58 protein-coding genes (1 of these 58 only partly in view) are annotated in these 55,293 nt (G+C 73.0%); 38 read left to right on the top strand and 20 right to left on the bottom strand.

The window, feature by feature from the left end:
* Positions 1 to 119 precede the first annotated feature (119 nt).
* Positions 120 to 1,478, top strand: a complete 1,359-nt coding sequence (locus ACWDN5_RS16750) for a DUF2252 domain-containing protein (protein ID WP_449676940.1) — start codon at positions 120 to 122, stop codon at positions 1,476 to 1,478.
* Here ACWDN5_RS16750 and ACWDN5_RS16755 read toward each other — a convergent pair.
* Positions 1,472 to 1,885 carry a hypothetical protein gene (locus ACWDN5_RS16755; RefSeq protein WP_449676941.1) on the bottom strand — a complete coding sequence of 138 codons (414 nt, stop codon included), beginning with the start codon at positions 1,883 to 1,885 and terminating at the stop codon, positions 1,472 to 1,474. The two genes, ACWDN5_RS16750 and ACWDN5_RS16755, sit on opposite strands and share 7 nt — an antisense overlap.
* A 13-nt stretch (positions 1,886 to 1,898) precedes the next feature.
* Complete coding sequence (locus ACWDN5_RS16760; protein ID WP_449676942.1) at positions 1,899 to 2,777, bottom strand: FAD-dependent oxidoreductase; 879 nt, start codon at positions 2,775 to 2,777, stop codon at positions 1,899 to 1,901.
* 62 nt (positions 2,778 to 2,839) lie between these two features.
* Between ACWDN5_RS16760 and ACWDN5_RS16765 the strand changes: the two genes are divergently transcribed.
* A complete protein-coding gene (locus tag ACWDN5_RS16765) occupies positions 2,840 to 3,397 on the top strand; it encodes a phosphatase PAP2 family protein (RefSeq protein ID WP_449676943.1) in 558 nt (185 codons plus the stop codon).
* Here ACWDN5_RS16765 and zapE read toward each other — a convergent pair.
* On the bottom strand, positions 3,351 to 4,379 hold the full coding sequence (gene zapE, locus ACWDN5_RS16770) for a cell division protein ZapE (RefSeq protein ID WP_310974950.1): 1,029 nt from the start codon (positions 4,377 to 4,379) through the stop codon (positions 3,351 to 3,353). The two genes, ACWDN5_RS16765 and zapE, sit on opposite strands and share 47 nt — an antisense overlap.
* A gap of 89 nt (positions 4,380 to 4,468) precedes the next feature.
* Here zapE and ACWDN5_RS16775 point away from each other — a divergent pair, with 89 nt between their 5' ends.
* The 11 genes from ACWDN5_RS16775 to ACWDN5_RS16825 all read left to right on the top strand — a co-directional run bounded on the left by ACWDN5_RS16775 (position 4,469) and on the right by ACWDN5_RS16825 (position 11,529).
* Positions 4,469 to 5,209, top strand: a complete 741-nt coding sequence (locus ACWDN5_RS16775) for a pyrimidine reductase family protein (protein WP_449676944.1) — start codon at positions 4,469 to 4,471, stop codon at positions 5,207 to 5,209.
* Complete coding sequence (locus ACWDN5_RS16780) at positions 5,206 to 5,760, top strand: RNA polymerase sigma factor (protein ID WP_310974948.1); 555 nt, start codon at positions 5,206 to 5,208, stop codon at positions 5,758 to 5,760. The genes ACWDN5_RS16775 and ACWDN5_RS16780 overlap by 4 nt, the downstream gene beginning before the upstream one ends.
* On the top strand, positions 5,760 to 6,173 hold the full coding sequence (locus ACWDN5_RS16785; RefSeq protein WP_310974947.1) for an Asp23/Gls24 family envelope stress response protein: 414 nt from the start codon (positions 5,760 to 5,762) through the stop codon (positions 6,171 to 6,173). The genes ACWDN5_RS16780 and ACWDN5_RS16785 overlap by 1 nt, the downstream gene beginning before the upstream one ends.
* A gap of 113 nt (positions 6,174 to 6,286) precedes the next feature.
* Entirely contained in the window at positions 6,287 to 6,724 is a 438-nt protein-coding gene (locus ACWDN5_RS16790; RefSeq protein WP_310974946.1) for an Asp23/Gls24 family envelope stress response protein, read from the top strand.
* The gene (locus ACWDN5_RS16795) at positions 6,721 to 6,984 is read left to right on the top strand and encodes a hypothetical protein (RefSeq protein ID WP_449676945.1); all 264 of its coding nucleotides are present in this window, start codon (positions 6,721 to 6,723) and stop codon (positions 6,982 to 6,984) included. The genes ACWDN5_RS16790 and ACWDN5_RS16795 overlap by 4 nt, the downstream gene beginning before the upstream one ends.
* A 26-nt stretch (positions 6,985 to 7,010) precedes the next feature.
* Positions 7,011 to 7,187, top strand: coding sequence for a hypothetical protein (locus ACWDN5_RS16800; protein WP_013224542.1), 177 nt, complete (start codon positions 7,011 to 7,013; stop codon positions 7,185 to 7,187).
* A complete protein-coding gene (locus ACWDN5_RS16805) occupies positions 7,184 to 7,534 on the top strand; it encodes an Asp23/Gls24 family envelope stress response protein (RefSeq protein WP_310974944.1) in 351 nt (116 codons plus the stop codon). Before ACWDN5_RS16800 ends, ACWDN5_RS16805 begins: the two co-directional genes overlap by 4 nt.
* A 2-nt stretch (positions 7,535 to 7,536) precedes the next feature.
* A complete protein-coding gene (locus ACWDN5_RS16810; RefSeq protein WP_310974943.1) occupies positions 7,537 to 8,073 on the top strand; it encodes a DUF6286 domain-containing protein in 537 nt (178 codons plus the stop codon).
* The gene (locus ACWDN5_RS16815; protein WP_310974942.1) at positions 8,070 to 8,669 is read left to right on the top strand and encodes an Asp23/Gls24 family envelope stress response protein; all 600 of its coding nucleotides are present in this window, start codon (positions 8,070 to 8,072) and stop codon (positions 8,667 to 8,669) included. Before ACWDN5_RS16810 ends, ACWDN5_RS16815 begins: the two co-directional genes overlap by 4 nt.
* A gap of 161 nt (positions 8,670 to 8,830) precedes the next feature.
* Positions 8,831 to 9,910: an ATP-dependent DNA ligase gene (locus ACWDN5_RS16820; protein ID WP_310974941.1), complete on the top strand. Its 1,080-nt coding sequence runs from the start codon at positions 8,831 to 8,833 to the stop codon at positions 9,908 to 9,910.
* 71 nt (positions 9,911 to 9,981) lie between these two features.
* Positions 9,982 to 11,529, top strand: a complete 1,548-nt coding sequence (locus tag ACWDN5_RS16825) for an alpha/beta hydrolase (RefSeq protein ID WP_449676946.1) — start codon at positions 9,982 to 9,984, stop codon at positions 11,527 to 11,529.
* Between the two features lie 168 nt (positions 11,530 to 11,697).
* Here the strand turns inward: ACWDN5_RS16825 and ACWDN5_RS16830 are convergent, their stop codons facing one another.
* The 4 genes from ACWDN5_RS16830 to ACWDN5_RS16845 all read right to left on the bottom strand — a co-directional run bounded on the left by ACWDN5_RS16830 (position 11,698) and on the right by ACWDN5_RS16845 (position 14,077).
* Positions 11,698 to 12,837, bottom strand: a complete 1,140-nt coding sequence (locus tag ACWDN5_RS16830) for an RNA polymerase sigma factor (protein WP_449676947.1) — start codon at positions 12,835 to 12,837, stop codon at positions 11,698 to 11,700.
* A gap of 4 nt (positions 12,838 to 12,841) precedes the next feature.
* On the bottom strand, positions 12,842 to 13,279 hold the full coding sequence (locus ACWDN5_RS16835; protein WP_449676948.1) for a VOC family protein: 438 nt from the start codon (positions 13,277 to 13,279) through the stop codon (positions 12,842 to 12,844).
* Positions 13,280 to 13,290: 11 nt separating this feature from the next.
* Complete coding sequence (locus tag ACWDN5_RS16840) at positions 13,291 to 13,701, bottom strand: YciI family protein (protein ID WP_310974938.1); 411 nt, start codon at positions 13,699 to 13,701, stop codon at positions 13,291 to 13,293.
* A gap of 133 nt (positions 13,702 to 13,834) precedes the next feature.
* Positions 13,835 to 14,077: a DUF2630 family protein gene (locus ACWDN5_RS16845; RefSeq protein ID WP_310974937.1), complete on the bottom strand. Its 243-nt coding sequence runs from the start codon at positions 14,075 to 14,077 to the stop codon at positions 13,835 to 13,837.
* Positions 14,078 to 14,162: 85 nt separating this feature from the next.
* Here ACWDN5_RS16845 and trxA point away from each other — a divergent pair, with 85 nt between their 5' ends.
* Positions 14,163 to 14,534 carry a thioredoxin gene (trxA, locus tag ACWDN5_RS16850; protein ID WP_072480358.1) on the top strand — a complete coding sequence of 124 codons (372 nt, stop codon included), beginning with the start codon at positions 14,163 to 14,165 and terminating at the stop codon, positions 14,532 to 14,534.
* Positions 14,535 to 14,584: 50 nt separating this feature from the next.
* Here trxA and ACWDN5_RS16855 read toward each other — a convergent pair whose 3' ends face one another.
* Positions 14,585 to 15,514 carry a proline dehydrogenase family protein gene (locus ACWDN5_RS16855; RefSeq protein WP_310974936.1) on the bottom strand — a complete coding sequence of 310 codons (930 nt, stop codon included), beginning with the start codon at positions 15,512 to 15,514 and terminating at the stop codon, positions 14,585 to 14,587.
* A gap of 13 nt (positions 15,515 to 15,527) precedes the next feature.
* On the bottom strand, positions 15,528 to 17,156 hold the full coding sequence (pruA, locus tag ACWDN5_RS16860; protein ID WP_449676949.1) for an L-glutamate gamma-semialdehyde dehydrogenase: 1,629 nt from the start codon (positions 17,154 to 17,156) through the stop codon (positions 15,528 to 15,530).
* 118 nt (positions 17,157 to 17,274) lie between these two features.
* Between pruA and ACWDN5_RS16865 the strand changes: the two genes are divergently transcribed.
* Both ACWDN5_RS16865 and ACWDN5_RS16870 read left to right on the top strand, forming a co-directional pair.
* Positions 17,275 to 18,828: a PucR family transcriptional regulator gene (locus tag ACWDN5_RS16865; protein WP_449676950.1), complete on the top strand. Its 1,554-nt coding sequence runs from the start codon at positions 17,275 to 17,277 to the stop codon at positions 18,826 to 18,828.
* Positions 18,829 to 18,847: 19 nt separating this feature from the next.
* On the top strand, positions 18,848 to 19,504 hold the full coding sequence (locus ACWDN5_RS16870) for a maleylpyruvate isomerase N-terminal domain-containing protein (protein ID WP_449676951.1): 657 nt from the start codon (positions 18,848 to 18,850) through the stop codon (positions 19,502 to 19,504).
* Positions 19,505 to 19,534: 30 nt separating this feature from the next.
* On the opposite strand, the gene ACWDN5_RS16875 is transcribed toward ACWDN5_RS16870, so the two are convergent.
* The 4 genes from ACWDN5_RS16875 to ACWDN5_RS16890 all read right to left on the bottom strand — a co-directional run bounded on the left by ACWDN5_RS16875 (position 19,535) and on the right by ACWDN5_RS16890 (position 22,700).
* Positions 19,535 to 19,753, bottom strand: coding sequence for a S1 RNA-binding domain-containing protein (locus ACWDN5_RS16875; RefSeq protein WP_310974932.1), 219 nt, complete (start codon positions 19,751 to 19,753; stop codon positions 19,535 to 19,537).
* 192 nt (positions 19,754 to 19,945) lie between these two features.
* Complete coding sequence (locus ACWDN5_RS16880; protein ID WP_449676952.1) at positions 19,946 to 20,923, bottom strand: LLM class flavin-dependent oxidoreductase; 978 nt, start codon at positions 20,921 to 20,923, stop codon at positions 19,946 to 19,948.
* A gap of 48 nt (positions 20,924 to 20,971) precedes the next feature.
* Complete coding sequence (locus tag ACWDN5_RS16885; protein ID WP_003068867.1) at positions 20,972 to 21,364, bottom strand: DUF6221 family protein; 393 nt, start codon at positions 21,362 to 21,364, stop codon at positions 20,972 to 20,974.
* A gap of 319 nt (positions 21,365 to 21,683) precedes the next feature.
* Positions 21,684 to 22,700, bottom strand: coding sequence for a DNA polymerase domain-containing protein (locus tag ACWDN5_RS16890; protein WP_449676953.1), 1,017 nt, complete (start codon positions 22,698 to 22,700; stop codon positions 21,684 to 21,686).
* A 44-nt stretch (positions 22,701 to 22,744) separates the two neighbouring features.
* Here ACWDN5_RS16890 and ACWDN5_RS16895 point away from each other — a divergent pair, with 44 nt between their 5' ends.
* The 8 genes from ACWDN5_RS16895 to ACWDN5_RS16930 all read left to right on the top strand — a co-directional run bounded on the left by ACWDN5_RS16895 (position 22,745) and on the right by ACWDN5_RS16930 (position 29,080).
* Positions 22,745 to 23,407 carry a TVP38/TMEM64 family protein gene (locus tag ACWDN5_RS16895; protein WP_449676954.1) on the top strand — a complete coding sequence of 221 codons (663 nt, stop codon included), beginning with the start codon at positions 22,745 to 22,747 and terminating at the stop codon, positions 23,405 to 23,407.
* A 118-nt stretch (positions 23,408 to 23,525) separates the two neighbouring features.
* Entirely contained in the window at positions 23,526 to 25,193 is a 1,668-nt protein-coding gene (locus ACWDN5_RS16900; RefSeq protein ID WP_449676982.1) for a protein kinase domain-containing protein, read from the top strand.
* A 53-nt stretch (positions 25,194 to 25,246) separates the two neighbouring features.
* Positions 25,247 to 25,552: a hypothetical protein gene (locus ACWDN5_RS16905; RefSeq protein ID WP_205661049.1), complete on the top strand. Its 306-nt coding sequence runs from the start codon at positions 25,247 to 25,249 to the stop codon at positions 25,550 to 25,552.
* A gap of 19 nt (positions 25,553 to 25,571) precedes the next feature.
* Complete coding sequence (gene msrB / locus ACWDN5_RS16910; RefSeq protein WP_191317304.1) at positions 25,572 to 25,994, top strand: peptide-methionine (R)-S-oxide reductase MsrB; 423 nt, start codon at positions 25,572 to 25,574, stop codon at positions 25,992 to 25,994.
* Between the two features lie 74 nt (positions 25,995 to 26,068).
* Positions 26,069 to 26,971: a TIGR04222 domain-containing membrane protein gene (locus ACWDN5_RS16915; RefSeq protein ID WP_449676955.1), complete on the top strand. Its 903-nt coding sequence runs from the start codon at positions 26,069 to 26,071 to the stop codon at positions 26,969 to 26,971.
* A 66-nt stretch (positions 26,972 to 27,037) separates the two neighbouring features.
* Positions 27,038 to 27,952, top strand: coding sequence for a TIGR04222 domain-containing membrane protein (locus tag ACWDN5_RS16920; RefSeq protein WP_449676956.1), 915 nt, complete (start codon positions 27,038 to 27,040; stop codon positions 27,950 to 27,952).
* Positions 27,945 to 28,745, top strand: coding sequence for a DUF692 domain-containing protein (locus ACWDN5_RS16925; RefSeq protein WP_310974925.1), 801 nt, complete (start codon positions 27,945 to 27,947; stop codon positions 28,743 to 28,745). Before ACWDN5_RS16920 ends, ACWDN5_RS16925 begins: the two co-directional genes overlap by 8 nt.
* Positions 28,742 to 29,080 (top strand): hypothetical protein, encoded by a 339-nt coding sequence (locus ACWDN5_RS16930; RefSeq protein ID WP_310974924.1) that lies wholly within the window; start codon positions 28,742 to 28,744, stop codon positions 29,078 to 29,080. Before ACWDN5_RS16925 ends, ACWDN5_RS16930 begins: the two co-directional genes overlap by 4 nt.
* A 218-nt stretch (positions 29,081 to 29,298) precedes the next feature.
* Here ACWDN5_RS16930 and ACWDN5_RS16935 read toward each other — a convergent pair whose 3' ends face one another.
* From ACWDN5_RS16935 to hemE, 4 genes are read right to left on the bottom strand one after another with little or no spacing between them, the layout of a single operon-like run.
* Positions 29,299 to 30,642: a CoA transferase gene (locus ACWDN5_RS16935; RefSeq protein WP_449676957.1), complete on the bottom strand. Its 1,344-nt coding sequence runs from the start codon at positions 30,640 to 30,642 to the stop codon at positions 29,299 to 29,301.
* Positions 30,642 to 31,334 (bottom strand): hydrogen peroxide-dependent heme synthase, encoded by a 693-nt coding sequence (gene hemQ, locus ACWDN5_RS16940; protein ID WP_191315743.1) that lies wholly within the window; start codon positions 31,332 to 31,334, stop codon positions 30,642 to 30,644. The genes ACWDN5_RS16935 and hemQ overlap by 1 nt, the downstream gene beginning before the upstream one ends.
* A gap of 56 nt (positions 31,335 to 31,390) precedes the next feature.
* Complete coding sequence (hemG, locus tag ACWDN5_RS16945) at positions 31,391 to 32,791, bottom strand: protoporphyrinogen oxidase (RefSeq protein ID WP_449676958.1); 1,401 nt, start codon at positions 32,789 to 32,791, stop codon at positions 31,391 to 31,393.
* On the bottom strand, positions 32,788 to 33,858 hold the full coding sequence (gene hemE, locus ACWDN5_RS16950; protein ID WP_310974921.1) for a uroporphyrinogen decarboxylase: 1,071 nt from the start codon (positions 33,856 to 33,858) through the stop codon (positions 32,788 to 32,790). Before hemE ends, hemG begins: the two co-directional genes overlap by 4 nt.
* An 88-nt stretch (positions 33,859 to 33,946) precedes the next feature.
* Between hemE and ACWDN5_RS16955 the strand changes: the two genes are divergently transcribed.
* The 3 genes from ACWDN5_RS16955 (at position 33,947) to ACWDN5_RS16965 (ending at position 37,292) form a co-directional block, all read left to right on the top strand.
* Positions 33,947 to 34,510 (top strand): DUF3000 domain-containing protein, encoded by a 564-nt coding sequence (locus tag ACWDN5_RS16955; RefSeq protein ID WP_310974920.1) that lies wholly within the window; start codon positions 33,947 to 33,949, stop codon positions 34,508 to 34,510.
* A 743-nt stretch (positions 34,511 to 35,253) separates the two neighbouring features.
* Positions 35,254 to 35,970 carry a response regulator gene (locus ACWDN5_RS16960; RefSeq protein ID WP_033261886.1) on the top strand — a complete coding sequence of 239 codons (717 nt, stop codon included), beginning with the start codon at positions 35,254 to 35,256 and terminating at the stop codon, positions 35,968 to 35,970.
* 98 nt (positions 35,971 to 36,068) lie between these two features.
* Positions 36,069 to 37,292, top strand: coding sequence for an HRDC domain-containing protein (locus ACWDN5_RS16965; protein ID WP_449676983.1), 1,224 nt, complete (start codon positions 36,069 to 36,071; stop codon positions 37,290 to 37,292).
* 386 nt (positions 37,293 to 37,678) lie between these two features.
* Here ACWDN5_RS16965 and ACWDN5_RS16970 read toward each other — a convergent pair whose 3' ends face one another.
* Entirely contained in the window at positions 37,679 to 38,719 is a 1,041-nt protein-coding gene (locus ACWDN5_RS16970; protein WP_449676959.1) for a tetratricopeptide repeat protein, read from the bottom strand.
* Entirely contained in the window at positions 38,716 to 39,381 is a 666-nt protein-coding gene (locus ACWDN5_RS16975; protein WP_310974918.1) for a TetR/AcrR family transcriptional regulator, read from the bottom strand. The genes ACWDN5_RS16970 and ACWDN5_RS16975 overlap by 4 nt, the downstream gene beginning before the upstream one ends.
* Positions 39,382 to 39,556: 175 nt before the next feature.
* On the opposite strand from ACWDN5_RS16975, the gene ACWDN5_RS16980 reads away from it, so the two are divergent.
* The 9 genes from ACWDN5_RS16980 (at position 39,557) to ACWDN5_RS17020 (ending at position 52,569) form a co-directional block, all read left to right on the top strand.
* Positions 39,557 to 41,026, top strand: coding sequence for an amino acid permease (locus ACWDN5_RS16980; RefSeq protein ID WP_449676960.1), 1,470 nt, complete (start codon positions 39,557 to 39,559; stop codon positions 41,024 to 41,026).
* A 12-nt stretch (positions 41,027 to 41,038) separates the two neighbouring features.
* The gene (locus ACWDN5_RS16985; RefSeq protein WP_449676961.1) at positions 41,039 to 41,872 is read left to right on the top strand and encodes an urea amidolyase associated protein UAAP1; all 834 of its coding nucleotides are present in this window, start codon (positions 41,039 to 41,041) and stop codon (positions 41,870 to 41,872) included.
* Complete coding sequence (locus tag ACWDN5_RS16990; RefSeq protein ID WP_449676962.1) at positions 41,869 to 42,504, top strand: urea amidolyase associated protein UAAP2; 636 nt, start codon at positions 41,869 to 41,871, stop codon at positions 42,502 to 42,504. Before ACWDN5_RS16985 ends, ACWDN5_RS16990 begins: the two co-directional genes overlap by 4 nt.
* Positions 42,501 to 46,034 (top strand): urea carboxylase, encoded by a 3,534-nt coding sequence (gene uca / locus ACWDN5_RS16995; protein ID WP_449676963.1) that lies wholly within the window; start codon positions 42,501 to 42,503, stop codon positions 46,032 to 46,034. The genes ACWDN5_RS16990 and uca overlap by 4 nt, the downstream gene beginning before the upstream one ends.
* A complete protein-coding gene (locus tag ACWDN5_RS17000) occupies positions 46,031 to 47,635 on the top strand; it encodes an allophanate hydrolase (protein WP_449676964.1) in 1,605 nt (534 codons plus the stop codon). The genes uca and ACWDN5_RS17000 overlap by 4 nt, the downstream gene beginning before the upstream one ends.
* Positions 47,636 to 47,910: 275 nt before the next feature.
* Positions 47,911 to 48,426 carry a hypothetical protein gene (locus tag ACWDN5_RS17005; RefSeq protein ID WP_449676965.1) on the top strand — a complete coding sequence of 172 codons (516 nt, stop codon included), beginning with the start codon at positions 47,911 to 47,913 and terminating at the stop codon, positions 48,424 to 48,426.
* 83 nt (positions 48,427 to 48,509) lie between these two features.
* Complete coding sequence (locus tag ACWDN5_RS17010) at positions 48,510 to 49,139, top strand: DUF998 domain-containing protein (protein WP_449676966.1); 630 nt, start codon at positions 48,510 to 48,512, stop codon at positions 49,137 to 49,139.
* A 128-nt stretch (positions 49,140 to 49,267) separates the two neighbouring features.
* Entirely contained in the window at positions 49,268 to 50,458 is a 1,191-nt protein-coding gene (locus ACWDN5_RS17015) for a thiolase family protein (protein WP_449676984.1), read from the top strand.
* A complete protein-coding gene (locus tag ACWDN5_RS17020) occupies positions 50,458 to 52,569 on the top strand; it encodes a 3-hydroxyacyl-CoA dehydrogenase NAD-binding domain-containing protein (protein ID WP_449676967.1) in 2,112 nt (703 codons plus the stop codon). The genes ACWDN5_RS17015 and ACWDN5_RS17020 overlap by 1 nt, the downstream gene beginning before the upstream one ends.
* On the opposite strand, the gene ACWDN5_RS17025 is transcribed toward ACWDN5_RS17020, so the two are convergent.
* Positions 52,566 to 52,994, bottom strand: coding sequence for a hypothetical protein (locus ACWDN5_RS17025; RefSeq protein ID WP_449676968.1), 429 nt, complete (start codon positions 52,992 to 52,994; stop codon positions 52,566 to 52,568). The two genes, ACWDN5_RS17020 and ACWDN5_RS17025, sit on opposite strands and share 4 nt — an antisense overlap.
* Positions 52,995 to 53,063: 69 nt before the next feature.
* Between ACWDN5_RS17025 and ACWDN5_RS17030 the strand changes: the two genes are divergently transcribed.
* A complete protein-coding gene (locus ACWDN5_RS17030) occupies positions 53,064 to 54,617 on the top strand; it encodes a PHP domain-containing protein (protein ID WP_449676969.1) in 1,554 nt (517 codons plus the stop codon).
* Positions 54,611 to 55,293, top strand: partial view of an alpha/beta hydrolase gene (locus ACWDN5_RS17035; protein ID WP_449676970.1) — the 5' portion only. 418 nt of this gene lie beyond the right edge of the window; the window shows 683 of its 1,101 coding nt (coding positions 1-683); its start codon is at positions 54,611 to 54,613; the stop codon falls past the right edge of the window. The genes ACWDN5_RS17030 and ACWDN5_RS17035 overlap by 7 nt, the downstream gene beginning before the upstream one ends.

Consider the following 55,293-nt stretch of genomic DNA (forward strand, 5'->3'; position numbering starts at 1 on the left):
GTCGCGAATGACTCATTCGGGACCTCGGACGTCCCCAATGAGTCATTCGCGACACCGCGATCACCGCCCCACCGCGTGCGTCCGGGAGCACAACGTCCCCTTCGGACGTTGTGCCCGGTATGGGATCAGGGGAATGGGCAGAACGGCCACTGGTCGGCACCGGCAGCGTCACGCCGGCCGAGCTGTTCGAACAGGGGAAGCGGCTCCGCGAGAAGACGCCGGCCGCACTGCACGACCACGCGGCCGCGGCGAAGAACCGGCCGACACCACGCGAGTACTTCGACGCCACCAACGCCGGGCGGCTCCCCGAGCTGACCGAGCTTCGTCGAGAACGCATGCGTGCCTCGCCGTTCACGTTCTTCCGCGGCGCCGCCGGCCTGATGGGAGCCGACCTCGCCGGGACGCCGTCGTCCGGCGTCACCGCTCAGCTCTGCGGTGACGCGCACGCCGCCAACTTCGGGCTCTACGGCACCCCCGAAGGCAAGATCGTCATGGACATCAACGACTTCGACGAGACCGTCCCCGGCCCGTGGGAATGGGACCTCAAGCGGCTCGCGGCCAGCCTCGTGCTCGCCGGCCGTGAAGGCGGCATCCGCGAATCGGGGTGCCGCGAGGCCGCCGAAGACGCTGTGAAGTCCTACCGCCGGACCATCCGCGCGCTCGCCGAGCTGCCGTTCCTCCGGAGCTGGAACGCTCTCCCGGATTCCTCGGTGCTTTCGAAAGCGCGGGCCGACGAGCTGATCGACGACTTCGCCGACGCGGCGGAGAAGGCGCGCAAGAACGACAGCGCGAAGGTCGCCGCGAAGTGGACCGAGCGCGTCGACGACCACGAGACCGGCCTGGCCCGCCACCGGTTCGTCGCGGACCCGCCGGTGCTGACCCACGTCGACGCCGGGACCGCCGAAGCCGTCGCCGCCGGCCTGGTGTCCTATGTGGATACACTGCGGGAGTCGCGGCGCACGCTGATCGCGCGGTACCGGCTCGCCGACGTCGCCTTCCGGGTCGTCGGCACCGGCAGCGTCGGCCTCCGCAGCTACGTCGCCCTGCTGCACGGCAACGACGACGAAGACCTGGTGCTGCAGGTGAAACAGGCCCAGCGCCCGGCCCTCGCGCCGTACCTCGACCTGCCCCCGGCCGCGCACGAGGGACAGCGCATCGTCGACGGCGCCCGGCTGGTGCAGGCGGAGACCGACATCCTGCTGGGCTGGACCACGATCGACGGCGTCCCGTTCATCGTCCGCCAGTTCCGGAACCTCAAGGGCGACATCGACCCGTCGGAACTCGAGAAGGACCACCTCGACGACTACGGCAGGCTGGCCGGCGCCCTGTTGGCCCGCGCCCACACGCGGTCGCTGCACCCGAAACTGCTCGCGGGGTACTTCGCCGACGAGTCGGAACTGGACGAGGCGATGGGCGCATACGCCGTGCGGTATGCCGACCAGACGGAGGCCGACCACGCCGCCTTCTCGCGCTACTGACGGACAGGGTGCCGGTCAACGCTGGAGATCCACTTCACCGCCGTGTTGCGGGCCCTCGCCGAGCGGATCGGTCGGCACCCGCGCTTCCTCGGCTGCGACCCGGCGCCGTGGGACAACGGCACCCACTTCACCCGCCCCGGCCTCGCCGACACCGGCAACGTGGTGGCGATCCACCCGTGGACGTCGTTCTCCGGCACGCTCGCGGCCGACCCGCTCGGCGCGGTCGCGACGCACAACGCGGAACGGCTGATCCAGGTGGCCCAGGCGTACGCGACGGACCCGGCCCGCCGCGTCTGTATCCAAAAGGACGGCGCCGCGCCGTCGATCCACTTCAGCGACGCGGCCCGCCCCCGGTACGGCGAGTGGCTGTCCCGGTCGATCCGCAACGCGGCCGCCAGTGCCCACACATCACCGAACTCCTCAGCCTGTGACCAGCGCGGCGACGTCCGCCGCACACCCCCAGGCCAAGGTGATGCCCGCTCCCCCGTGCCCGTAGCAGTGCACCACGTCGCCGGCCCGCTCCAGCCGCACCTCGGGCCGGAACGGGCGCAGCCCCACCCGCGACCGCAGCACGGCGGCGTCCGCCAGGCGCGGCTCCAGTTCCCGGCAGCGGCGCAGGATGTCCGCCGTCACGGCGGGGTTCGGGTCGGTGTCCGCGCGGCCCGGCTCCTCCGTTCCGCCGCACACGACGTGGGTGCCGTGCGGGATCACGTACGTCACGCCCGGGCCGGTCTCGTCGACCACGAACTCCGGCAGGCCCGGGTCGGTCACGTGCACGACCTGGCCGCCGACCGGGACCATCGTGCGGTCGCCCGCCAACGCGCCCGCGCCGAGGCCCGCCGCGTTCACCACGACGTCCGCGCCCAGGCCCGCCAACGACGTCAGGGGCCGGTACTCGACCCGGACGCCCAGCGCACCCAGCCGGGCGAGCAGCCACTCGAGGTACACCGGCGTATCGACCACCGCCGTCGTGAACGACACGTCGTCGCCGTCGCGGACGCCGCCCACCGCGGGGAGCCACTGCGGGTCCGGCCGGCCCGCCGCCAGCAGGACCCGGCCGCGGCGGAGGCGCACGCCCGGCGCGTCCTCGCCGCGGAACACCGCGAGGCTCGCCTCGGTCCACCGCACGATCCGATCGTCCAGGCGATGACCCGGCGGGTACACCACCCCGCCGGCGACCGCGGACGTCGACTCCTCCGGCGGAGCCGCCGCCACGACCGTCACGTCGTGGCCGGCTTCCGCCAGCCGGTGTGCGCTGCTCAGGCCGATGATCCCGGCCCCGGCGACTGTCACTCGCATCCCCGCATCGTGACGCACCTGCGGCCTCGGCGTCGCCCGGGGGCCCGGCTACCCTCGCCCGGGTGAGGACGACCGCCGCCGTCTGCGGCCTGCTCGCGCTGCTGCTGGGCCTGCCGTTCGCCGGCGGCACCACGCCCGGCGCGGTCGACGACGCCGCCGCCGCGGCCGTCGGGCACCTGAGCCCCGGCGTGCTGCGCGCGCTCGTCTTGCCGACCGAGCCGTACGTGGTGCTCGCGCTCGGCCTGCTCGCGGTCTTCCTGTGCCTGCGCGCCGGACGGCGCCTGGAGGCCGGGCTCGCCCTGGCCGTGCCGGTGCTGGCCATCCTGCTGACCAGCTGGCTGCTCAAACCGCTCTACGACCGGTGGAAGAACGACACCCTGGTCTACCCGAGCGGCCACACGGTGAGCCTGGTGGCGGTGCTGACGGTGCTCGTCCTGGTGACGCGCCGGGTCGTCGTGGCCGTGCTGTCCGCGGTGGCGCTGCTCGCCGCGGCGGCCGGGCTGGTCGGCATGGGGTACCACTACCTGACCGACGTCGTCGGCGGGACGCTCTTCGCCGTGGCGGTCGTGCTGGTCAGCTGGCCGGCACGGCGTCACGAGCCAGCGCCGTCAACCGGCTGACCGCGCGCAGGTACTTCTTGCGGTAGCCGCCGTCGACCATCTCCTCGGTGAACAGCGACGGCAGCGGCTCGCCCGACACCACCAGCGGGATGGCCCGGTCGTACAGCCGGTCGGCGAAGGCGACCAGGCGCAGCGCCACGTTCTGGTCCGGCGCCGGGTGGATGCCGCGCAGGTGCACGCGGGTGACGTCGTCGAGCAGCCGCCCGTAGCGCGACGGGTGCAGCTCCGCGAGGTGGGTGCACAACGCGTCGAAGTCGTCCACAGTGGACCCTTCGTGCGCCGCGGCCGACGCCTCCAGCTCCTCCGGCGAGACCGGCGGCGGCGCGTCCGGCAGGCCGCGGTGGCGGTAGTCCGGGCCGTCGACGCGGACCACGCCGAAGCGCGCCGACAGCGTCTGGATCTCGCGCAGGAAGTCTTCGGCGGCGAACCGGCCCTCGCCCAGCTTCTCCGGCAGGGTGTTCGACGTCGCCGCGATGAACACCCCGGCGTCCATCAGCTCCTGCAGCAGCCGGGTGACCAGGGTGGTGTCGCCCGGGTCGTCCAGCTCGAACTCGTCGATGGCCAGGATCCGGTGCGCCGACAGCCGCCGGACGGCCTCGGGGAAGCCCAGCGCCCCCACCAGGTGGGTCAGCTCGACGAAGGTGCCGTACGCCTTCGGGGACGGCGCCGCGTGCCAGGTCGAGGCGAGCAGGTGGGTCTTGCCGACGCCGAACCCGCCGTCGAGGTAGAGCCCCATCGGCCCGGACGGCTCCGAAGAACCGCGAGCCCCGCCGAACAGCTTGAACCGCTTCTTCTCCTTGCGCGCCCCGACCTTGGCGGCGAACGCCGAGCACGCCTCGACCGCGGCGGCCTGGCTGGGCTCGTCGGGATTCGGGAGGTAGGTGTCGAACCGGACGGCGTCGAAGCGCGGCGGCGGCACCAGCGCGCCGATCAGCTCGTCGGCGGACAGCTCGGGACGGCGGCCGGTCAGGTGCGCGGGCATGGTCGCAGAGCCTATCCGCGCCCGCGGTACCGATCAGCGGGTATATCCCCCGGTAGAGACGTGATTCACGCTCATGCTGGGATGATCGGGTGCAGCGTGTGTGGCCCGATCGGACGGGCGAACTGAGCGGTTCGGACCTCGAACAGGTCTACGGCTACCCCGAGGACCTGGACCGGCCCTGGGTGCAGGTGAACTTCGTCGCGTCCGCCGACGGTGCCGTCGAGATCGACACGACGTCCGCGGGGCTCTCGCACGCCGCCGACCGGAAGGTCTTCCTGCTGGGCCGTGACCTCGCCGACGTCATCCTGGTCGGTGCCGGGACGGCCCGCGCCGAGAACTACCGCGGGGTCGTCGCGGGCCCGAAACGCCTCGAACGCCGGCGCCGGCTCGGGTTCGGAGGAGTGCCGCCGATCGCCGTCGTGACGCGCACGGCGAACCTGGACCCTGCGTCGCGGCTGTTCACCGAAACGGCCGTCCCGCCGATCGTGCTCACGACGGACACCGCCGACACGCGTGCCCTCGAGGCCGCCGGGGCCGAGGTCCTGCGGGCCGGCACCGACGACGTCGACGTGCGCCGCGCTCTCGACCTGCTCGCCGCCCGCGGGTTGCGCCGCGTCGACTGCGAAGGCGGGCCCGGCCTGTTCGCCCGGCTCGTCGCCGCCGACCTCGTCGACCAGCTGTGCCTGACCGTCGCGCCGCTGCTGGTGGCCGGGACCGCGGGCCGGATCGCCGCGGGCGCCGCACCCGCCGTGCCGCGCCGGCTCGCCCTGGCCTCGATCCTCGTCGAGGACGGCTTCACGCTCCTGCGCTACCGCCGGGACGCCGGGTGAGCGACGACGCCGAGCTGCTCGCCCGGGCCGCGGGCGGCGACCACACCGCGTTCGGCGCGCTGGTGCGGGAGCACACGCCCCGGATGTACCGGGTCGCGTTGCGGATCACCGGCAGCGCGGCCGAGGCCGAGGACGTCGTGCAGGAGGCGTGGCTGGCCGCGTGGCGGTCCCTCGCCGGGTTCCGGCGGGAGTCGGCGGTGTCGACGTGGCTCTACCGCGTCGTCACCAACAGCGCGCTCGCCGTCCTGCGCCGCCGCCGTCCGACGGTGTCGCTCGACGACCCGGATCCGCAGTCCACTGTGGACAGCGCGCTGCTCGCCGCCGCGGTGCCCGGCCCCGAGGGCCGGGTCGTGCGGGCCGAAGAGGTCGACGCGGTGCTGCGCGCGGTCGGCCGGCTGGAGGTGTCCCAGCGCGTGCCGCTCGTGCTGCGGGAACTGGAAGGGCTGAGCTACGAAGAGGTCGCCGAAGTGCTCGACGTGAACGTCGGCGCCTTGCGCTCCCGGCTGCACCGGGCCAGGGTGGCGCTGCTCGCCGAGTTGAGGGAGCGGTGATGGCCCAGAGCGAGGACCCCGAGTCCGACCCCCGGTGGGACGCGGTGCGCGCCGCGGCCCGGCGCCGGGTGCCGACCCCGCCGGGCCTGGTCGAACGCGTCCTGCGGGCGGTCGCCCGCGGCCGCCGGACGGCGGTGGAGGTCCCCGGCGGCGCGGGCCGGCTGCGCGTCACCGAAGGCGTCGTCGACCGGCTGGCCCGGACGATCGCCGCGGACCGGGCCCCGTTCGGCGTGCGGATCTCGGCCGTCGCCGTCGAAGAGGACGCCGTGCAGGTGCTGGTGTCGGTGCGGTTCGGCATCATCGCCGACGCGGCCGCCGAAGCGCTCCGGCGGGAGATCACCGCCGAGCTGTCCCGGCAGCTGGGCGTCGCTTCGGTGGTGAACGTGCACGTCATCGACGTCCACCCGGGCTGAGATCAACCCGATCGGGGAACCGACTGACCATTAACCCGATCGGGGGACCTTGCGTGAGGTTTCGCGCCGCCGGGCATCGTATGGGCGAGAACAGCCGAGAGGAGCCCGAACGCATGCACCCGGAACGGACCGAAAGCCCCGGCACGGTGACCCCGCTCAACGAGGAGGGCGCCGCCGGCCGCACCACCATCTCGTCGCTGGTCGTGCAGAAGATCGCCGGCCTGGCCACCCGCGAAGTCGCCGGCGTCCACACGCTCGGCGGCGGCGGGGTGTCCCGCGCGCTCGGCGCGCTGCGCGAGCGGATCCCCGGCTCCGGCACGGTGACGACGACCGGCGTGTCGGTCGAGGTGGGCGAGAAGCAGACCGCGATCGACCTCGACGTCGTGGTGGAGTACGGCGCCCGCATCACCGACGTCGCCCGCGCGGTGCGGCGCAACGTGATCACCGCGGTCGAGCAGATCACCGGCCTCGAGGTGATCGAGGTGAACATCGCCGTCAACGACATCTTCCTGCCGGGCGAGGAAGAACCCGAATCCACCCGCGTGGAATGAGCGACCGCGCGGCGTTCCGGGCGTTCGTCCGGGCGAACCACCCGGACGTGGGTGGCGACCCGCCGGAGTTCGCCGCGGGGCTCGCGCGGTTCCGCCGGCCGGATGCCCGCCACGACGCGCCGGTCACGTTCGTGGCCCACCGCCGCTCGAGCCGCGCCCGCCGGCGCGGTGCGGTGGTTTCCCGGGTGGCGCTCTTCGCCCGCCGTGGGGTGGTGGCCGTCCTGCCCCGCTTCCGCCGCCGCCCCTCGCGCGTGCGGTGACCTTCCGTCCAGTCCAAGGAGGACATGTGAACGCAACGCAGACCGGGCTCCTGGCCGGGCTGATCCTCGGCCTCGCCGCGACCCAGGGGTTCACCGCGTTCCTGGTGACCCTGGCCGTCGGCATCATCGGCCTGGTCGCCGGCCGGGTCCTCGACGGCGAACTCGACCTCGGTGAGCTGTTCGGCAAGGGCCGCGACAAGTGAGCCCCGTCCTGGACGTGCCCCGCGAGCTCGCCGAACCGGCCGAGCGCGGCACCCTCACCATCGGGCACGCGGTGGTCCGCAAGGTCGCCCAGCACGCGGCCGGCCAGGTCCCCGGCACCGCGCGCGACGGCAAGAAGGGCCCGAAGGCCAAGGTCGGCGGCCACGACAACGACGTCGACCTCGCCCTCGACCTGGCCCTGCGCTATCCGGCGGCGGTCCGCGCGGTCGTCGGCGACGTGCGCGCGAAGGTGGCCGAAGAGGTCGAGCTGCTCACCGGCTACCGCGTGCGGAGCCTGGCCGTGACGGTGTCCGCGCTGCTGCCGGACGTCGCGCCGAGGGTGCGGTAGCCGTGCGCCCGTTCGTCCGCATCCTCGCCACCCTGCTGGGCCTGGCCTTCGCCGCGGCCGGCGCGCTGCTGGCCCTGGAGGTCGGCTGGCACTGGTGGCGCCCGGAGCCGGCGCCGCTGCTGGTCCCGTGGCCGCGGTGGCAGGCCGGTCTGGCGTCGCTGGGCTGGGACGCCTACGCGGTGCGCGTCGGCGCCGGGGTGGTCGCCGCCGCCGGCTTGGTGCTCATCGGCTGTGCCCTCGCCGCGGGCAACCGCGCGGTCCGGCTGACCGACCCGGCCGGCGACGTCAGCGTTTCGACGTCCCCGCGGTCGCTGGCCCGGCTGGTCGGGCTGACCGTGCGCGCGCAGGACAACGTCGCGGGCGCGTCGGTCACGGCGAGCGCCCGCCGCGTCCGCGTCCGCGCGAAGAGCACCCTCGAAACGGAAGCCGAGCTGCGGCCGCGCCTGCTGGCCACGGTGTCGGCCCTGCTGGACGAGCTCCCCCTGATGCGGCGGCCGAAGGTGACGGTCGTCGTCGACTCGCCGAAGGACCGCCGATGAGCCGCTCGATCGCCACGAAGGCCCTTTCCCGGTCGTACACCGGCGAACGCACGCTGACGTTCCTCGTCGGACTGCTCGCGTTCCTGGGCGGCGCGCTGGCCCTGGTGGTCGGCTTCGGCGCGCTGGGCGAGTTCCGCGGCCGCCGCCCGCTGCTCGACCCGCTCGCGCTCGAGTGGCTCGGTGCGCACGCGACCCCGGCCCGCATCGCCGCGATCGTGCTCGGCGTGCTGCTGCTGGTGCTCGGGCTCGGCTGGGCCCTGCGCTCGCTGCGCCCGGAACCGCGTCCGGACCTGGACCTCGACCGCACGGAGGGAGCGGAACTGGTGGTCACGGCGGCCGCGATCGCCGGCGCGGTCCAGACGGACGCCGAGCACCTCGACGGCGTCAGCCGCGCCCGGGTCCGCGCGGTCGGCTCGCGGACGGCCCCGGCGTTGCGCATCACGCTGTGGCTGCACGAAGGCACCGATCTCAAAGCGGTCTGGTCGGGCCTGGACACCCGGGTGCTGACCCGGGCCCGCGAATCCCTGGGCCTGGAGTCACTGCCGGCCGCGGTCCGCCTGGAACTCGACACGAGCCCCGCCAAACGCGTGCACTGAGCCACCCCACAGCCGTGTCGACCCTCCAATCACGCGAGTCGACTCCCCAATCACGCGTGTCGACGCTTCCAGCACACGCCCGCGCCGCAACCGCCCCGCCACTCGACACCAACCCCGCCGAACGCGTGCGCTGAGCCGGGGTTTTCCGCAGAATGCGGGGCATGCCCCTACCGCTGCAGCCGCCGCTGAAGCCGATGCTCGCCAAGCCCGCCAAGGCCATCCCGGACTCCGGGGGCCTGCTCTTCGAACCGAAGTGGGACGGCTTCCGCTGCATCGTCTTCCGCGACGGCGACGAACTGTACCTGCAGTCGCGCGCCGAGAAACCGCTCAACCGGTACTTCCCCGAGGCCGTCGCGAAGCTGCTGGACACCCTGCCGCCGCGGGTGGTCCTCGACGGCGAACTCGTCGTCGCGCGGGACGGGCGGCTCAACTTCGATGCGCTCACCGAACGGATCCACCCCGCCGAGAGCCGGATCACGCTGCTGGCCGGCGAGCAGCCCGCCGAGTTCGTCGCCTTCGACGTCCTCGCCCTCGGCGACGAGCTGCTGCTCGACGAACCGACGTCCGTGCGCCGGGAGCGTCTGACCGACCTGGCCGGCGACCGGTTCCCGCTCACCCCGGCCACCACCGACTCCGATACCGCGCGGCACTGGTTCGAGCTGTTCGAAGGCGCCGGCCTCGACGGCGTCATCGGCAAGCCCCTCGACGAGCCGTACACCCCCGGCAAGCGCGTCATGCTCAAGTACAAGCACGTCCGCACCGCCGACTGCGTGCTCGCCGGGCTGCGGTGGCACGTCGACGGCGGCCCCGGCGAACTCGTCGGCTCCTTCCTGCTCGGCCTGCACGACGAGAAGGGCGTGCTGCACCACGTCGGCACCGTCGGGTCGTTCCCCAAGGAGCGCCGCCGCGAGCTCGCCGAAGAGCTCGCGCCGCTGATCACCGACGGCGAGGACCACCCCTGGGGCGGCCGGGCCACCGGCGAGGCCCAGCGCATCCCGGGCGGCGTCACCCGCTGGCGCGCCACCGAGCACGAATGGGTGCCGCTGCGGCCCGAACGGGTCGTCGAGGTCGCCTACGAGAACACCGAGGGCGGGATGCCGTCGCGGTTCCGGCACAACGCGCGGTTCAAGCGCTGGCGGCCCGACCGCGAACCCGCTTCGTGCGATTACAGCCAGCTGGAGGAGCCGGCCCGCTACGACCTCGACGCCGTCTTCCGGGGCCAGGTGGTGCGGACCCGCTAACCCGCGTCCCACACCGGCCGTGCGAAGCTCGGCCTGCCCGCTGATCGACGTCCGACGTGAGGATCCCGCCCGTGCGCCGCCGCCGTACCCGTCTCCTGGCCGCGATGCTCGCCCTGACCGCGGCCGCGGGCTGCGCCGCGGGTCCGTCGGTCCGCCCGGCGCTGGTCGAGAACGACGGGAAGACGACCGGCAGCACCCCCACCCGCACGCCCGGGGTCCCGCTGCCGCCGCTGGGCGAGCCGCAGTCGCCGACGCTGAAGTGGGCCGACTGCGACGACGACACCCGCCAGCGCATCGGCACCCCCGGCGTCCCGGACAGCCTGCACTTCACCTGCGCGCGCGTCACCGCGCCGCTCGACTCCCCCGGCGAGCCGCGGCGGTCGGTGGTGCGGCTGCTGGCACTGAAGGTCGGCAGCGGGCCGGTGCCGCTGGTCGTGGTCAACGACGTCGACGGCGATCCGGGCACCGTGTACGCCGCACGGCTGGCCGCGACGCTGCCGCCCGCGTTCCTGGAGAAGTTCTCGCTGATCGGCCTGGACCGGCGGGGCACCGGGCTCTCCGGCGCGGCGCAGTGCATCCCCGCCGACATCCGGCCCGACCTCATCGCCGTCGACCCGGCGCAGGGCGGCCTGGGCGACGTCCTGGACGCCGCCCGCAAGGCCGGCCAGCAGTGCGCCATCGAGCTGGACGACTCCCAGACCGCGCTGGACAGCTGGCGCGGCGCGGGCGACCTCGACGAGCTGCGCAAGCAGCTGGGCATGGAGCGGCTGAACGCGCTCGGCCACGGCGACGGCTCGAAGGTGCTGGCCCAGTACGCGGTGCGCTTCCCCGGCCAGGTCGGGCGCTTGGTCCTCGACGGCGTGCCGGACCCGGGCGCCGACACGGCCGCGGTCCTCGACGCCGTCGCCGCCGGTGCTCAGTCCACATTGGACGCCTTCGCGGCGGACTGCGCGGCGCGGCACTGCGCCCTCGGCGACCCGAAAGCGGCGCTTTCGGCGGTCACCGACCAGCTGCGGCGCACGCCGGGGTCGACCGGCGAGGGGGTCACGTTCGGCCCGGGCATCGCGCTGTTCGCCGTCTACTCGGGACTGTCGCAGCGGTCGCGGTGGCCGGAGCTGGCCGACGCGATCGCCGCGGCACGCTCGGGCGACGTCGGCCCGCTCTCGGCGTTCGCGGCGCCGGTGTTGCGCGACACGCGCGCCCAGCCGTCCCGGATCGACGCGACGATCGCCACCCGCTGCAACGACAGCCAGACGCGGCTCTCGGCCGACCAGCTCGACCAGGTCGTGGCCGGGATGCGCGGCAAGTACCCGCAGTTCGGCGCGGTCGTCGCCCAGCAGCTGGCCTGGTGCGGGCCGTGGCCGGTGCGCACCGAGCCGCTGCCGGCGCCGGGCGCGCCGGGCGCCCCGCCGATCCTCGTCGCGGCGACGGCGACCGACCCGGTCACGCCCCAGGTCGGCAGCACCCGCGCGGCCGACCAGATGCCGTCCGCGGTGACGATCACCTGGCAGGGCGCGGGCCACGGCGCCCTCGGCGTCTCCCCCTGCGTCACGGACGCGGCCCGCGCGTTCCTCGTCGACGGCAAGATCCCCGCCGACGGCACCCTCTGCCCCGCGTGATCGAAGGGTCAGCACGCGTGATTGAAGGGTCATCTCCCGTGATTGGAGGGTCGACACGGCGCAGACCTCGTGTCGACCCTTCAATCACGCGTGTCGACCCTCCCATCACGCGTGTCGACCCTCCCATCACGCGTGTCGGCTCCGGAATCACGCGTGTCGGCCCTTTCGTCACCGGCGGGTGTTGAGGCGGGCGGCTTGGCGGGTCAGGTGGTCGACTTCGGCGAGGCTGGCCGCCTTGGCCGCGGCCTCGGCGTACAGCTTGGCCGCGGTTTCCAGGTCGCCGTCGCGCTCGTGGAGGTAGGCCGACACCGCGGTGTGGCGCGGGACCGTGGCGTCCACCTCGGCGAGTGCCGCGAGCCCAGCGCGCGGCCCGTCCGCTTCGCCGACGGCGACCGCGCGGTTGAGCCGCACGACCGGGCTGCCGGTGAGGCGCACCAGCTCGTCGTACCACTCGACGATCTGCACCCAGTCCGTCTCCGCCGCGTCCTGCGCGTCGGCGTGCAGGGCCGCGATGGCCGCCTGGGCCTGGAACTCGCCCAGCCGGTCGCGGGACAGCGCCCGCTGCAGGATCGCCACGCCCTCGGCGATCAACGCCGTGTCCCAGCGGGACCGGTCCTGCTCGGCCAGCGGGACCAGGGCGCCGTCGCCGGTCGTGCGGGAGGCCCGCCGGGCGTGGTGCAGCAGCATCAGCGCGAGCAGCCCCGCCACCTCCGGGTGGTCGATCGACGCCGCGAGCTGCCGGGTGAGCCGGATGGCCTCGGCGGCGAGGTCGACGTCCCCGGAGTAGCCCTCGTTGAACACCAGGTACAGAACGCGCAGCACGGTCGCGACGTCGCCGGGCTGGTCGAACCGCACCCCCGACACGGTCCGCTTGGCGCGGCTGATGCGCTGCGCCATGGTCGCCTCGGGCACCAGGTACGCCTGCGCGATCTGCCGCGTGGTCAGCCCGCCGACGGCCCGCAGCGTCAGCGCGACCGCGGACGACGGCGTCAGCGACGGGTGCGCGCACAGGAAGTACAGCTGCAGCGTGTCGTCCACGGCCGCCGCGGGCCCGGGCGCCACCTCGGCGTCGACGACGTCCTCGCGCTTGCGGCGGGCGGCCTCCGCCCTGGTCGCGTCGAGGAACTTCCGCCACGCCACGGTGACCAGCCAGCCCTTGGCGTCCCGGGGCGGGTCGGCCGGCCAGACCCGCAGCGCCTCGACCAGCGCTTCCTGGACGGCGTCCTCGGCCGCCGCGAACTCGGCGCCGCGGCGGACGAGGACGGCCAGAACACTCGGGGTGAGGCTGCGGAGCAGGGCTTCGTCCACGAGCTCAGCCGATCCGCTCGGCCAGCTCGACGATGATCCCCTCGGGCCCGCGGACGTAGCAGAGCTTGAAGCTGTCTTCGTACCGCACCAGCTCGCCGACGAGCTCGGCGCCGTGCGGCTTCAGCCGCGCCAGGACGTCCTCGATGTCCGCCACCTCGAACAGGATGTGCCGCAGGCCGGGCACGTTCGCCGGCGCCTGCGGATCCCCCGCCGCCCCCTCCGGCGTGCGGTACCGGATCAGCTCCAGCTTCCCGTGGCCGTCCGGCGTCCGCAGCATCGCCATGTCCGACCGGACGCCGTCCAGCCCGACGATCCGGTCGACCGCCCGGCCCTCGGTCGTCATCTCCGCCTCCACCTCGAGGCCGAGCTCGGCGAAGAACGCCTTCGCGGCCTCGAGGTCCCCGACGACGATGCCGACGTGCTCCAGCCGTGGCAGAACCATCGTGCTCCCCGTCATTCCGTGATGGTGGGCGGCGCGGTCATGAACGGCCGCAGCTCGAGCCACTCGTGGATCGGCTCCCCGTTCGGGCCGGGCGCGGCCGACAGCTCCGCGGCCAGTTCGAGGGCCCGCTCGTAGCTGTCGACGTCGATCACCGTCCAGCCGGCGATGAGGTCCTTGGTCTCGGGGAACGGGCCGTCGGTGACCGGCGGCTTTCCCTCGCCGTCGTAGCGGACGAACGTCCCCTCCGGGGAGAGGGCCTGGTGCTCGACGAACTCGCCGGTGGCCACCAGCTTGTCCCCGAAGTCCTGCATGTACTTGATGTGCGCGGAAACCTCTTCCGGCGTCCACTGGTCGATCGTCGTGTCGCAGTTGGCCGGGGCCGGCGCGCCGCGGTAGTGCTTCAGCAGCAGGTACTTGGCCATCGTGGTGCTCCCTCGGTGTCGGACGGCCCATTCTGGCCGCTCTCACCCCGGGGACGGAGCCGGTTCCGGGTTCTCGACATCGCCGGCGAGAGAAATTCGCGGCCGCCTCCTGAAGGGGGCGGCCGCGAAAGGATCACTGCCGGTAGGACTCCACCTCGGAGACCGGCCGGGCCGTGGCGTCGTCCGGGTTCTCGTGGAACTCCGTCTTCGCGCGCCGCTGGCGCAGCAGGTCCCAGCACTGGTCGAGCTGCTGCTCGACCGCGGTGAGGCGGTCCTTGTCGCCGCCGCTCAGCCCCACGCCGACCGAGCGCGACCGGAGCTCGTGCTCCTCCGCGATCAGCTCGTCGATCCGGCCCAGGATTTCGCCGTCGGCCATCTGTTCCTCCTCTTCGCGGGTGCGCTCGTGCAGACGCTACCCCGGCCCCGGGAATTCCCGCCGGGTGCGGATCGTTGACCAGGGCATGAGCACCGTTGAGCTGACCGCCGAGAACTTCGACCAGACGGTAACCGACAACGAGTTCGTCCTGATCGACTTCTGGGCGAGCTGGTGCGGGCCGTGCCGCCAGTTCGCGCCGGTCTACGAGAAGGCCTCCGAGAAGCACGACGACATCGTGTTCGCGAGCGTCGACACAGAAGCGCAGCAGCAGCTCGCGGCCGCCTTCGACGTCCGCTCCATCCCGACGCTGGCCATCATCCGGGACAAGACGCTGATCTACGCCCAGCCCGGCGCGCTGCCCGAAGCCGCCCTCGAAGACCTGATCAAGCAGGCCCGCGAGGTCGACATGGACGAGGTCAAGCGCAAGGCCGCCGAAGCCGAGGCCGAACAGGCCTGACCACCACCACACGGCGAAGGCCGCCCCCGCGGGGGCGGCCTTCGCCGTGTTCAGGAACGGGTGGCGAGCCCGCGCAGGAAGAACGCCAGGTTCGCCGGGCGCTCGGCCAGCCGTCGCATGAAGTAGCCGTACCACTCGTCGCCGTAGGGCACGTAGACGCGCATGCGCGCCCCCGAGGCCGCGATCCGCTGCTGCTCCTCCGGCCGGATGCCGTAGAGCATCTGGAACTCGTGGTCGTCGTCCTCGCGGCCGTTCTCCTCGGCCAGCGCGGCGGCGATCTCGATCATCCGCGGGTCGTGCGAGGCCACCATCGGATAGCCCTGGCCGGCCATCAGGACGCGCAGGCAGCGGACGTAGGACTTGTCCACCTCGGACTTCTCCTGGAACGCCACCGACTCCGGCTCGGCGTAGGCGCCCTTGCAGAGCCGCACGCGCGAGCCCGGGCCGGAAAGCTCCCGGCAGTCCTGCTCGGTGCGCCGCAGGTAGGCCTGCAGCACCGCGCCCACCCACGGGTACTCGCCGCGCAGCTCGCGCAGGATGCCGAGCGTCGAGTCCGTGGTGGTGTGGTCCTCCATGTCGAGCGTCACGGTGGCCCCGACCGCCTCGGCCGCCGCGCAGATCTTCCGCGCGTTCTCGAGCGCGACGTCCTCGCCGTTCGACGGCAGGAACTGCCCGACCGCCGACAGCTTCACCGAGACGTCCGCGCCCTCGGCCAGGCCTTCCGCGGCCAGCGCGGTCAGCACCGCCTCGTAGGCGGCCACGGTCGCCGCCGCCTGCGCGGCGTCGGTGGTGTCCTCGCCCAGGTGGTCGAGGGTGATCCGGCGGCCGTCCGCAGCCAGTTCCCTGGCCACGCGGACGGCGTCGGCGGTCTCGGACCCGGCGACGAACCGGCGCACCACGGAGCGCGTGGCGGGCACGGCCTCGACGAGCCGCCGGATGCCCTTCGAGCGGGCGGCGGCGAGCAGCGGGGCACGCAGCATGACGGTCTCCCTCTCAGCCCTGGTGCGGGTAACGCACGCTGGTCGGCGGCACGAACGTCTCCTTGACCGAGCGGGGGCTCGTCCAGCGGAGCAGGTTGAAGATCGAGCCGGCCTTGTCGTTGGTGCCCGAGGCCCGCGCGCCGCCGAACGGCTGCTGGCCGACGACGGCGCCGGTCGGCTTGTCGTTGACGTAGAAGTTGCCCGCGGAGAACTTCAGCGCCTCGGACGCCTTCGCGACGGCGGTGCGGTCGTTGGCGATCACCGCGCCGGTCAGCGCGTACGCGGCGGAGGAGTCGATCAGCTTCAGGACGTCGTCGAAGCCGCCGTCCTCGTAGACGTGCACCGACAGGATCGGGCCGAAGTACTCGGTCGAGAAGATCTCGTGCTTCGGGTTGTCCGAGACGAGGATCGTCGGCTTGACGAAGTAGCCGACGCTGTCGTCGGCCGTGCCGCCGGTGAGGACCTCGACCGAGGGGTCGTTCTTCACGCGGTCGAAGAGGTCGGAGTGCTTGGTGAACGCACGCCGGTCGATGACCGCGCCGCCGAAGTGCGACAGGTCGGTGACGTCGCCGTAGGACAGCGCCTCGGTCTCGGCGACCAGGCCGTCCTTCAGCTCGTTCCAGACGCTGCGCGGGATGTACGCGCGCGAAGCGGCGGAGCACTTCTGGCCCTGGTACTCGAAGGCGCCGCGGACCAGGGCGGTGCGCAGGACGTCGACGTCGGCGGAGGTGTGCGCGAGCACGAAGTCCTTGCCGCCGGTCTCGCCGACCAGCCGCGGGTAGCCGCGGTAGCCCGCGATGTTCGCGCCGACCGTGCCCCACAGGTGCTGGAAGGTCGCGGTCGAGCCGGTGAAGTGGATACCGGCCAGGTCGCGGTGGGTCAGGGCGACCTCGGAGACGGCCTTGCCGTCGCCCGGCAGCAGGTTGATCACGCCCGGCGGCATCCCGGCCTCTTCGAGCAGCCGCATGGTCAGGTGCGCCGCGAACGACTGCGTCGGCGACGGCTTCCACAGCACGGTGTTGCCCATCAGCGCGGGCGCGGTCGGCAGGTTGCCGGCGATCGCGGTGAAGTTGAACGGCGTGATCGCGTAGACGAACCCTTCCAGGGGCCGGTGCTCCATCCGGTTCCACACGCCCGGCGAGCTGATCGGCTGCTCGGCGAGGATGCGGCGGCCGAACTCGACGTTGAAGCGCCAGAAGTCGGCGAGCTCGCAGGCGGAGTCGATCTCGGCCTGGGTCGCGGTCTTGGACTGGCCGAGCATGGTGGCGGCGTTGAGCGTGGCGCGCCACTTGCCGGTGAGCAGGTCGGCGGCGCGCAGCAGGATCGCGGCGCGGTCATCGTAGGACAGCGCGCGCCACTCCGGCGCGGCCTTCGCGGCGGCCGCGATGGCGTCGGTGGCGTCCTGCTGGGTGGCGCTGTGGATGGTGCCGAGGACGTGCTTGTGGTTGTGCGGCTGGACGACGTCGATCTTCTCGCCGCCACCGGGGCGCTGCTCGCCGCCGATGGTGACGGTCAGGTCGACCGGTTCCGCATGGCCCAGCCGCTTGAGCGCACCCTCGAGTTCCGCGCGCTCAGCGCTGCCCGGCGCGTAGGTCAGCACCGGCTCGTTCGTCGGGGCGGGGGTCTGGGTCACGGCGTCCACGGCGGCTCCTCTGCTCTGTAGTCCAGATGCCCCGAACGGTAACTCCGGACACGCTCCGGCGGCTTGTCCGATCGGCTAAAATCGCTCGTATGATCTTGGCTGATCGGCTAACACCGCCGTGACGTCGTTGCGCCACGTCCTGGCGACGCTCGGCGAGCCGCTCGTCGAGGTCGTCGTGGCACCACACGGCCTCGGCGTCGCCGTCACCGACGTCGTGATCCTCGACCCGGAGGACCCCTTGGAGGCCTCCCCCAGCGACCTGGTGCTGGTGATCGGCGCGCGCGGCCGGGCGGCGGCGCCGGCCATCCGCGCGGCCGGGCGCGGCGGCGCGGCCGCGGTGGCGGTCAAGGGCGCGACGGGTGCCGACGTCGCCGCCGACGCGGGCGTCGCGCTGCTGACGGTCGGGTCGGAAGCACGCTGGGAGCAGGTGGAATCGCTGGCCCGCGGCGTCGTCGAGGCGGCGCGCGCGGGCGGTGAAGCGGCCAGCGGCGAGGTCCTCGGCGACCTGTTCGCCCTGGCCCAGACGATCGCGACGCTCACCGGCGGCCTGGTCAGCATCGAAGACACCGCGAACCGCGTGCTCGCGTACTCGCGCGCCGGCGACGAGGTCGACGAACTGCGGCGGCTGTCGATCCTCGGCCGCGAGGGGCCGGAGCGCTACCTCGCGATGTTGCGCGAATGGGGCGTCTACCAGCGGTTGCGCGCCGGGGAAGGGATCGTCCGGATCGACGAGCGGCCCGAGCTGGGCATCCGCCGCCGCATCGCGGCCGGCATCCACGCGGGCAAGCAGCCGCTGGGCACGATCTGGGTCCAGGAGGGCGCGCAGCCGCTCACCGAGCGGGCCGAGACGGCGCTGCTCGGCGCGAGCCGCACCCTGGCGCCGCAGCTGATCCGGGCGCGCACGCTGCCGAGCCCGGAGCTGCGGCTGCGCGAGGATCTTCTGGCGAGCCTGCTGGAAGGCCGGCTCGACGCGGAGTCCGTCGCCGACGACATCGGCGCCGATCCGGCCCGGCCGGCCCAGGTGCTGGCGTTTTCCCTGGAACGGTCGGACAACCGGCAGCTGCGGCGGGCCGAACTGGTCCACCTGATCGCCGTGCACACGGCGGCCTACCGGCGCAGCGCGCTGGTGAGCGTGATCGGCGGCCGCGTCTACGCGCTGCTGCCGGACCTGCCCGAGCACTCGGACGCGGCAGTGCTCGCGCTGGCCCGCGAAATCACCGCGACGGCCCGCCGGCACCTGGACGTCCCGGTCCGGGCGGCCGTCGGCGGCGTGGTCCCCCGGCTGTCGGAGGCGGCGGCATCCCGCGGCGACGCCGACCGCGTCCTGGCGGCGATGACCCGCGGGCACTGGGCGGCGGACGTGGCGTCGCTGGCCGACGTCCGCGCCGAGGTGCTGCTGTCGGAGGTGCTGGCCTACCTGGGGTCGCAGCCGCGGATCCGCGACCCGCGGCTGACCGCGCTGGTGGAGCACGACACCGAGCACGGCGGCATCCTGGTCCCGGCGGTCCTGGCCTGGCTGAACGCCTTCGGCGACGTCCGCGCCGCAGCCCGGGTGCTGAACATCCACCCCAACACGGTCCGCTACCGGGTCCGGCGCGCGGCGGAGGTGTCCGGAGTGGACTTCGACGACCCGGCGCAGCGCCTGTTAACTCAGCTGCAGCTTCGGCTGTGAAGCTGCTAGCTTCGCGCGCGTGGATCTCTTTTCGCGCACGTGGGCGGCGTTGCGCGCCGCGGTCGCTTCCCTCCCCGACTCGGAGTTTTCGAAGCCCTCGGGCTGCCGCGGGTGGCTGGTCCGGGACCTGGTCTGCCACCTGGTGATCGACGCGCAGGACGTGCTGATCACCCTCGCCACCCCGGCCTCCTCGGCGTTGACGCACGACGCGATCACGTACTGGGCGGTGTCGTCGTCGCTGCCTTCGGGCGAGGACCCGCTGTCGGCGCTGATCGTCCGCCTGGCGGCGGCGTACGAGGACCCGGCGCTGCTGAAGTTCCACCTGGACGACGTGGGCGCGGCGGCGGGCCGGGCGGCGGACCTGGTGGACCCGGGAGAGCGGGTGTCGACCCAGGAGATGGTCCTGACGGCGGGCGACTACCTGTCGGCGTACGTGCTGGAGTGGACGCTGCACCACCTGGACCTGGTGGCACACGTGCCGTCGGTGCCGGGCCCGCCGGCGGAGGGGCTGGCGCGGACCCGGGCGATGCTGGAGAAGATCGCGGGGGCGGAGTTCCCGGCGTCGTTCTCGGACGAGGACGTCCTGCTGGTCGGGACCGGCCGGCGCGCGGCTTCGGACGAGGAGACGGCCTTGCTGGGCGATCTGGCCGCACGGCTGCCGCTGGTGCTCGGGTGAGGCAGGGCGCCCTGCCTCACCCGGCTCACCTCACGCCCGCACCAGGCTGAACCGGCGCCGCTCGACGTCGATCTGCTGGATGCGGACCGACAGCCGCGTCCCGGCCTGCGGGGCCTCGTTCGTCACCAGCAAGCCGTGGATGCCGTCCGCGACTTCGACGAACGCGCCGAACGGCACCACCCGGGTCACGACGCCGTCGAGGACGCCGCCCTCGGCGTGGGCCGCCACGAACTCCTGCCATGGGGTCATGCGATTTCACCTCCTTCCCGCGCACGTCCCGATCACGAGGACAGTCGCGCGGAGACGGCGGGCCACGGGCCCGCCCGGAGGTCACGGCTCAGCCGGGTACCCCGTCTGCTCACGGCTCGAGGCCGACCCGGCAGTCATCCGGAAACCATACCGGAATTCGCCGTCGAAATTCGTTGACCTGATATCCGCAGATCAGGAAATAGGCTGACGCTGCCCCGCCAGTTCGGCGAGCGCGGCGAAAGAATCGAGCCGGGCGGATTGGTCGTGGGCGGCGGTCGTGGCGAGGATTTCGTCGGCGCCGGTGAGCGCGACCAGCCTGCCCAGCCGCTCCTCGACCTCGGCCGGCGTCCCCCAGATCTGACCGTCCACAGTCTCCTCGAGCCGCTTGCGCTCGCGGTCGGTCATCGGCGCCGCGAGGATCTCGTCCGGCGGGTTCAGCGGCGGGAAAACGCCGTGGGAGCGCGAATACACCGTCGCCCAGGCTTCCGAGACGAGCAGGCGGCGCGCGGCCGCCGCCGAGTCCGCCACCGCGATCGCCGTCGACACCACCACGTACGGCTCGCGCGCCCACTCGGACGGCTGAAACCCGTCCCGGTACCGCGTCACGGCTTCGGCCAGGGCCTGTTCGCCGCGCACCGGGGCGATCACCAGCGGCAGCCCGAGCTCCGCGGCGAGGTCCGCGCCCGACCCGGTGGCCAGCAGGAACGGCGGCACGCGCAGCCCCTCGGCCGGGTAGGCGTGCACCCCGCGGTGCTCGCCCGCGAAGAACCCGAGCAGCGCACGGACCTGCGCCCCGAAGCCGTCGGCCGCTTCCTTGCCGTGGCCCAGCGCTTCGCGGACGCCGGCGGTGAACCCGACGGACCGGCCGAGTCCCATGTCGATCCGGCCCGGGTGAAGCGCTTCCAGGACGCCGAACTGCTCGGCCACGACCAGCGGCCGGTGGTTCGGCAGCATCACACCCCCGGTCCCGACGCGGATGCGGCTCGTCGCCCCCGCGACGGCGGCGGCCAGCACGGTCGGCGCGGACCCGGCGACGCCCGGCACGCCGTGGTGTTCGGACACCCAGAACCGGTGGTAGCCCAGCCGTTCGACGTCGGCGGCGAAGGCGACGGTGTCCCGCAGCGCCTGCGCGGGCCCGCGGTGCCGCCGCACCGGCGAACGGTCGAGCACGGAGATCCTCACGCCGGGTGCAACGCCCACCGCCCGGCGGGATTCCCGTCAGGGCCGCCAGCGCTCGCTGTACTCCGGGTGGTCGGCGTAGGGCAGGGCCAGCAGGCGCAGCGTCAGGCACCAGTTGGAGCCGGCCTCGTCGGCGGGCACGTGGCAGGTCTCACACCAGTATTCGCTGCCGTAGAGCGGAAAACCGGGCACCTTCTCCGACACCGTGGTGCGGTGGGCGAGCAGGATCCGCCGGGTCGCCTCGATCTCGTTGATCATCTGGTTGACCACGTCGAGCTCGAGATCGGTCAGCCCGCGGATCTTCTGCTCCACGGCGACCTTCGTCTCGCCGCGGTTCATCGCCTCGCCGGCCTTGGCCTTGTTGACGGCCTGCATGATCAACGCCTGCCGCGCGCCCACCCGCGCCGCGAGGAAAGCGATCAGGTCGTCCACGAACGGCCTCCTTCCTCGAACCCGCTCCCCGATGGCCCCGGGGAGTCGTCGATTCGGGACCGCACGTTACGCCGTCGGAGACCAAGATCGTGACATCGAGATCGGCCGTGCAACATTTGTGACCCGAAAGGCGACAGCGGGCGCTTGGGTGATCACTGCGCGTTCGGATTCGTTCTTTCGGCGGAACGCAATTGCCCCGCACGATCTCCGTTTCCGTGAGGACCGCCACGGCTGTGGTCGTGGTTACAGCTCGTGCCGGAAAACGGTCTTGTCCGTGTCACTCCGTAACGCCGGGCTGCGCCGCCGCAAGCCGTGAGGGTCAGTCGGGGCGGGCCTTGCTCGGCTGGACCCGCTTCGGCTCCCCCGGCATCTTCGGGTAGTCCGGCGGGTACGGCAGGTCCCCCAGCCCGTGGTCACGCCGGTCCCGCTCGTACCACTCCAGCGCCGTCTCCAGCCCGAACGGCGTCTCGTCCATCGCCGCGTGCAGGTCGCCGTACTCGTCCAGGAACGCCGGGATCGTCAGCACGTCGAAGTCGTCCGCGTCCACCTCGCCCAGCAGGTCCCACGTCACCGGCGTCGACACCGTGGCCCTCGGTGTCCCCCGGACCGACCACGCCGAAGCCACCGTCCGGTCCCTCGCCGCCTGGTTGTAGTCCAGGAACACGCGGCCGCCGCGTTCCTCCTTCCACCAGGAGATCGTCGCCTTGGCCGGGATCCGGCGCTCCACCTCGCGGCCCAGCGCGATCACCGCGTGGCGGACCGCCACGAAGTCCCACTCCGGCCGGATCCGGACCAGCACGTGCACCCCACGGCCGCCCGACGTCTTCGGCCAGCCCGTCAGGCCCGCGTCCGCCAGGACCTCGCGGACCACCATGGCCACCTCGACCGCGTCCGCGAAGCCGGCCCGGTCCGGCGGGTCGACGTCGATGCGGAGCTCGTCCGGGTGGTCGGCGTCGGACCGGCGGACCGGCCACGGGTGGAAGTCGAACGTGCCGAGGTTGGCCGCCCACGCGAACACCGCCGGCTCGGTCGGGCACACTTCCGCGGCCTTGCGGCCCGACGGGAACGTGATCTCGGCCGTCTCGACCCACGACGGCGCGCCCTTGGGCACGCGCTTGGCGTAGAACCAGTCGCCCTCGACGCCGTCGACGTAGCGCTTCAGCGTTGTCGGGCGCTCGCCGATCGCGCGCAGCAGCGGGGCGCCGACCGTGATGTAGTGCTCGACGACCTGCCGCTTCGTGATGCCGCGCTGGGGGAAGTACACCTTGTCGGGGCTCGAGACGCGGACCGTGCGCCCGCCCACCTCGTACTCGACCGGGTCACCGTTCTTGGGCATGCGGCCACGCTAGCGCCCGGCACCCGCCCGGTAGGCTCGAACGGGTGTCCGGCCGCACCAAGCTGATCGTCGCGCTCGCCGTGCTCGCCGGGTTCGCGGCGGCCGCGGTGCTGCTGCCGATCCCCGGTCCGGCCGAGCTGCGGGCCTGGGCCGCCACCACCGGCCCCGCCACCCCGCTCGTGCTGCTCGTCGCCTACTCGCTGCTCACCGTGGCACCCATCCCGCGGACGGTGTTCAACCTCGCCGCCGGCCTGCTCGTCGGCACCGCGGCCGGGATCGCGATCGGCCTGGTCGCCACCACCATCGCGGCCGGCCTCTCCTTCGGGCTGGCCCGGCTGCTCGGCCGCGACCTGGTCACCCGCCACCTGCACCGGTCCGCCGTCCGCACGGTCAACGACCGCCTCTCCGACGGCGGCGTCCTCGCCGTCACGTCGCTGCGGCTGATCCCGGTGGTGCCGTTCGCCCCCTTCAGCTACCTCTGCGGGGTGTCCTCGGTGCGGCTGGTCCCGTACCTGACCGGTACGCTGCTCGGGAGCGTGCCCGGCACGGTCGCCGTGGTGGTCCTCGGCGACGCGCTGACCGGCGACACGCCGCCCGCGCTGCTCGCCTGTTACGGCGTGTTCGCGCTGGCCGGAGCGATCGGCCTGGTCAAGGTGTTCAAGAAGCGGGCACCGGCCGAACCGCAGCCCGCCGGACCGGCTGGCTGACGCGAAGAGCACGCGGCCGACCGCTACACTCGATCGGGTGCGCGAAGCGGTAACGCGCTGAGCAGGGCCACCACCACCGGGAATTTCGTCAGGAGCAGTCGCCATCGACACCGGTCAGCTGATCGCGGGGCACTACCGCCTCGTCGAGCACATTGGTAGCGGTGCCATGGGTGTCGTGTGGCGCGCGACGGACGTGCGCCTCGAACGCACCGTCGCGATCAAGCAGATCCTCCCGCAGCCGGGTGTCTCCGAGACCGAACGCGACAACATGCGCCAGCGCGCGATGCGCGAGGCCAAGAACGCGGCCCGGTTCCAGCACCCGAACGCCATCGTGGTGTTCGACATCGCCGAGCACAACGGCGACCCCTGCCTGGTGATGGAGTACCTCGACGGGCCCAGCCTCTCCACGATCCTCGCCGAGGAGGGCACGCTGCCGCTCGGCCGGGTGGCCCGGATCGGCGAGCAGGTCGCGTCCGCGCTGGTGGCCGCCCACCGCGCCGGGATCGTGCACCGCGACGTCAAGCCGGGCAACATCCTCATCGACCAGACCGGCACCGCGAAGATCACCGACTTCGGCATCTCCCGCGCGGCCGGCGACATGACGCTGACGGCGACCGGCCTGATCGGCGGCACCCCGGCGTACCTGGCGCCCGAACTGGCCCGCGGCGCCGACCCGGTGCCCAGCTCCGACGTCTTCGCCCTCGGCGCCACCCTCTACCAGGCGATCGAGGGCACCACGCCGTACGGCAACACGACCAACCAGCTCGCGCTGCTCTACGCGGCGGCCAACGGTCAGATCAACCCGCCGGTGCAGGCGGGCGGGGCCACCGCGCTGCTGATGAGCCTGCTGCGCAGCGAGCCGGGCGAGCGGCCGAGCATGGCCGAGGCCCGCGAGCGGCTGGCCGCGCTGGCCCGGACCGAGCCCGGCGGCATGACGGCGTCCCCGCCGCTGCTCTCCGGCGGCGGGGGCCGCAAGCCCGCCGCCCCCGCGTCCACCGACGACGGCGAGCGGCCGCCGTGGCAGCGGACGGCGAACAAGGCGCCGTCGTCCCCGCCGGTCGGCACGCCCGTGCCCGCGAGCAAGGCAGCCTCGAACCCACCCCGCCCGACGGCGGCGTTCATGCCGATGCGGTCCCCGGCCGCCCCGCCGAACACCCCGCCCAGACCGATGCCCGCGGCCGCGCCGACGGCCAGGGCGCCCCAGTACTCGTCGAACACCCCGAAGCCGGACAACAAGCGCAAGTACGCGCTGTTCGCCGGCGCCGGCGCGGCGGTCGTCGTGGTCGCGGTGATCGTGTTCCTGGTCCTGAACTCGGGCAACGGCGGGGGCGCGGGCAACAACCAGGCCGGCCAGACGCCGGGCAACCAGCCGACGACGGGCCACAGTTCGTCCAAGACCAACAGCAGCCCGACCAACTCGGCGCAGCCGGCCGACCTGGGCAAGACCAAGTCCGAAGGCAGGATCACCGCCATCGGGGCCACCGGCCAGCAGCTGGTCAACTTCTTCAACGCCCCGGCCGACAACTGGAACATGCTGACCCCGGCCGCCCAGGCGGTCTACGGCGACCAGCAGCAGTTCCAGCAGTACTGGGCGGACAACAAGAAGAACATCGGCTCGTTCAACACCGCTCGCACGGACGAGGGTGTGGCCGACGACGGCTCGGTGCAGATGTACCTCAACATCTTGAACGGCCGGCACAAGTTCCGGATGGTGATCGTCGGCGGGCAGACGCTGATCGATGCGAACACCAAGCTCGACGCGATCTCGGCCAGTTCGAGCAACTGAGACGTAACGCGCGTCCGGTGGGCTGAGGCGCCCCGATGGCCTACCGTGGTGGCATGGCCGACGACGGAGCTTCGCTGCCGGGCCAGAATCCTCGCTTCCACGAGGACCTGGTCGGCCTGGACCCGTACGACCCGGAGGCGCGCGCGTTCGCCGAGCACCTCGACCGCATCGAGCGGTGCGGCCCGAACTACACCATCGAGGCCGCCCTCGACGGGGTGGCCGACTTCGCCGACTCCAGCAACCGGCTCGGCGGGCTGCGCTACTGGGTGTCCGCCCTGATCGTGGTGCTCATCGTGCTGGGCGTGATCGTGGCCGCATGGGACATCGTGGTGCACGCCCTCGCCTGGCTCGCGGCGTAACGTGGATCGGGTGAAAGGTATGAAACCCGTTGTCGGCGCGACCCCGCGCGTCGTGAAGTCCGAGCAGGAATGGCGGGCGCAGCTCAGCCCCGACGAGTACGCCGTGCTCCGCCAGGCGGGGACCGAACGGCCGTTCACCGGTGAGTACACCGACACCAAGACCACCGGCGTCTACGAGTGCCGCGCGTGCGGTGCCGAGCTGTTCCGCAGCGACACCAAGTTCGAGAGCCACTGCGGATGGCCGTCGTTCTACGACCCGGCGGATTCCGACGCCGTGCTGCTGCGCGAAGACCGCACCATGGGCATGAAGCGGATCGAGGTGCTCTGCGGCTCCTGCCACAGCCACCTCGGGCACGTCTTCGAGGGCGAGGGCTACCCGACCCCCACCGACCAGCGCTACTGCATCAACTCGATTTCGCTGAAGCTGGTCCCCGAGTCCTAAATCTCCCTTAAGCGAGCAACCCGCCGCCCTTCCTCGAACGTAGTCTCCGCACACGGACGAGGGAGGGCGGACTCATGACCGACACCTGGGGTATTCCCGGACCGGTGTTCGCGGGGCTCTACCTGGGCCTGCTGCTGGCGGTGGCGCTCTACGGCGCGGTTCGCGGCAGGCGGATTTCGCGCGGGGACGCCAGCAACGCGCCGGAGCGTCCCGAAGAGTTCGCCCTGCTGGCCGGCGGGCGGGACCGGCTCGGCGAGTTCGTCGTCGCGACGCTGCTGGAGGAGCAGTTCGTCCGCCTCGACGGCACCGGCAAGCTGCACCGCGTCCGCGGCACGGCCTCCGACGACCTCGGCCGCGCCGCGCTGGCGCGGATCGGCAAGACCGGGAACTGGTTCGGCCGGGTCCGCGACGAGGTGGCGCGGCACGCCTCGGTGGTCAAGCTGGAGGGGAAGCTGGCCGCCCGTGGCCTGCTCACCGACGTCCGCGCGGTGCGGGCGGGCTGGGTGACCGTGGCGGTGGCCTACGGCGCGCTGGCCGTACTCGGCGTGCTCCGGCTGATCGACGGGTCGGCGAGCGGGCACCCCGTCGGCTACCTGGTCCTGCTGCTGGTGCTGAACACCGTCGCGCTCATCGTCACCGTGATCTGCGCCGTCAACCGGCCGCGCGTCAAGATCACCGCCGCCGGTCGCGCCGCCCTGGAGAAGGCGCGCCGCGACGGCACGTTCACTGCCGGGGCTGCGGGCACCGTCGCGTCGCAGGGCCTGAGCGCGCACCCGGACAAGGACGTCCGGCTGGCCGTCGGGCGGGCCGTGTCGCAGGCCGCCGCGCAGGTGTACCGCCGTCCGCGCCGGGCCGGCTGGGCGGCGGCCGGCGGGGCGGGCGCCGGCTACTACGGCGGCGGCTCCTGCAGCAGCGGCAGCTCGTGCGGCGGCGGGGGCGGCTGCGGCGGAGGCGGCGGTGGAGGGTGCGGCGGTTGAAACGCCGACGCGAGCGCGTGCGTCTCACAGCTACGGTAACCGCGACGAACTGAGGGGAGACGGGCGATGACCGACCCGTGGGGCATCTCCGGACCGGATTTCGTGGTCCTCTACATCGCACTGCTCGGCGTGGTCCTGCTGATGAGGGTCATTGTGTCCGGCGTCGTGAGCAGCCGGGCGCTGCGGGCGGACGCCGTCGCGCCCGGCCCGCCGCCGACCGTCTACCAGCTCGCCTTCCTCGCCGGCGGCCCCGACCGGGCCGTCGACGCGGCGATCGCGGCCCTGGTCGAGCGCGGCCAGCTGCGCGTCAACAGCTACAAGCAGGTCAGCCAGGCCGGGACGCGCCCGGCCGAGCCGCTGGAGCGGGCGGTCTTCGACGCCGCGCAGCTGAAGACGACGGCGACGCTGCGGGCGCACGGCCGCCAGTCCGCGGCGATGCGGGCCCTGGAAGAGGGTCTCGACCAGCGCGGGCTGCTGGCGTCGGCGGCCGCCAAGCGGCAGGCGCGCACGTTCGGGTTGCTGCTGCAGCTGGCCGTGCTGGCGTTCGGGGTGGCCCGGCTGGTCAACGGCATCGCGCTGGGCCGCCCGGTCGGGATCCTGGTGTTCCTGGTGATCGTCGCGGCGGTGCTGGCCGTCGTGGCGGCGGTGCGCCGGTCGAAGACGGGCGCCCGGCAGCCGTCGGCGGCGGGCCACCGCCTGCTGGGCCAGGCCCGGGCCGCGGCGAGCGGGCCGGTCCCGGCCGGCATGCTGGCCGGCGGCGTCCTGCTCGGCGGGGCGGCGGCCGCGGTCGCCCTCGGCGGCTGGGCGATGTACCCGGACGAGGAGCTCAGCGCGGCGCTGGCCCCGCCGGTGACGTCCTACGGGGGCGGGGGCTCGTCGGGTTCGTCGTGCAGCAGCGGGTCGTCGTGCTCGAGCTCGTCGTGCAGCAGCGGCTCTTCGTGTGGTTCGTCGTGCGGCGGCGGAGGGGGTTGCGGTGGGTGAGCTGGGCATCGGGATCGGCTGGCGGCACGAGCTCGACCTGTCCATCGCGCGGCTGCCGGGCGTGGACTGGGTCGAGGTCGTCGCCGAGAACCTGCACGCCGACCACCTGCCGGAGACGCTGGTGGCGCTGCGCAAGCGAGGCTTGCCGGTGCTGCCGCACGCGGTCTCGCTGTCCCTCGGCGGGGCCGAGCCCCTGGACACCGGGCGCGTCCAGCACCTCGCGGAGATCGCGCGGGCCCTGGACGCGCCGCTGGTCAGCGACCACGTGTGTTTCGTGCGCGCGGGCGGGCTCGACTCGGGGCACCTGATGCCGCTCCCCCGCACCCGCGAGGCCCTGGAGGTGCTGGTGGCGAACGTGCGGCTGGCCCAGTCCATCGTGGACGTCCCGCTGGCGCTGGAGAACATCGCCGCGGTGCTCGACTGGCCGGACGCCGAGCTGACCGAGGAGCAGTTCCTCACCGAGCTGACCGAGCGGACGGATTGCCGGCTGATCATCGACGTCGCGAACCTGTACGCGAACGCCCGCAACATCGGCACGGACCCGGTGGCGTTCCTGGACGGCATCCCCTGGGAGAGGCTGGCGTACGTCCACATGGCGGGCGGCATCGAGCGCGACGGCGTCTACCACGACACACACGCGCACCCGGTGCTGCCGGAGGTGCTGGCGCTGCTGGCAGAGCTCCGCCGCCGGACCGACCCGCCGGGCGTGCTCCTGGAGCGCGACGACGACTACCCGACCGACGACGAACTTGCGGCGGAGCTGCTGGCGTTGCGCACGGCGGTGGCGGGATGAGCCGCGCGGAGCTGGCCCGGCGCCAGGCGGAGCTGCTGCAGGCGCTGCTGGCCGACGGCCCGGCACCAACCGGTTTCGACCCGGCCCGGCTGCGGGTGGAGGCCGGGGTGCTGCGGAGGAAACACGGTCGGGTGCTGGCGTACCAGCGGCCCGAGCTGGCAGAGGCCCTCGGCGAGCGGTTCGGGCCGCTGTTCGCGCAGTTCAACGCGGCCCGGCCGAAGAAGGCAACCGAGCGCTCGGGGGCGTACGCGGACGAGTTCGTGACATGGCTGACCGAGGGCGGCCACCTGCCAAAGCCGAAGCGGCGACTGGTGGACCGCCTCCGGCGCCGCTGATCCACAAATCCGCCAGGGTGTGGACAACACGGCCCGCAAAACCCGCACCCCACCCAGACCCGCCCCGCCACGCCGATCCGAAGCCAGAACACGGCCGGTGGTACCGGGTCAAGGCACGCTTTCCCGCCTTGACGCGGTACCACCGGCCGTAGTCACAATCCGGCTTCGGGGTGGTGGGCACGCAAGCCGCTCACCAAGGCGACCTGACACCACCCAGGTCAGGGCGTCCAGGTCGGTTTGTCGACTCCCGGCTGCCGCGTCCCGAACTCCCAGTGCGGTTGCGCGCCCGGCAGCCCGCCGGCCATCCGCACCCGCGTCATCCGCCCGTACCCGCTGTCCGTTTCCTCCAGCAGATCGCCGTAGTCGACGTCGGCCGCGGCCGCGGCCGGGGCCTTGCGGCCCAGGGAATCCAGCCACCGGCCCGTTCCCGCCAACGAGAGCCGGGCGCGCCAGGTCCCGCCCTCGTCGACCTGGCGCCGCAGGGCCGTCATCACCGCCGCTGCCGCGAGCCAGCCCGTCGCGTGGTCCAAGGCCTGGACCGGCAGCGGCGACGGAGGATCGCCGAAAGCCATCCCGCTCGACATCTGGACCAGGCTGTCGAAGCCGCGCCGCCGGGCCCACGGGCCTTCCCAGCCGTACGCGCTCAGGTCCGCGATCACCAAGCCCGGCCGCAGCTCGGCCAGCTCCGCAGGCCCGAACCCGATGCGCTCCAGCGCACCCGGGCGGAACGACTGCACCAGCACGTCCGCCCGGCTGATCAGCTTCTTCAGCCGTGCGCGGCCGCCCTCGGTGTCCAAGGCGACGAACGCCGAGCGCTTGCCCTGGTTCGTGTCCCGCACCAGCGCCTCGACCCGCGGCAGGTGCGCCGCCCCGACGTGCAGGACGTCGGCGCCGTGCGCGGCCAGCACCCGGCCGGCCACCGGACCCGCGAGGACGTGGGTCAGCTCCAGCACCCGGATGCCGCCCAGCGGCCGGTCCGAGTAGAACAACGTCCGCTTCGGCGCGTCGGCGACCGGGGACAGCGAAACCAGCGGCAGCGACGCCACCGCCTCCCCTTGGGGATGCACAGCCCAGTCCGCCGGCGGCCGCAGTTCGGCGGCCGCTCCCCCGGCGGTGACGACGGCGTGCTCCACCTCGCGCGCCGGACGTCCGGCGACCGCCTTCTCGACGGCCTCGCGGGCTCCGGGCACGCCCAGGCCCCAGCACACCGCCGCTTCGTGACGCGGGTAGTTGCAGTGCAGGCGCACCCAGCCGTCGGCCGCGCGGTAGTCGCCCGACAGCGGTGCCCAGACCGGCTCGGCTCCGACGCCGTCCACCCGCAGCAGCTGCTCGCTCCGGAACGCCGCCGCCGCATGACGCGTGTCCGCCGTGACCACGCCGGGTTCGATGGCACGCACCCGGAGCATCTCGCCGGCCGCCAGGGTCGCCGCGGCCACCGAAGCCGTGGCGGCCGCCGCGACCCGGTACGGCCCGGGCAGCACGTCCTCGGTTCCGGTCAGCTCGAACGGACCCGGCGAAGACCCGGTCAGGGTGTCCCAGACACCCTCGACTACCTCGCGCACTACGGGAGAGCCGCGACGAGCTCGGCGGGCGGCACGCGGGTGCCGGTGTAGAACGGGATCTCCTCGCGCACGTGCAGCCGCGCCTCGGTGCCGCGCAGGTGGCGCATCAGGTCGACGATCCGGTGCAGCTCGTCGGCCTCGAAGGCGAGGATCCACTCGTAGTCGCCCAGCGCGAACGACGCGACGGTGTTCGCGCGGACGTCCGGGTAGTCGCGGGCTTCCTTGCCGTGGTCGGCGAGCATCTTGCGGCGGTCGGCGTCCGGCAGCAGGTACCACTCGTAGGACCGCACGAACGGGTAGACGCAGATGTACTTGCGGGCCTCTTCACCGGCCAGGAACGCCGGGATGTGGCTCTTGTTGAACTCGGCGGGCCGGTGCAGCGCGGTCTGGCTCCAGACCGGCGTCGACGCGCGGCCCAGCGGCGTCCGGCGGAACCCGGCGTACGCGGCCTGGACCTGCTCGATCTCCTCGGCGTGCCACCAGATCATGAAGTCGGCGTCGGCGCGCAGCGCGGAGAGGTCGTAGACACCCCGCACGGTGACGCCCTTGGCCTCCAGGCCGTCGAGGTACTCGGCGGTCTCCCGGCCGGCGGTCCCGCGGTCCTCGCCCAGCCGGCCCGGTTCGATCCGGAAGACCGACCAGGTGGTGTAGCGGATGGTGTCGTTGAGCTCGTTGTAGTTGACCCGCGCCATGGCTCCATCCTGTCACCGCGGCGACGCGCCCGCCGCCACGGGTCAGGTGAGCGCACTCACGCGGAAAGGTGGGCCGCTATCCGCTGCGCCGCCGCCTCCGCCGTGGCCACGCAGGCCGGCAGGCCGACGCCGTGCAGGGTCGCCCCGGCGATCGCCAGGCCCGGCACCTCCGCGACGGCCTTCTCGATCCGTTCGACGCGGTCGAGGTGGCCGGTGCCGTACTGCGGGAGCCCGCCGCCCCACCGCGTCACCAGCGTCTCGATCGGGGCCGCCGTGATGCCGGTCAGCCGGGCGAGGTCGTCGCGGACCACGCGGACCAGCTCGACGTCGTCGTACTGCAGCGCGCCCGGCTCGCCGAACCGGCCGACCGAGCCGCGGACCAGGACCGGGCCGCTGCCGAAGTGCGCCCACTTCCGCGAGGAGAAGGTGAAGGCCTTCGACGCGTACGGCTTGCCCGAAGCGTCGCTTTCGCCGGCGCCGATCAGGATCCCCGACGCCTCCGGCAGCGCGGTGCCGGGGGGCAGGGCCAGCGCCACGACCGCCATCGACGCCAGTTCGACCTCGCCGAACGCCGCCGACGCGGCCGGGACGAGGTCGGTCAGCAGCCGGCGGGCCGAGGGTGCGGGGACCGCGAGGACCACCGCGTCGGCTTCGAAGGTGTTGTCCGCAGGCGCGTGCGCGGTCGGTGCCGCGCCGATGCGCAGCCGCCAGCCGTCGCCGTGCCGCTCGATCTCGCACACCGGCAGGCCGGTGCGCAGCTCGGCGCCGGACTCGGCGGTGAGCCGGTCGATCACCGCGCCCAGGCCGCCCGGGACGGTGCCGAACACCGGCGCCGTCGAGGGGTTCGCGGGCAGCTGAGCGGCGGCCGCCGCGGTCAGCGAGCCCGCGCCCGCCGCCAGCGCGGAAGCCAGGCCGGGCATGGTCGCGCGCAGGCCGAGACCGTCGGCGCCGCCCGCGTAGACCCCGCCGAGCAGCGGGTCGACCAGCCGGTCCACCAGTTCGTCGCCGAAGCGCTCGCGCAGCAGCGGCCCGAGCGGCACGTCCCCGCCCGGCAGCCGCAGTTCGGGCAGCGACGCCTCGGCCTCGACCGCCTGCCGTCCGGCCTCGGACAGCACGCCGGCCACCGACTCGGCGGACGCCGGCACGCCCATGACCGTGCCCGGGGGCAGCCCGGTGACCGCGCCGCCCGCGTGGATCTTCGCGCGGGCCTTCGTCGGGTTCACGACGTCGAGCCCGAGCTCGCGGACCAGGCCGAGCATCTCGGGGCGGCGGACGAGGAAGGCCTCGGCGCCGACGTCGTAGGGCACGCCGGCGAGCTCGGCGGTGCGCAGCTTGCCGCCGGGCGCCGTCGTCTTCTCGAAGACGGTGATCCCGGCGTCCGCGCCGAGCAGGCGCCGCAGCCGGTACGCCGCGGTCAGCCCGGAGACGCCGCCGCCGACGACCGCGACGCGCTTCACAGCTCGTGCACCAGCCCGACCACGCGGGTCAGCACGTCCGGGTCGACGCCCGGCAGCACGCCGTGGCCGAGGTTGAAGATGTGGCCGTCGGCCGCCTTGCCCTCGGCGACGATCCGCCGGACCTCGGCTTCCAGGACCGGCCAGGAGGCGTGCAGCAGCGCCGGGTCGAGGTTGCCTTGCACGACCGCGCGGCCGCCCAGGCGCCGCACGGCTTCGTCCAGGGGGATCCGCCAGTCGACGCCGACGACGTCCGCGCCCGCGTCCCGCATCGCGGAAAGGAGCTCGCCGGTGCCGACGCCGAAGTGGATCCGCGGCACGCCGTACTCCGCGACACCCGCGAGGACCTTCGCCGAGTGCGGCAGGACGAACTCGCGGTAGTCCCGCTCGGACAGCGCCCCGGCCCAGGAGTCGAACAGCTGGACCGCGTCGACGCCGGCGTCGAGCTGCGCGCGCAGGAAGGTCAGGGCGACGTCGGCCAGCCGGCCGGCCAGCTCGTGCCAGAGCGCCGGGTCGGAGTGCATCAGCGCCTTGGTGTGCTCGTGGTTGCGGCTCGGGCCACCCTCGATGAGGTAGCTGGCCAGCGTGAACGGCGCACCGGCGAAGCCGATCAGCGGGGTGTCGCCGAGCCGCTCGACCAGCAGCCGGACGCCGTCGGCGACCTGCGAAACCTGCTCGGGCCGAAGCTCGGGCAGCGCCTTCACGGCGTCGAGGTCGCGCACCGGCGCGGCGGCCACCGGGCCGGTGCCGGGCACGATGTCGATGTCGACCCCGGCCGCCTTGAGCGGGACCACGATGTCGCTGAAGAGGATCGCCGCGTCGACGCCGTGGCGGCGGACCGGCTGCAGCGTGATCTCGGCGAGCATTTCCGGGTCGAAGCACGCGTCGAGCATCGGCACGCCCTCGCGCAGCGCGCGGTACTCGGGCAGCGAGCGACCGGCCTGGCGCATGAACCAGACGGGCGTGCGCGCCGGGCGTTCGCCGCGCGCGGCGGCCAGGAACGGGGCTTCGGGCAGCTCGCGGCGGGCGGCCGGGGCGGCCGGGCGCGGCAGGGGCGTGGTCTGAGACATCGCCGTCAATCGTGCCACGAGCCGAGGCGGGCCCGTTCCTCGGCGCGCCTGCGCCCGCAACGGCCCGTGCCCGCCCTAAAGTCGAAGCGTGACCGCGATGACGCCAGTGCCCGAACTCTTCCGCGAAGCAGTCGCGGCGCTGCAGTCCGTCCGGCCCCGCCGGGAGGTGCTGCTGGAGCCGATGCGCGCCCCGCAGCGGCTCGCCCCGTGGTCGTACGCGGTCAGCTGCGAAGTGGCCGGGCCCGCCGACGTGCTGGCCTCGGGCCGGCTGGTCCTGCTGCACGACCCGGACGGCCAGGACGGCTGGGACGGCGTGCTGCGCCTCGTCATGTACGTGCGCGCGGAGCTGGACCGGGAGCTGGCGACCGACCCATTCCTGCCGGCGGTCGGCTGGTCGTGGCTCACCGACGCCCTCGAAGTGTCCGGCGCGAGCTGGAAGGCGCTGGGCGGCACCGTGACGGAGACGTCGTCGGCCCGCTTCGGCGACATCTCCGGCCCGGCGCGCACCGACGACCTGGAGCTGCGGGCGTCGTGGACGCCGACCGACTCCGGACTGCTGCCCCACGGGCAGGCCTTCTGCCAGGTGATGGCGAGCGTCGTCGGCCTGCCGCCGGTCGGGGTGGCCCTCTTCGAGCAGCGTCAGGGCTCCTGAACCCGCGACGCGCGGCTGTCCGGGCGATCTTCGGCAACGAATCGGCAACGGCCGGTCGCCGCGCGTGCTCCCGGGGACACGACTTGTACGGATGTGAGCAAAATTCACGTCCGCTGAACGCCGTTCACTTCGTTATCGGGGCCTCAGACGCCGCCTGACGCCCGGAACGGCCCGGACGACCTCGGAGTACCCCGGACGACCCGCCACGGTCTGCGAGGCCGTTTCACGTCTCCTCGTTCGTGACTCCCCGCGGTCACGCACCGCTACAAGATCAAAACGCGGGTCCGGGGCCGTCCTCGCCCCGCGACAGACACGGACAGTCACAGATCCCGGCCCCGGCAAGCGGCCGCGAAGGCCTGCGGATACCTCGGAGCCGAGATGATCAAGCCCCGGCCGGAGCCACTTTCCGAGGGTTGGGGGAGCCCATCCGGCCCCTCGTCACTAGGCGCACCGGAAGCTGCACGCCTCATCTGCACGGCCATTTGGGCGCCGGTAACTCCTTTGCATCGCGTTCACTGGGCTATCCGTTAGCAACCGGCCGTGTACTAGCCCGATCGTGTTACTACGAACCCACTGAGTGACTGTTCGTTTGAGATAGATACCCATTCGATCCCCCCGCAACGGCCTCAGGACGGCTACAGTGCCTTCGACGACACCACTTTCGGTCTAAAGCTGGCGCGGCTGAACGGCCGAAGGTCCCGGTGCCGGTCGGGGGGCACGACCGACTCCAGGGAGGTAGTGACGTGGCTACCGTCGGCATTTCTCAGGCCGTCCGATCCACGCCAGCCGGCGCGTTGCCGGCGAGCATGGTTCCGCACCCGCGGGAAGAGCTCTTTTCGGTACTGGTGGTCGATGACCACCCGCTGTTGAGGGAGGCAATCGCAGCAAGACTCGCACAGATGGGTGCGGGGACCGTCCACGAAGCCGCCACGGTGGCCGAGGCGAGGGCGCGAGCACAGGCCACCGGGCCTTGTGACCTGGCGATCCTCGATCTCGGACTGCCGGACGGCAGCGGCATCGAGCTGGTTACGGAACTCCGTAGCCACGGCTGGCCGCGCGTGGTCGTTCTCGCATCCTCGGACGACCCGTACGCGGTCCGCTCGGCCTTCCAGGCCGGGGCCCAGGCGTACCTGCTGAAGTCCGCGTCGCCGGTCGTGGTGACCGACGGCGTGCGGCGCGTGCTCGAGGGCGGCGTCTACGCCGACCCGAGCGTGGCTCCGGTGCTGGCCACCGGGACCCGCGTCGCGGGCACCGACAACACCCCGCGCGAGCTGTCCGCTCGTGAGGTGGAGGTGCTCCAGCTGGTCGCCGACGGGCAGTCCAACAAGGAGATCGGCGAGGAGCTTTCGCTCTCCGCCCTCACCGTCAAGTCCCACCTGTCCCGGATCGGGCGCAAGCTCGGCACGGGCGACCGGGCCCAGATGGTGGCGCTGGCCATGCGAGCCGGCGTGATCCGCTGACGCAAGCGAACAGCCCTGCGGGGCGGGCAGACCAGGCGCGGTATGCCCGTCCCGTAGGGTCGTCAACCATGGGAAGCACAGAGGCCGAGGACACCGGGATGGAGATCGAGTCCACGGGCGGCCCCGTGCTGCTACGCGAACCCGCCGAGGGCACGCCCCCGGTGATCACCGACGCTGCCGCGCTGGCCGAGGCCTGCGCGAAGCTCGCCGCGGGCACCGGAGCGGTCGCCGTCGACACCGAACGCGCGTCCGGCTACCGGTACTGGCCCAAGGCCTACCTCGTGCAGCTGCGCCGCGAGGGTGCCGGCACGGTGCTGATCGACCCGATCGCCCTGGCCGACGACCTCCAGCCGCTGCGCGACGTCCTCAACGACCTGGAGTGGGTCCTGCACGCGGCCTCCCAGGACCTCCCCTGCCTCGCCGAACTGGGCCTGCACCCGGCGGCGCTGTTCGACACCGAGCTGGCCGGCCGGCTGGCGGGCTACGAACGCGTCGCGCTGGGCACGCTGGTCGAGCTGCTGCTGGGGTACACCCTCGAAAAGGGCCACAGCGCGGCCGACTGGTCGAAGCGGCCGCTGCCGGTCGACTGGCTGAACTACGCCGCCCTCGACGTCGAGCTGCTCGTCCAGCTGCGGGAGAAGCTGGAAGCGGAGCTGGGCGCCCAGGGCAAGCTGGAGTGGGCGCGCCAGGAGTTCGAGAACGTGCGGACGGCCCCGCCGCCGCCCCCGCGCGCCGAGCCGTGGCGCCGGACGTCGGGGGTCCACAAGATCCGCAGCCCGCGCGGTCTCGCGGCGGTCCGCGAGCTGTGGCAGGCCCGCGACGAGCTCGCCCGCAAGCGCGACCGCGCCCCGAGCCGCATCCTGCCGGACAGCGCGATCATCAACGCGGTCACGGCGGACCCCAAGACGGTCGAAGAGCTGCAGGCGCTGCCGGTGTTCAGCGGGCGCGTCCAGCGCAAGTACACGGCGAGCTGGCTGCGGCACCTCCAGGCGGCCCGGGCGCTGCCGGCGTCGGAGCTGCCCTCGCCTTCGCAGCCGACCGACGGACCACCGCCGGTGAACCGCTGGGCGGACAAGGACCCGGACGCCGCGGCCCGGTTGTCCGCGGCGCGCGCGGCGTTGACGGCGATCGCGGAGGACCGGCGGTTGCCGGTGGAGAACCTGCTGCTGCCGGACCTGGTGCGCCGGACGTGCTGGCGTCCGCCGGCGGAGACGGACGAGGACTCGGTGGCGGAAGTCCTGCGGGCCGGTGGCGCGCGGCCGTGGCAGGTCGAACTGACCGTGGCGGCGTTGAGCAAGGCGTTGCAGACCACCGCTGCCTGAACGGACAGATCCGGGAATCGTGCTGTGCCGGACACCGGCTGCCCTGGGCTGCCGCGCACGGGCGCAAGATCGAAGTGTTCGTGGACCGCGAGAGCATCGGATCATCGAAAAGCTGCAGTACGTCGACATCGAGGAGGCGGTGCTGGCCGGCGCGGGGACCGCGGAATGGCGGCACGCCATGGACCTGGTGGCCGACCACTCGCTCGACGACCTGGCCGAATCACGGGGTTCCTGACGCAGATCCGGCCGCTCGAGGCGATCAACGCGCCGTTGCGCGCGGCGATCCGGCCGTTGCGGGTGGGGGCTCAGTCCATGCAGCTCGGGATGCGGACGATGCGGGAGCTTTCCCGGATCATCAACAACCTGCTGGGTAGTGGTGAATCTCGTTAGATCGCTTGATTCCTGGCTTTCGCCAGTGCCTCGGCCGTCTTTGCCGTCTGCGGGTGCTCGGGGCCCAGCACGGTCTCGAAGCCCTCCACCGCGAATTCGTACGACTCCACCGCTTCCGGCCACTCCCCTCGTCGGGCATGCACCCGGGCCACCGTGGTCAAGGCGTGCAGCAGGTCCGGGTGTCCCGGGGGCAACGGGGCCGAGGCCAAGGCCGCTCGTGCGTAGTGCTCCGCGTCCTCCAGGCGGTCCGTCTCCGCCAGCGCCCGGCTCAGGAGCACTCTCGCCTCCCACGTCTGGCGGTCCTCCGGGCCTGGGTGCGCCACCCTCGCCGCCACCACCGACGCTGCCAGCTCCGCCGCTTCCTCCGGTTCGCCCGCCAGCAGCAACCCGTACGACAGCCACATGCGGGCCGCCTCTCCGTCGCCCGTTCCCTCGGCCAGCTGGGCTCGCATTCCTTCGACCAGCGGGCCCGGGGCGCCCAGCTCCGCCTGGATCGTCGTGCGCAGGAACCCGGCCACCGACGCCCACTCGGGCGGGGCCGCGCGCAACGTCTGCTCGGCCTCGTCGAACCTCGCCAGCTCGATCTGGGCCCGGGCGATGTCGGACGTGCAATCCGTGCCGCCCAGGGACCGGAAGACTTCGATCGCCGGCGCGTACCGGCCCGCGTCGGCCAGTGCGGTACCGATCGCGTACGTGCAGCGCACCACCGCATCGTGGTCCGGTCCGCGGACATACGCATACGCCGAACGGACCGACGCGAACAGCTCCAGTGCCTCGTCCACCCGGCCGGTCTGCGAGCAGCGCGCGGCGATCAGGAACCAGGACGCCAGCGTCGCGTGGTGGCGTGCGCCGAACACGCGGGTCTGGTCCGCCACCAGCGCGCGCAGCCACGGCTCCGTCTCCGGGTCGCGCAGCTCCGCGAGCCGGTCCGCGATTTCGCCGCGCAGCTCGAGGGCCGTCTGGTCGTCCTGGCGACGGCGGCGCTGCAGCTTCGCGTGCAGCCAGGCGATCTCGCCCCGGAGCCGGTCGACGCTCATTCCGCCAGGGCCGCCAGCAGCGCGTGCGCCTCCGCCCGCAGCTCGTCCGTCGGCTCGCCCACGCCCACCAGGCGGACCACCCCATCCGCTCCCTCGCGCACATGGGCCTCGACGTCCAGCGCCGGGTCGTCCCGCCGGATCACCGCGATGCTCTCCACCAACCCGAACACCAGGTCCGTCCGGATCCCGACCGCCGCCGGCGCGACACCGGACGCCGCCACGAGCCGGCCGTACGCCGCCTTCAGTTCCGCGCGCTCGGTGCGGAAGCGGGCCAGGTTCGGCGATCCGACCTCCGGCAGCAGGTACAACGCGCCCAGGTTGTGCCGCGCGCCGCCCAGCAGGCCGATGTCCGCGTACGCCAGCGCCCACAACCGGACCGCCGCCGGGGCCGCTCCGGCCACCAGCCGAGCCGCCAGCGCGAGGGACGGGCGGACCGTCTCCGCCAGCAACGCCGCGAGGATGTCTTCCTTCGCCGGGAAGTGGTAGTAGAGCGACGCCTGGCGCAAGCCCGCGCGTTCGGCGATCGCCCTGGTCGTCGTGGCCGCGTATCCGGCTCCGGTGAACAACTCGCCCGCCGCGTCGAGCACGGCCTGGCGCGCGTCGGGACGGTTCGCCGCCGCTCCGCTCGCCCTCGGCCTGCCGACTCCCGACCCTTTGACCACGGACGTGATCTTGCCAGGTCTTCGGCCGCGACACGCGCACGGCGGTGCGGTTACGCCCGGATGTCGTCATTGACACCGCGTCGACCCGGCCGTTAACCGCGCCCTAACACGGCGGAGATCATCGCGTCGCGGCGAAGACCTAATTTCTGTCGAGCGATCGAAACAAGGAGCCCGCATGACGCCACCCGACGAACTCGCCGCCTTCGGTTACCGCCAGGAGCTCCGCCGGTCGCTGGGCGGGTTCTCCGCCTTCGCCGCCGGGTTCTCCTTCGTCTCCATCCTCACCACCGTCTTCCAGCTCTTCGGCTTCGGCTACACCTTCGGCGGCCCGCTCTTTTTCTGGACGTGGCCGGTGGTCCTGGCCGGCCAGCTGCTGGTGGCCCTCAACTTCGCCGAGCTCGCCGCGCGCTACCCGCTCGCCGGATCCGTGTACCAGTGGGCGAAACAGCTCAGCAAAGGCTTCCTCGGCTGGCTCGCCGGCTGGATGATGCTGATCGGCTGCATCGTCGCCCTCGCCGCGGCGGCGATCGCGCTGCAGGTCGTGCTGCCGTCGGTGTGGGACGGCTTCCAGTTCGTCGGCGGCGACAGTTCGGTGACGTCACCGACCGGCGCGGCCAACGCCGTGCTGCTCGGCACCGTGCTGCTTGTCTTCACCACTGCCGTCAACGCCGGCGGGGTCCGCCTGATGGCGCGGATCAACGACGTCGGCGTCGCGGCCGAGCTGCTCGGCGTCGTCGTCCTCATCACCGGGCTGCTCCTGTTCGCCGTCCGCGGCCCGCAGGTGGTGCTGCACGACGCACCCGGCACGAGCGCCGGGATCGGCGGCGTCCTCGCTTCGGCGCTCATGGCGGCGTACGTCCTCTACGGCTTCGACACCGCCGCGTCGGTCGCGGAGGAGACGAAGGACGCGCGCCGGACGGCGCCGCGGGCGGTGCTGCGGGCCGTGCTCGTCTCCGGGATCGGTGGCCTCGCCGTGGTCGTCACCGCGCTGATGGCCGCGCCGAGCCTCACCGACGGGCAGCTCGCCGGCAAGGGCCTGCCGTACGTGATCACCGCCGTCTTCGGCGACACCCTCGGCCGGGTCTTCCTCGCCGACGTCGCGATCGCCGTCATCGTCTGCACACTGACCATCCAGACCGGCACCGTCCGGCTGATCTACGCGATGGCCCGCGACGGCGCGCTCCCTGCCTCCGCCCGCCTCGCCGGGGTCAGCCCGCGCACCGGGACGCCGGTCGCGCCCGCGCTGCTGTCCGGCGCGCTGGCCATCGGGCTGCTGCTGCTCAACGTCGGCAACCCGACGCTGTTCAGCACGATCACCGGGACGTCGGTGGTCGTGGTCTACCTGGCCTACCTGCTGGTGACCGGGCCGCTGTTGGTGCAGCGGCTGCGCGGGCGGGTCCCGGCCGAGCCGGGCCGGTTCTCGCTCGGGCGCTGGGGCGTACCGCTGAACGGAGCAGCCGTTCTGTACGGAATCGGCATGATCGTCAACATCGCCTGGCCACGTGCGGAGATCTACGATCTCGCCGGTTCGGGCTCCCCCTGGATGCTCCTGTTCCCGATAGAGTTCGTCGGCGGCGCACTGGTGATCGGCTGGCTCTGCTGGCTGCGGCTGCGTCCCGCTCCCGCCCTCGAACCCGCGACCTGAGAGAGGACGACCATGAGCACCACCGCGACGACCCACGGAGCGCGCGACCACGCCCGCGCCCAGGCCGGCACCGTGGTCGACACGATGCCGTCGATCCCGGCGAGCACCTGGCCCGCGCCGCCGGCCGAGGTCGCCCCCGAGGCGCTGACCTGGGCCGAAACCGTGGCCGGCGGCGGGTACACGCACAAGGTGCTGGCCCGCGGCACGCGGCTGCGGCTGACCGACGTCGACGGCGACGCCTGCGCGCACCTGCTGCTGTTCAACGCCGACGGGCCGTGGGAGCGGCTGAACGTCGCGGACACGGTCAAGGTGCAGTGGAACGCCTACCTCGGCGAGTCGGTGGCGCTGCTGTCGGACCAGGCGCGGGTGCTCGCCACCATCGTCGCGGATTCGAGCGGGCAGCACGACGCGCTCTGCGGAACGTCCACTGTGGACGGCAACATCACGCGCTACGGCGACGGCGCCCCGGAGAGCCCTTCCCCCGCCGGGCTGCCGCTGCTCACCCTGGCGGCGGCCAAGAACGGTCTCGGACCGCGTGATCTGCCGCCGAGCCTGTCCTTCTTCCAGGGGGTGCGGGTCCAGCCGGAGGGCGGCCTGGAGTTCACCGGCTCCGCGGGCGCCGGCCGGTCGGTCGACCTGCGGATCGAGATCCCGTCGATCGTGCTCATCGCGAACGTCGCCCACCCGGTCGACCCGCGGCCGGACTACACCGTGACCAAGCTCGAAGTCCTCGCCTGGCGCGACCGGCCGACCACCCCCGACAGTCCGGAATGGACCCACACGCCGGAAGCGCAGCGCGCGTTCGAGAACACCGCCGACTACCTGACCGCACGGGGGATCGCATGAGCACGGCCTACGAGTCCCAGCTGGAAGTCAGCGTCGACGTTCCCGCGCGGGCGCCGTATTCGACGGTGCTGCAGCAGGGCCAGGAGCTGGCGATCATCGACCTCGGCGGCAACCAGGCCGTCGACTTCCTCTGCTACGACGCGAACGACACCGCCAAGCGCTACAGCGCGGCCGCGACGGTCGCCGCGCAGGGCAACATCTTCCTGACCACCGGCAGCGTGCTGCGCACCCAGGAGGGCGCGCCGCTGCTCACCGTCGTCGCCGACACCTGCGGCCGCCACGACACGCTCGGCGGTGCGTGCAGCAAGGAGTCCAACAGCCTCCGCTACGGCCAGCACACCCGGTACCAGCACGCCTGCGTGGAGAACTTCCTCATCGAGGGCGCCAAGTGGGGCCTGGGCAAGCGCGACCTGGTCAGCAACGTCAACTGGTACATGAACGTGCCGGTCGAGGAAGACGGCACGCTCGGCATCGTCGACGGCATCTCCGCGCCGGGCCTGGAAGTCCGGCTGCGCGCCGAGACCGACGTGCTGGTGCTCGTCTCGAACTGCCCGCAGATCAACAACCCGTGCAACGGGTTCGACCCGACGCCGGTGCGGATGGTCGTCATCTCCCCGGGAGTCGGCGCGTGAGGCTGCTCGTCGCCAACCGCGGCGAGATCGCGGTCCGGATCCTGCGCAGCGCGAAGGACCTGGGTCTCGAAACCGTCGCGGTGCACTCCGACGCCGACCGCCTCGCCCCGCACGTCCGGCTGGCCGGCCGGGCCGTCCGGCTCGGTCCGGCGCCCGCGGCGGAAAGCTACCTGCGGGCCGACGCCATCATCCGGGCCGCGCTCGACACCAGCTGCGACGCGATCCACCCCGGCTACGGGTTCCTTTCGGAGGACGCGGCGTTCGCGCGGGCCTGCGAAGACGCCGGGATCGCGTTCGTTGGGCCGTCGCCGGAACACCTGGAGGTGTTCGGCAGCAAGCACACCGCGCGCGAAGCGGCGATCGCGGCCGGCGTCCCCCTGCTCGCAGGCACCGGCCTCTTGTCCGATGTGGACGAAGCGCTCGCGCGCGCGGAGGACATCGGCTACCCGGTGATGCTCAAGGCGACCGGCGGCGGAGGCGGGATCGGGATGCGCGCCTGCGCGGCGCCGGACGAGCTGCGCGCCGCCTGGGACACCGTGCGCAGCGTCGCCGCCAAGAGCTTCGCCAGCTCCGGCGTCTTCCTCGAACGCCTGGTGACCCGTGCGCGGCACGTCGAGGTCCAGGTGTTCGGCGACGGCTTCGGCGAGGTCCTGGCCCTGGGCACGCGCGACTGCTCGCTGCAGCGGCGCAACCAGAAGGTCGTCGAGGAGTGCCCGGCGCCGGACCTGCCCGAGGACGTCCGGAAGCACCTGGTGGAGTCCGCCGTCGCGCTGTGCTCGTCGGTGCGGTACCGCTCGGCGGGCACGGTCGAGTACGTCTACGACGCCGAGCGCGGCGAGGCGGCGTTCCTCGAGGTCAACACCCGGCTGCAGGTCGAGCACCCGGTCACCGAGGCGGTCTACGGCGTCGACCTGGTCGCCTGGATGCTCCGGCTGGCCCAGGGCGACCGCGCGATGTTCCGCGCGACGCCGGTCCCGCGCGGGCACGCCGTCGAAGCGCGCGTGTACGCCGAAGACCCGGGCGCCGGGCACCGGCCGAGCGCGGGCCTCGTCACCCGGGTCACCCTGCCCGAGGACACCCGCGTGGACACCTGGGTCGAGCCGGGCACGACCGTCACCACGCACTACGACCCGTTGCTGGCCAAGGTGATCTGCACCGGCGCCGACCGCACCGAAGCACTGGCGAACCTCCGGGAAGCGCTCGCCGCGACCCGGTTCGACGGCGTCCAGACCAACCTCGGGCAGCTGCGGGCAGCGGCCGCCGACCCGGCGTTCGGCGCCGCCGCGCACGACACGTCCACTTTGGACGACGTCGGGGACGCGGAGCCGCGGATCGACGTCCTGCGCGGCGGGACGATGACGACCGTGCAGGACTGGCCGGGCCGCACCGGGTACTGGGCCGTCGGGGTGCCGCCGAGCGGGCCGATGGACGACCTTTCGCTGCGGCTGGGCAACCTCGCGCTCGGCAACCCCGAGGGCGCGCCCGGTCTGGAGTGCACCGTGGACGGCGTCGCGCTGCGGTTTTCGGACGCCACCGAGGTGTGCGTCACCGGCGCTCCGACGACCGTGCTCGTCGACGGCGCCGAGGTTCCGCTGTGGACGCCGGTCGAGGTCCCGGCGGGCACGGTCCTCGACGTCCGGGCGTGCACGGCCGGCCTGCGCAGCTACGTCCTGGTGCGTGGTGGCGTCGACGTGCCGGAGTTCCTCGGCAGTGCGGCGACGTTCACGCTGGGCAAGTTCGGCGGGCACGGCGGCCGCGCACTGGCCGCCGGGGACGTCCTGCGGCCCGGGCCGGCCCCGGCGGACCCGGTGGTCGGCCCGGTCGCCGCCGCGGAACGCCCGGTCTTCGCTCCACACTGGACGATCGGCGCGCTCGAAGGCCCGCACGCGGCCCCGGAGTTCTTCACCCCGGACGACGTCGACACGTTCTACGCCACGGACTGGCAGGTGCACTTCAACTCGGCGCGCACCGGTGTCCGGCTCGTCGGGCCGCGGCCGCAGTGGGCGCGCCCGGACGGCGGCGAAGCGGGCCTGCACCCGTCGAACATCCACGACACGCCGTACGCGATCGGCGCCGTCGACTACACCGGTGACCTGCCGATCCTGCTCGGCCCGGACGGCCCCAGCCTGGGCGGGTTCGTCTGCCCGGCGACGGTCGCCACCGGCGAGCGCTGGAAGCTCGGCCAGCTGCGCCCGGGCGACACCGTGCGGTTCGTGCCCATCGGCACCGACCATGCGGCGGCGCTGCGGACGCGGCCGGCCTCGGCGGTCGAACCGAGCCGGCCCGCGCGCGACGACGGCGGTGTCCTCGCGCGAATGCCCGCGTCCGACGAAGAGCCGTCGGTCACCTACCGCCGCAGCGGCGACGACAACCTGCTCGTCGAGTACGGCGAGATGAAGCTCGACCTCGCGCTGCGGATGCGGGTGCACGCGCTCGCCGAGCGCCTGACGACCGAAGGCGTCCCGGGGATCGTGGACCTGACGCCGGGCATCCGGTCGCTGCAGGTGCACCTCGACCCGGACGCGCTGCCGGTCGGCAAGGCCCTCGGGCTGGTGCGCGAGCTGGAGCGGGACCTGCCGCCGACGCACGACCTCGTCGTGCCGAGCCGCAGCGTCCGGCTGCCGCTGTCGTGGGACGACCCGGCCACCCGCGAGGCGATCGAGCGGTACATGACCGGCGTCCGCGACGACGCGCCGTGGTGCCCGTGGAACATCGAGTTCATCCGGCGGGTCAACGGTCTGTCCAGTGTGGACGACGTGTACCGCACGGTGTTCGACGCGGAGTACCTGGTGCTCGGCCTCGGCGACGTCTACCTCGGCGCGCCGGTGGCCACGCCGCTGGACCCGCGCCACCGCCTGGTGACGACGAAGTACAACCCGGCCCGGACGTGGACGGCGGAGAACTCCGTCGGCATCGGCGGCGCGTACCTCTGCATCTACGGCATGGAGGGCCCGGGCGGCTACCAGTTCGTCGGGCGCACGGTCCAGGTGTGGAACAGCTGGCGCGGTGGGGACCGGCCGTGGAACCTGCGGTTCTTCGACCGGATCTCCTGGTACCCGGTCTCGGCCGATGAGCTCCTGGAAATGCGGGCGCAGAGCGCGTCCGGGCAGCTGGAGCTCGACACGACCGAGGGCTCCTTCGCCCTGGCGGACTACCAGAAGTTCCTCGCGGACAACGCCGGGAGCATCGCCGAGTTCCGGGCGACGCAGGCGGCGGCGTTCGAGGCGGAGCGGCAGGCGTGGGCGGCGGCGGGCGAGTTCGACCCGAAGCCCGAGCCGGTCACCCGGCCCCCGGCGCGGGTCGAGGCGCCGCCGGGCGGGCACGTCGTGGAGGCGCCGTTCGCGGCGACGGTGTGGCGGGTCGACGTCACCGCGGGCGAGCGCGTCGAGGACGCGCAGTCGCTGGTGACGCTGGAAGCGATGAAGACCGAGGCGCGGATCCCCGCGCCGGCGAGCGGTGAGGTGGTCGAGGTGCTCGTGTCCCCCGGTGACCAGGTGGCCCCCGGCACGCCGCTGGTGGTGCTCGGATGAGCCCCGCCGAAGAGCGGGTGCGGGCCGCGTACCGGCGGATCGAGCAGGTGGACCGGCCGGAGATCTGGATCGACCTCCGGCCGGAAGCCGATGTCCTGGCCGAGGCGGCGGCGCTGCCGGAGCACGGGTTGCCGCTGTACGGGAAGCTCGTGGCGGTCAAGGGCAACATCGACGTCGCCGGGCTGCCGACGACGGCGGGCTGCCCGGATTACGCGTACAAGCCGGAGGCCGACGCGCCGGTCGTCGCGCGGTTGCGGGCGGCGGGCGCGCTGGTCCTCGGGACGACGAACCTGGACCAGTTCGCGACCGGGCTGGTCGGGACGCGCAGCCCCTATGGCGCGGTGCGCAACGCCGTGGACCCCGCCTACGTTTCCGGCGGGTCGAGTTCGGGCTCGGCGGTGGCGGTCGCCCTCGGCATCGTGGACCTGGCCCTCGGCACGGACACGGCCGGGTCCGGCCGGGTGCCCGCGGCGTTCAACGGGATCGTCGGGCTCAAGCCGACGCCGGGCCTGCTGCCGACGCTCGGGGTGGTCCCCGCGTGCGCGAGCATCGACTGCGTCTCGCTGTTCGCGAGGACGGTCGAGGAGGCGTCGTTCGCGCTGACCTGCCTGGCCGAGCCCGCGCAGGTCCACACGGGACGGTTCCGCCTCGGTGTCCCGTCCCCGGACCAGCTGGGTCCCCTGGCTCCTGGCTGGGCCGAAGCGTTCGAGGCGGCCGTCGCGGAGTACGCGGCAGCGGGTGCCGAAGTGACCACTGTGGACATCTCGGCGTTCCTGGAGGCGGCGCAGCTGTTGTACGGCGGCGCGTTCGTCGCCGAGCGGTACACGGCGGTCGGCGAGTTCATCGACGCGCACCCGGAGGCGGTCGACCCGGTCGTGCGTTCGATCATCGCACCGGCGCGGGACATCCCCGCGCACCGGCTGTTCGCCGACCAGGCCACCCTGGCGGGCCTGCGGGCGGAGGCGCTGGTGGCCCTGGCGGGCGTCGACGCACTCCTGCTCCCGACGACGACCGAGCACCCGACGATCGCGGAGGTCGCGGCGGACCCGGTGGCGGTCAACGCCCGCCTCGGCCGGTTCACCAACTCGACCAACCTGTTCGGGCTGTCTGCGCTGGCCGTCCCGGCGGGAACGGTGGCCGGCCGCCCGTTCGGCGTGATGTTCCTCGGCGCGCCGCACGACGACCTGAAGCTGGCGGCACTGGCGGGATTGCGCTCGTCCCGCATCCCGATCGTGGTGGTCGGAGCGCACCTGAGGGGCCAGCCGCTGAACCACGAGCTGACCTCCCGCGGCGGCCGGTTCGTGTCCGCGGTCTCGACGGCGGCCGCGTACCGGCTGTACGCGCTGGACACGGTGCCGCCGAAGCCGGGCTTGGTGCGGGTGGCATCCGGCGGGGTCTCGGTCGCCGCGGAGGTGTGGGACCTGCCGCCGGCGGGGTTCGGCTCGTTCGTGGCCGGAATCCCGGCGCCACTGGCGATCGGCAAGCTCGAACTGGCCGATGGCACTCGGGTCTCGGGCTTCCTCTGCGAGCCGTCGGCCACGGAGGGAGCGGAGGACATCTCGGCGAAGGGCGGGTGGCTGGCGCACCTCGGCGCCGGATAATGGGTTGCGGGGCGGGGTGACACTGAGGTCATGAACACCCTGCCTTGCGGCCATCCGGGCCGCATCGGCACCCTGCGCCCGGACCGACCAGAAGAGCTTTCCCGCGCGCTGGCACGGCGAGCCCGAAATCCTGGTGCGGGACCGGGAACCCGGCGGTGCCTGGTCCACCCGCCCCTGCCCGGTGCAGCCGCTGAACGACGGCTGTCTGGCGCCGATGCCCGGACACTGGCTCGCGCTCACCGCGGCACACCTCCCGCGACGGGCGGTTCGCCGCGGTGGTCTCCGACTACGGCCAGTTCGCCACCGTCATCGACCTCGACGAGTGGGTCACCGTGGTCCACCTCGACCGGGACTGGGTCGACAACGAACTCACCCGGTTCCCGCTGGCCTTCCTCGGCGAAGGCGAGACGGCGAAGGTCGTCGCAGCCACCGACTGGAACCGCCTCGACGTGTTCGCCCTGCCCGGAGGAGAGCTGCTGACCGACCGGGACACCCCGCCGAATGAACCTGGGCGGCCGGTTCCCGAGCACTACCTCGACTACTTCCTGGGCGCACTCCACCCGAGCCCGTCCGAGCGGTGGCTCGTGACCCCGCGACCGGGCGCCGCACCGGGATGTTCGCCGGGCCCGCCGGGCGCATGTGGGGCCACGGCGGCCTCCTGTACGTCGCCGCCGAAGCCGGGCTCGAAGTCTGGGACCCGGCCGAAGGCGCCCGAATCGGAGTCCTCGAAGGCTTCACCCCCACCGCCCACCGCGACGGCACCTTCGCCGAACTCCGTAACGATCGGCTGAGGACTTGGGCAACTCCGCGGTAACAAGCCTCACCCGTGGGCACCTCGACGCCGATTCTCCTGAGTGAACCCCCGGAGGCGGCCATGACCACGGCGACCAGATCCCCGCAGACCACCCTCGTCCACTCGTACCTGTTCCTCCGGCGCGCCATCGGCCTCATCGGCCTCGCGCTGCCGTTCGTGCTCATCCTCGGCAAGCAGCTCGTCCAGGGCGGCGACCTCCTCGGCTCGCTGAGCAGCTACTACTACACCGATCTCCGGGACGTTCTCGTCGGCGCGATGTGCGCGGTCGGCGTGTTCCTGCTGGCCTACTACGGCCACGACTACGTCGACAACATCGCGAGCACGGTCGCCGGACTGGGCGCGATCGGCCTCGCGCTGTTCCCCACCACCCCGGGCCACGACGTCACGGGCTGGGACCGCACGGTCGGTGTGCTGCACCTCGCGTTCGCCGCGGTGTTCTTCCTCTCCCTCGCCTACTTCTGCCTGAGGCTGTTCCCGCACGACGGCGAACAGCCGGAGAAGTTCGGCGCCCTCTACCGCGTCTGCGGCGGCGTGATCCTCGCCTGCCTGGTGCTCATCGCCCTGGCCAAGTACCTCGGGCTCACCCCGGACCTGCACCCGGCGCTGTGGCTCGAGGCCGTCGCCGTGGAGGCGTTCGGCGTCGCCTGGGCCGTCAAAGGCGGCACCCTGAAGCCCAGGAGTGTGCCGTAGCCCACTCGACCGGGCCACACCACTGGTTACCGGTGGGTAACAAGGGCTATCGTGCGGTCAACAACGTCTACATCTCTGGAGCATTCGTGGCCGCACCAGCAACGCCGCTCGCGCCGACCGCGCGAGGCGTGCGCAATGTCGCCTTCGTCGAGGGGGTCCGCACCCCCTTCGGCAAGGCCGGCGACAAGGGCATGTACGCCGGGACCCGGGCCGACGACCTCGTCGTCAACGCCATCCGCGAGCTGCTGCGGCGGCACCCCGAACTGCCGCCCGAGCGCGTCGACGAGGTGGCCATCGCCGCCACCACCCAGACCGGTGACCAGGGCCTGACCATCGGCCGCACCGCCGCGCTGCTGGCCGGGCTGCCCAAGTCCGTGCCCGGCTTCGCCATCGACCGCATGTGCGCCGGCGCCATGACGGCCGTCACCACCGCCGCGTCCGGCATCGGCTTCGGCGCCTACGACATCGCCATCGCCGGCGGCGTCGAGCACATGGGCCGCCACCCGATGGGCGAAGGCGTCGACCCGAACCCGCGGATCATCGCCGACAAGCTCGTCGACCCGACCGCCCTGGTCATGGGCCAGACCGCCGAGAACCTGCACGACCGGTTCCCCGCGATCACCAAGCAGCGCACCGACGCCTACGCCGCGCGCAGCCAGGAGAAGTACGCCGAAGCCGTCAAGACCGGCAAGATCGGCCCGGAGCTGGTGCCCGTCGCCACCCGGTCCGCCGAGCTCGGCTGGGGCCTGGCCACCGAGGACGAGCCGCCGCGGCCGGGCACCACGGTCGAGCAGCTCGCGAACCTCAAGACGCCGTTCCGCCCGTTCGGCCGGGTCACCGCAGGCAACGCCGCGGGCCTCAACGACGGCGCCACCGCATCGCTCCTCGCCGACGAGGACACCGCCCGCGAGCTGGGCCTGCCGGTCGCCATGCGGCTGGTCGGCTACTCCTTCGCCGGCGTCGAGCCGGAGGTCATGGGCATCGGCCCGGTGCCGGCCACGGAGAAGCTGTTCAAGCGCACCGGCCTGTCCATCGACGACATCGGCCTGTTCGAGATCAACGAGGCCTTCGCCGTGCAGGTGCTGGCCTTCCTCGACCACTTCGGCATCGACGACGAAGACCCGCGCGTCAACCAGTGGGGCGGCGCCATCGCCTGCGGCCACCCGCTGGCCTCGTCCGGCGTCCGCCTGATGACGCAGCTGGCCCGCCAGTTCGCCGAGCGGCCCGACGTGCGGTACGGCATGACCACGATGTGCATCGGCATCGGCATGGGCGGCACCGTGATCTGGGAGAACCCGGCGTTCGAGGGGACCAAGTAATGACTTTCACCGCAGAAGAGGCGAAGGCCGCGTTCCCCGACGAGGTCGTCACCCACGCGAAGACCCGCCTGATCAAGGTGCCCGGCCTGACCAAGCAGGTCGCGCTGATCACGCTCGACAACGGCCACGACCACACCCGGCCGAACACCTTCGGCCCGCAGGGGCTCGTGTCGTTGAACGCCGCCCTCGACGAAGCCTTCGCCGCCGAGCCGGCCGCGATCGCCGTCACCGGCAAGCCGTTCATCTTCGCCGTCGGCGCCGACCTGTCCGGCGTCGAAGCCGTCAGCGACCCGAAGCTGGCGCGCGAGATCGCCCAGACCGGGCACGACGTGTTCCGCCGCCTCACCGAGTCTTCGATTCCCACCTTCGGGTTCGTCAACGGCGCGATCATGGGCGGCGGCCTGGAGCTGGCCCTGTCTTGCCACTACCGGACGCTGTCGGAGAACACCGCCGCCATCGCGTTCCCCGAGGTCTTCCTCGGCCTGTTCCCGGGCTGGGGCGGCACGCAGCTGCTGCCGAACCTGATCGGCGCGGACGCCGCCGTCACGGTGATCATCGAGAACGCCCTGGCACAGAACAAGATGCTCACCGTCAAGCAGACGGCCGAGCTCGGCATCGTCGACGCGGTCTTCGGCTCGGCCGACTACCTCGAGCAGTCGCTGCTGTGGCTGGCGAAGGTCGTCAACGGCGAGATCAAGCCGGAGCGCCGCGAGATCGACCGCGGCTCGGCCTGGGACGCCGCCATCGCCCGCGCCAAGTCCATTGTGGACGGCCGCACGCACGGCGCGTCGCCGGGCGCCACCAAGGCCGTCGAGCTGCTCGAACTGGCCCGTGAGAACGACCTCGACCGCGGCTACGCGGCCGAGACCGACGGGCTCGCCGAGCTGCTCATGTCCGACGTCCTGCGCGCCGGGCTGTACTCGTTCAATCTGGTCAACAAGCGCGCCAAGCGCCCGGCCGGCGCGCCGGACAAGTCCCTGGCGCGCAAGGTGAACAAGGTCGGCATCGTCGGCGCCGGCCTGATGGCCAGCCAGCTCGCGCTGCTGTTCGTCCGCCGCCTGAAGGTGCCGGTCGTGCTCACCGACGTCGACCAGGAGCGCGTCGACAAGGGCGTCGGGTACGTCCACGCCGAGATCGACAAGCTCCTGGCCAAGAAGCGCGTCTCCCCGGACGGCGCGAACCGGCTCAAGGCGCTCGTCACCGGCTCGCTCGACAAGGCCGCGTTCGCCGACGCCGACTTCGTCATCGAGGCCGTCTTCGAGGAACTGGGCGTCAAGCAGCAGGTGTTCGCCGAGCTGGAGCAGCACGTCAAGCCCGAGGCGATCCTGGCGACGAACACCTCGTCGCTGTCGATCACCGCGATGGCGTCGAAGCTGCAGCACCCCGAGCGCGTGGTCGGCTTCCACTTCTTCAACCCGGTCGCCGTGCTGCCGCTGCTGGAGATCGTCCGCGGCGAGAAGACCGACGACGCGGCCCTGGCGACGGCGTTCTCGGTCGGCAAGCAGCTGAAGAAGTCCAGTGTGCTGGTGAAGGACGCGAGCGCGTTCGTCGTCAACCGGCTGCTGCTGCGCTTCCTCGGCGAGGTGCTGGTCACCGTCGACGAGGGCACGCCGTTCGACGTGGCCGACAAGGCCCTCGAGCCGCTGGGCCTGCCGATGACGCCGCTGACGCTGATGCAGCTCGTCGGCCCGGCCATCGCGCTGCACGTCGGCGAGACGCTGCACGAGGCCTTCCCGGACCGGTTCACCGTGTCCGAGAACCTCGCGAAGTTCGTGAAGGCCGGCAAGAAGGGCGTCTGGATCTGGGACGCCCAGGGCAACCAGTCGGCCGACCCGGAGGTCGTCGAACTCTGGACCCAGGGTGACCGGCCGTCCACTTCGGAGCAGGTGCGGGAGCGCGCGCTCGCGGCCATCGCCGAGGAGATCCGGATCATGCTCGACGAGGGCGTGGTCGCCGAGGCGCAGGACATCGACCTGTGCCTGATCCTCGGTGCGGGCTGGCCGTTCTGGAACGGCGGCATCACGCCGTACCTGGACCGCTCCGGCGTCTCCGAGCGGGTGAACGGCAAGCCGTTCCTCGCCCCGGGCGTGGCCTCGGTCCCGACGGCCTAGTACTCGCCCTCGCGAGGGCACTTCGGCGGCGGCGCAGTGAGTTTCAGCTGCGCCGCCGTCGTGTCGGAGTCGATCACCGTGACCCGCTCGGCGGTCCGGTAGCGGGCGTGCAGCTCCTGCGCCCAGGCCTTCAGGTCGGTGCCCGGGACGGCGAGCAGCGAGACCGACGGCGGGTCCAGGAACACCCGCCGCGCCTTCGGGTCGTCGCGCAGCACCGGCACCGCGGCCCGCATGTCCTCTTCGGACGAATACGTCACGACGACCGCCGCGCACAGCGTGTGCCCGGCCAGGGGCGCCGGGTTCGTGTCCACCGGCAGGTCCGGTGGCCGGACGAGCGCGGCGATGAAGAAGGCCAGCCCGACGCCGGCCGCCAAGGCGAGCGCGCCGGCCGCCACCAGCACCCGGGCCAGGGGTTTTTCCGCCACACCGAAGATCACAGCACACGTTGGCCGCCGGGACACCGCCCGTTCACCCCGGCGGCTTAGCGTCCCGCCGTGACCACCGACAGACGCCGCTTCCTCAAGGGTGCCGGACTCGCGGCCGCCGCCGCGGGCGTGCCCCTCGCGGCTCCCGCCGCCGCTTCCGCTTCCGCTCCCGCCGAGTTCGACCTGGGCCGGGTGTGCGGCCGCTACCAGTGGCTGGTCGGCGACCACCACACGCACAGCCAGTACTCCTACGACGCGATGTACCGGATCGACGACATCGCGCGCGGCGGGCGGGCGCACGGCGCGGACTGGATCGTCTTCACCGACCACGGCCACGCCGAGCACGAGAAGGTGTCGGTCGAGCCCACCGAGGCGGACTTCTTCGCCGCCCGGCGGAAGTACCCGGACCTGCTGCTGTGGCACGGCATGGAGTGGAACGTCCCGGGCGCCGAGCACGCGACCGTGTTCTTCCAGGCCGGTTCGGCGCAGGCGGCCAAGCTGCGCGAGTTCGAGCGGGCGTTCGACTGGCGGCTGACGAACTCGGAGGCGTCGAGCCCGGCGAACGAAGCCCTCGCGCTGCGGGCGTTGCGCTGGCTCGCCGACGAGGAACGGGCGCGGCGGATCCACGCGCCGGTCGTGCTGATCAACCACCCGCTGCGCAACGGCCGCGTCGCCCCGCACGAGCTGCGGGCCTACCGCGACGCCGCGCCGGACATCGTCATCGGTATGGAGGGCGCACCCGGCGCCCAGGCGGACGGCTTCCCGAAGCCGCTCGGCAACGGCGGTGCGCGCGGCGGGTACGTCAACAACCCCGGTGCGAACTCGTGGCCCGGCTTCCCGGCCGAGGCGTACCGGACGCACGGCGGCTGGGACTGGGCGACGGCGAAGGTCGGCGGGCTGTGGGACTCGCTGCTGGCCGAGGGCAAGCCGTGGTGGGTCACCACGAATTCGGACTCGCACTACAACCGCGGCGACACGCTGGTCCGCCCGGACGTGCCGGGCGACTGGTACGACACGCACGGCAAGTTCCCGGACCCGGTCGACTCCGGCAAGCCGCAGCTGCTCGCGCCGTACGCGGACTTCTACCCCGGCGAGTTCAGCCGCACGTACGTCGGCGTCACGCGGCGGAGTCTCGAAGGCGTCCTCGAAGGCCTGCGGGCCGGGCGGATCTGGGGCTCGCACGGCGGTCTGGTCGCCGGGCTCGAGGTCGAGGCGCACGGCGGTGGCTCCGCGGCGACGCTGGGCGGGCGCCTGCGGGTGCGGCGGGGCTCGGACGTCACGGTCGTCGTGCGGGCGCGGCTGGCGTCCCGGCCGAACGGCGGCGGCTCGGTGCCGCGGCTGGCGCGCCTGGACGTCATCGCGGGGCCCGTCACCGGCCCGGCCGCCGACCGCGACACGATGACCGCGCCGGGCACGCGGGTCGTGGAGTCGTTCGAGCCGCGCTGGGCGCCGGGACGGCAGGTGGTCTTCCGGCACACCTTCCGGAACGTCCGGGAACCGTTCTACCTGCGGGTGCGGGGCTCGAACGGCGATGCCGAGCCGACGCCGGACGTCATCGGGCAGGCGAATCCGTTCGAGGACTTGTGGTTGTACGCGAATCCGGTTTTTGTGGACCTGTGCTGAGTGGACTGTCCCGTCGGCTGCTCGTGTGGTCGATCATGACCGGGTTGCGGTTCCTGTTGCGGCTGCCTTCACCCGTGCTGCGGGTGATCGCGGGCCGTCCGGTGGTGGTGGACGGCCGGCGGCCGGTCCTCACCGCCCAGGTGCTCATGCGCGTGTCGCGGCTGGCGCCGTTCGACTCGCCGCACCAGAACGGCAGCCTGGCGCGGGCCCGGACCGAGCTGAACTTGGCGGGGGCGCTGGCCGGTGCCGGGATCTGCCCCGGCGTCCGGACCCGCGACGCGTCGTGGCCCGGGCCGGGCGGGCCGCTGCCCTTGCGGTGGTACGAACCGGAGGGCGTCCCGGCGCCCGCCCCGGCGATCGTGTACTTCCACGGCGGCGGGTTCGTGCTCGGCAGCATCGACACGCACGAAGGCGCGTGCCGGCTGCTCGCCGAGGAAGCCGGGGTGCGGGTGGTGTCGATCGGCTACCGGCTCGCGCCGGAACACCCGTTCCCGGCGGCGGCTTCGGACGCGGTGGCGGCGTTCGCTTTCGTCCACGAGCACGCGGCGGAGTTCGGCATCGACCCGGCGCGGCTGGCGGTGGGCGGCGACAGCAGCGGCGGCAACCTGGCGGCGGTGGTGGCCCACGCGGCGGCCCGCGGCGAGCTGCCCCGCCCGGCGTTCAGCCTCCTGCTCAC

The sequence above is a fragment of the Amycolatopsis sp. NPDC003731 genome (assembly GCF_053586895.1).

Excerpts from the sequence above, each read along its gene's own strand:
- ACWDN5_RS16750 (WP_449676940.1), top strand. The coding sequence starts at position 120 with ATGGGATCAGGGGAATGGGCAGAACGGCCACTGGTCGGCACCGGCAGC.
- ACWDN5_RS16760 (WP_449676942.1), bottom strand. The coding sequence starts at position 2,777 with ATGCGAGTGACAGTCGCCGGGGCCGGGATCATCGGCCTGAGCAGCGCA.
- zapE (WP_310974950.1), bottom strand. The coding sequence starts at position 4,379 with ATGCCCGCGCACCTGACCGGCCGCCGTCCCGAGCTGTCCGCCGACGAG.
- ACWDN5_RS16785 (WP_310974947.1), top strand. The coding sequence starts at position 5,760 with ATGGCCCAGAGCGAGGACCCCGAGTCCGACCCCCGGTGGGACGCGGTG.
- ACWDN5_RS16790 (WP_310974946.1), top strand. The coding sequence starts at position 6,287 with ATGCACCCGGAACGGACCGAAAGCCCCGGCACGGTGACCCCGCTCAAC.
- ACWDN5_RS16795 (WP_449676945.1), top strand. The coding sequence starts at position 6,721 with ATGAGCGACCGCGCGGCGTTCCGGGCGTTCGTCCGGGCGAACCACCCG.
- ACWDN5_RS16815 (WP_310974942.1), top strand. The coding sequence starts at position 8,070 with ATGAGCCGCTCGATCGCCACGAAGGCCCTTTCCCGGTCGTACACCGGC.
- ACWDN5_RS16820 (WP_310974941.1), top strand. The coding sequence starts at position 8,831 with ATGCCCCTACCGCTGCAGCCGCCGCTGAAGCCGATGCTCGCCAAGCCC.
- ACWDN5_RS16835 (WP_449676948.1), bottom strand. The coding sequence starts at position 13,279 with ATGGTTCTGCCACGGCTGGAGCACGTCGGCATCGTCGTCGGGGACCTC.
- ACWDN5_RS16840 (WP_310974938.1), bottom strand. The coding sequence starts at position 13,701 with ATGGCCAAGTACCTGCTGCTGAAGCACTACCGCGGCGCGCCGGCCCCG.
- ACWDN5_RS16845 (WP_310974937.1), bottom strand. The coding sequence starts at position 14,077 with ATGGCCGACGGCGAAATCCTGGGCCGGATCGACGAGCTGATCGCGGAG.
- trxA (WP_072480358.1), top strand. The coding sequence starts at position 14,163 with ATGAGCACCGTTGAGCTGACCGCCGAGAACTTCGACCAGACGGTAACC.
- ACWDN5_RS16855 (WP_310974936.1), bottom strand. The coding sequence starts at position 15,514 with ATGCTGCGTGCCCCGCTGCTCGCCGCCGCCCGCTCGAAGGGCATCCGG.
- ACWDN5_RS16875 (WP_310974932.1), bottom strand. The coding sequence starts at position 19,753 with ATGACCCCATGGCAGGAGTTCGTGGCGGCCCACGCCGAGGGCGGCGTC.
- ACWDN5_RS16890 (WP_449676953.1), bottom strand. The coding sequence starts at position 22,700 with ATGCCCAAGAACGGTGACCCGGTCGAGTACGAGGTGGGCGGGCGCACG.
- ACWDN5_RS16905 (WP_205661049.1), top strand. The coding sequence starts at position 25,247 with ATGGCCGACGACGGAGCTTCGCTGCCGGGCCAGAATCCTCGCTTCCAC.
- msrB (WP_191317304.1), top strand. The coding sequence starts at position 25,572 with ATGAAACCCGTTGTCGGCGCGACCCCGCGCGTCGTGAAGTCCGAGCAG.
- ACWDN5_RS16915 (WP_449676955.1), top strand. The coding sequence starts at position 26,069 with ATGACCGACACCTGGGGTATTCCCGGACCGGTGTTCGCGGGGCTCTAC.
- ACWDN5_RS16920 (WP_449676956.1), top strand. The coding sequence starts at position 27,038 with ATGACCGACCCGTGGGGCATCTCCGGACCGGATTTCGTGGTCCTCTAC.
- ACWDN5_RS16930 (WP_310974924.1), top strand. The coding sequence starts at position 28,742 with ATGAGCCGCGCGGAGCTGGCCCGGCGCCAGGCGGAGCTGCTGCAGGCG.
- hemQ (WP_191315743.1), bottom strand. The coding sequence starts at position 31,334 with ATGGCGCGGGTCAACTACAACGAGCTCAACGACACCATCCGCTACACC.
- hemE (WP_310974921.1), bottom strand. The coding sequence starts at position 33,858 with ATGTCTCAGACCACGCCCCTGCCGCGCCCGGCCGCCCCGGCCGCCCGC.
- ACWDN5_RS16965 (WP_449676983.1), top strand. The coding sequence starts at position 36,069 with ATGGAGATCGAGTCCACGGGCGGCCCCGTGCTGCTACGCGAACCCGCC.
- ACWDN5_RS16970 (WP_449676959.1), bottom strand. The coding sequence starts at position 38,719 with ATGAGCGTCGACCGGCTCCGGGGCGAGATCGCCTGGCTGCACGCGAAG.
- ACWDN5_RS16980 (WP_449676960.1), top strand. The coding sequence starts at position 39,557 with ATGACGCCACCCGACGAACTCGCCGCCTTCGGTTACCGCCAGGAGCTC.
- ACWDN5_RS16985 (WP_449676961.1), top strand. The coding sequence starts at position 41,039 with ATGAGCACCACCGCGACGACCCACGGAGCGCGCGACCACGCCCGCGCC.
- ACWDN5_RS16990 (WP_449676962.1), top strand. The coding sequence starts at position 41,869 with ATGAGCACGGCCTACGAGTCCCAGCTGGAAGTCAGCGTCGACGTTCCC.
- ACWDN5_RS17000 (WP_449676964.1), top strand. The coding sequence starts at position 46,031 with ATGAGCCCCGCCGAAGAGCGGGTGCGGGCCGCGTACCGGCGGATCGAG.
- ACWDN5_RS17010 (WP_449676966.1), top strand. The coding sequence starts at position 48,510 with ATGACCACGGCGACCAGATCCCCGCAGACCACCCTCGTCCACTCGTAC.
- ACWDN5_RS17020 (WP_449676967.1), top strand. The coding sequence starts at position 50,458 with ATGACTTTCACCGCAGAAGAGGCGAAGGCCGCGTTCCCCGACGAGGTC.